Here is a 57,671-nt window from a genome sequence, read left to right as displayed (position 1 = left end):
TTCTAAAATGAGTGCGCCCCAAAGTAAATTGATGTCAGATGTCGGCTGTGATTGCATGTTGAGAAACCTAATAGAAAACCAGTTACTAAGAAGTGTAACGCTATCAAGCTGCTATATCTAAGATTTCGGTTGGAAAATTATAAAAAGCTAGCTTGATAAGTTAAAAATAGCGCCAGTAAAGGGTGAGCAGATAAATTGCGACAATTGAAGCTAGCGACTTTGACTTAACCCAATAGCCTAATTACTGGGCTGGTTATTAATCCATTCACTCATTACGACGTGGGTTTTGATTTTAACGATATCGGCTTGGGCATCAATGTATTCACGAATTTGATGTAAGCGTTTCATTGATGGGGCATTCACATATACCAATAAATCCATTTCGCCGGTAATGCCTTGGCAAGTGAGCACTTCAGGGATCGCGTGAAATACATGGACTACATCAGCGCAATTTGCCCGTTCATGCTGGATTTCGAAATACGCTGAAACGCCTTCTTTTTGCGATTCGCTCAACAGCACTTGATAGCCACGGATCACCCCGGTTTGTTCTAACTTTTTAATGCGCTCAGTGACTGCGCTGCGAGATAAACTCACTTGCTCAGCAATATTTGAAATGCTTTGGCGGGCATTAAGGCGGAGCGCGTTAATGATTAATTGATCGAACTTGTCCAAGGCTAACCCTCATTATGTTGGTTGTTGAGCTAAATGCCGTCATTTTGTCGGTTTGTTCGGTGATCTTGCAGGTGATAAGCTGCAGTTTGACAAGCGCTATCAGCTTATACTCTTGCTAAATATCACGATAGGTACAGACAATGAATCAAATTACAGCAAGCATAGGGCGCTGGCAAGGCGCAGGACTGATGGCCACCACTTTGCTGGGCACTGGGGTATTTATTTTGCCACAGATGACCATTGAGGTAGCTGGGAGTGGCGCTTTACTGGCGTGGATTATACTCACTGTCGCCATATTGCCGGTGGCAGTGGTATTTGGCTTGCTGGCAAGTCGCTTTCCCCATGCTGCAGGGCCGGCATATTTTATTGAAAAAGCTTTTGGTATCACAGCAGGGCGCACCATAGGGCTGATTTTTTTATTGGTGATCCCCATTGGCGCCCCCGCAGCCATTTTAATGACCTTTCAATTTATGGATGCGCTGGTTGCTATTACAGGTTGGGGGCAATTGGCCGCCGAAATCGCCATTGTTGCAGTGTTATTACTGCTTAATTATCGCGGCATTCAAGTGTCTGCCAAATTACAGTTTGGGCTAACACTGGCCATTGTGGCGGTAGTGACTGTGCTATTTGGCAGCAGCGGCGCCAACCTTGGGCAGTTAACCTCGCTAACCGAAGTTGCTAAACCAGAAGCAGCGAGCGTGATGTTAGCTATGGGCATTGGTTTTTGGAGCTTTTTAGGCATAGAAGCCATGACTCATTTAGCCAATAATTTTCGCGACCCGAAAAAAGATATGTTACCTGCAATGATGTTAGGTACTGTGCTGGTGGGGATTATTTATTTGGTATGTACCTTGCTGTTATTAATGGTGCCAGCTGAAGCAGGGGGCCTTGCCATGGTGCATGCTTTTAATCAGCTATTGAGCGGCTTTGGCGTGCAAGTTATCGGTGTGTTGGGCATAGCCAGTGGCTTGGCGACAGTGAATATATATTGCGCTAGTGCAGCGCGGCTACTTTGGAGTTTTAGTCAGCAAGGAATATTGCCTAAGTATTTTGAAAAGCTAAATGCCCACGGCGTACCTTTACGGGCATTAGTGACCATTTTAGTCACCATGGTGATGGTGATTGTACTGACATTTATCACGGAGCAGAAGCTGGAAGATCTGATCGCCTGGAGCAATGGCGTGTTCGTCATTATCTATTTGCTCACCATGTTGTCAGCGGCAAAATTACTCAGTAAAGCTTACTTACCTTTGGTGGTGGCGGGTTGTGTCTTTTGTATTGGTGTGGGCTACGCACTTGCCGAAAATATGTGGTATTCGTGCATCCTAGTGCTAAGTGTCGCGCCTTTTATCTACTGGCAAAAAAATCATTTAACTCGTAAGGCGCTAATAAGTGATTAGTTATAAACGATTAACTTTTTAGGCGGCTTCAATGCAAGTTACGCTCTTAAAGAGTGTTTAGCGTTGCTCCATGGCGATATTGCGCATTTGAATCACTTCACTGTGCTTTAAATGCAGTAAATCGGCAGTGCGGCGAATGATTTGATCTTCATTGCGGCACAGTTTGCCGTCGGAGTAGGCTAGCTTCCACATCCCCAGTAACAGCTTTTGTTTTTGGGCGATGGAGCATTGGGCGTTTATTTCAGCGGTAAACTCGTACAGTGAGGTGGCATTGCCTTGAATCAATTTGGCTTCAGCGATGAGCTCATCAGCGGCTTGTAGGCTCAAACCGAGATTTTTAGTGAGCATCGCTGGCAACATGGCCACCTCTTGTTCATCAAGGGTTTCATCTGCGTACATGACTTCAAGTAATAAACTGGCAGCAGCGAGATTAAGCTGACGAGCTTGATCTTCTGGGGTAGTCGCTTGGGTATGGGATTGTAAGAACTGTTTTAATTTAGCAATCATATTGCCTCCAATAAACAAAACGAGGTATGCAGCTGTTTCAGCCTATGTGATGACTTTAGCTTAACAGAGACAATAATGCCGAGCGAATGGCTCGGCATTAATTAAAATTAATCCATTAGATAGCGCAAATGCTACATGATTGAGCCAAGGCCCTTCATCAGCATATCAACTGTGCCTTCAGAGCCGTTGGTTTCTAAATAAGATTTGGCAATATCGACCATAGGCGCCACGTATTCTTTTTTAATCCCAAGCGCTTCAAAGGTGTCATAGACCATGCTCGCGCCTTCAAGTGACTTACCAATATCGCCAGCTTGAGACAATAACCCTGTCATGCCTGAGTCTGATGACAGTGCTGGAACCGCTGCCATAAGCGCATCAGTACCGGGAATGCTATCTGAAATTTGGCTAAAGTCTGAATCGCCCAAGTTAGATTGCGCTAAGCTTAACAATGCCCCTAAACCACCTTCAGCTTGCTGCTGGTTCAAACCAAGCTGTGACATCACATTACCAACCAAATCAGTTGATTGTGCATCAGCAACCGCTTCAGTCGCGGCGACGGTTTCAACTTTTTCTTCTTCACTACCAAAAATATTATCTAACCATCCAGCTTGTGCGGGCGTGGTGACTGCAAATGCAGTTAATAAAAGGCTTACTGCGGGAGTTATTTTCATTGTGGCCGTCCTGTGCTTAATTAAAAATTGGATTATTTAGTGATCATTGTAGCGTTATTCACAATTTTGTGACAATTGATTTAAGGAACTTCAGTCTAATGGCTATATCAATTGTGCAAAAAACTGCTTTTTTCGGTATCCTTAGCAGTATATTTATCTTTTTTTGATTATTGGAACCCCCATGTCATTGTCTGCAATTTTGACTGAAGCATATAATTTCTTTCGTAACCACATTGTTCAATTAGCATCATTAACAGTGCCTTTGCTGCTACTCCAAGTCGTAATCCAATTATGGTTGGGCAGTGAGCTGGCAGCCCAAGCAGAAGTAGAAGTACCACAATTTGGTGCAATGCATGGTGCTGCAATGATGGCGTTACTGCTGATTTTTTCACTGTTGATTTCGGCGCTAACCTTGTACCTAGAAGTGCGCTCTCGTGGTCATGAAGTGACCCCTGGGATGATATTGAAAAACAGCTTCACTTTCGTGCCGCCGCTATTATTAGCCGGTGTATTCTCTGGTTTAGCTATTTTAGCACCGGTAATGCTGTTTGCTGTGTTTGGGCCGTTTTGGGTTGTCGGTTTGGCCATCAGCTTCTATTTATTTGCCCGTTTAGCTTACGTAAACTTTATGGTGATTGTAGAGCGCTTAACGCCACTCGAAGCCATTAAGAATAGCTTTAAGTTTTCATCTCCTATTGTGCTGAAAACAATGGCTATTTTGATGATGTATATTCCTCTGTCATTAGTGGGCGGCACGGTATTATCTCTAGCTGAATTTGGCGGCTTTCCGCTACAGGTGATCATCGACACTGTATTCGCATTCTTAGGCTTGTTTGTAAACGTGGCTTTGTTCAGATTGTATATGGTTAATCGCAGCACTGATGTTAGCGAAGATGATAGCAACAGCGATCACACAGAAATCTAATTAAGTGAGTTGATAGCCTTGAGGAGTTGCCCGAAGTGTTAAATGATATTGAGCTGATAGGCAGCTTCTCTCCTGACATTGTTGAAGATTACACCAAAGCCAAAAGCTATGTGCGAGATATTCCCACTCAGGCTTTGGTGTTTGTCAGAAGTTTTACCCATCAAGTTACCGCGTTAATCGCGGCTAAGCAGTCGCTAAAATTCAATAGCCCCAATTTATATGATCGCATCGAGCAGTTAAATCGCATGCGTTTGATTGATGTGCCTACAACGCGTGCGCTGCATAAACTTCGCAGTGACGGTAATCGTGGTGCTCATCCTGAGAAATACCATCTAACCCAAGAGCAATTGGTCACGCTTGCTGAAAAGACCATTAAAAACAGCTTGGGATTAATTGAGCTGCTATACCCGAAAGTCCACCAAAAAGCTGCGCCAGCATATAAGTTTGAAGCCTTTGACTCTTTTGCTGGGCGAGAGCTGTGTTATCAAGCAGTCATGCATAATGATCCCCAAGCGCAATATCTGGTGGGGATGTCGCTTAAGTCAAAAGCATTAATGCAGCAAGAGCAGGAGCAATCACTACAGCAACCTGAGCTTGAACAGGCTCAGTCAATCAGCACCTTTAAACAGGCGGCTTACTGGTTTGAGCTGGCGGCAACGACGCATCATCAAGGTTTATTTGAGCATGGTGTGGCGCTACTACATGGTTATAGCGGTCATAAAGACGCGCTAAAAGGCGAGCAAGCCATTGAGCAAGCCGCCAAAGCTGGCGTCATTGAAGCTAAAGCCTTATTGGGTTTTTTCTATTTAGTGGGCTCTAAGCAGTTTCAGCAGGATATGGCATTAGCCGCGAATTGGCTTGAACAGGCCGCCGTGGCCGAAAATGCAGAAGCGATGTCGAATTTGGGGGTGCTGTATTATCAGCAGCAACAGTTAACCGATGCCTTTGAGTGGATTAGTAAAGCCGCTCAGGCGGGTTATCCTCATGCGCAATACCATTTAGCCTTAATGCTCCATAACGGCGAAGGCTGTGAGGCTGATACCAATACCAGCGAGCATTGGCTGGCAGAAGCGGCTGAGCAAGGTCAGCTTGATGCCATGTTTGCCCGCGCGCAGCACATGTTAAATGACGATGCAGGTTTGGGGACTGATGGCTGTTTAGCCGAGCGTTATTTGCGTGATGTGATTAACTATGGCCGCAGTGTGCCCGCCATGATTGAGCTGAGTGTTGCCTTGGCCGATGGCATGTTAGGCCGCATTGATGTGGTGGAGTCGGCATCTTTATTAAAGCTGGCAAAACAGCATGCGAATGAACAACAAGCTGAAATCATTGAGCCCATTTGGCAGTCGCTGCAAATTCAAATTGATAATGTGATTGGGCTTAAGCCCAGTGAAGAAGAGTTAAAGTCACTGCAACATGCGCAGCATATTCTGGCCTAAGCACTTGCCTAGAGCTTAAGCCATACATCACAGATACAAAAACACCGCCCGTTGGCGGTGTTTTTAGTTGCTAAAGCTAAACGTTAACCAGCTTGTTAATCAGGATTGTGCTCAAAGGTGCGCCCGCTGTTGCTGGGGCTGGCTTTACGGAACATCTCTGATTTGTAGATTGATGATTCTCGCTGCATGTTGGGATTGCTGCGGTAAAACTCATTTGTTTGAGACTGCTGGCTATAAATAGGCTGCATTTTAGGGGCTAGGTATTTACGCCCTAATAAGTTCAAACCGATGAAGCTGACTAGAGCAAACATCAGTAAAAACGGTAATAACACTATCGAGGTCAACGAAATTCCAATCACTAATAATAATGATAATAGTGGGTGCAAACTCCCGAGGCGCTGTTTTAAATTCGGTTGATTAAACATGTGGTTAAAGTTCATTGTTACTCCTAATATAACCTTTAAACATCGTCATCAAAATGGCACTGGATCACGATGAATTTAATACTTGAACCATGACTATCGATGATCCTAGCATTGAGGTCACGTTAATCATGGTTAATGTTTGGGCATTGTTGCAGTAATTAGGGCAGCAATTTGAGCCGCAATTTGAGCCGCAATTTAAGCCTGCGTGACCGCCGTTTGTTTTGTGGCTTCAGCCACACTGCCACAAATGACATTCCTTAACCAAAGGTGGCCCGGTGCTTGGCTGTTGCGTTCATGCCACAGTAACACATAGGCCATGGGCATAAATTCAAACGGCAGCGGAATTTCAACCAGTGGATAAAGTAGTGCGGCATGCCTTGCAAAGCTCGATGGCAAAGTAAAAATTAGGTCGCTGTGGGCGCAAATACTGGCTGCGCCATAAAAATCTGGCACGGTAGAGCTAATGCGCCTATGTAAGTTTTGCTCTGCCAGATGGTAATCCAGCGCCCACCAATCATTGCCTTCACAGCGCACCTGCACATGAGCCATTTGCAGGTACAGCTCTCTATTCCACTGACCGGCTTTAATTTGTGCCATTAGCGGATGATCTTGGCGGATTAAGCACACTTGCTTATCTTTAAATAAGGTCCGATATTTAATCCCATCGGGCAGCTGCTCTATTTTAAAATCAGCTTGAGGATGAGTATCACGACCAGCAATACCAAAATCGATTTGACCCAGCTGTAAGTCTTGCATCGACTTTTCAGTCCACACATAAGAGTCTAACTTTACATTGGGTGCTTCTCTTAAAATGGTACCGATAAAATATGGTAGCAAGGTTTCGTAGGCGCTTTCGACCATGGCAAATGAAAAATGCTGGTGGCTAGTGGCAGCAATAAAGCTTGGTGGTTGGACTATTTGATGCAAACTTTGCAGTAGCTGAGGTAATTGTTGGGCAAGATTTACCGCATGGGCAGTGGGCTTTAACCCATGAGCTGTACGCTGAAATAGCGGGTCGTCTAACGTTACCCGCAGTCGATTCAGGCTTTTGCTTAACGCTGACTGACTTAAATGCAGGCGGTTTGCGGCGCGAGTGACCGATTGTTCTTCAAGTAAGACTTGTAGAATGACCAGCAGGTTTAAGTCTATTTTAGCGAGATTATCAATATTCACGTGATATTCCTCAAAGGAAATTTACTTAGAAAATAATACCATTTCTATTCATACCATGAGTAGTCTAAAATGCCGCCCAATTAATGATTATCATGCAATGTAAGAGACAAATTAAATGAGACGTAACCTGCTACCGATACTGATGTTTATGGTGCTATTGAGCCCATTAGCCATCGATATATATTTACCATCAATGCCAACCATGGCGTTAGAGTATGGGGTAAGTGGTAGCCAAATTCAGTCAACATTAGTGTTGTTTTTGTTTGCCATGGGGCTGGGACAAATCCTAATTGGTCCATTGGCGGATCGCTTTGGCCGCAAACCCATCGCCTTATTCGGCATTGTGTTATATGGCGTGAGTAGCCTAATTGGCGCTACGGCGGTGGAGTTTGAGGTATTGCAACTTGCACGGGTGCTGCAAGGTTTGGCAGCTTGTTCCACCTCGATTGTGGTATTCAGTGCGGTGCGAGACTGTTATACCAGCCAAGAAAGCGTCAAGATGTACAGTTATTTAAATGGCGCCATTTGTGTTATTCCGGCACTGGCACCAACATTGGGCGGCTTATTAGCCCTGCAGTTTGGCTGGCGCTCAACCTTTATCTTTATGGCGCTGTACGCCATTATCGTATTGGCTATCGTGATCTTTAAGTTCCCAGAAACTCGTCCAGCAAGCACAGACACTAGCGGTAAGCTTTATCGCTGGGGACGTTACAAGCCAGTATTAAGTGACCCTCACTTTATGTTTTATGCTGCAACCTGTATGGCAGCAATGGCATCTATTATTACCTATGTGTCGTACTCACCTATGTGGTTAATTGGCCATTTAGGGGTCAGTGAACTGGCATTTAGTGGCTTATTTGGTCTAAACGCCGTAGTTAACATTGCCGCTTGTTTTGCCGCGCCAGTGTTAGTTAAACGTATTGGTAATCGCCCGGGTGTGGTGCTGGCCTTAGCCTTGATGCTCACAGCGGCAATTCTTGAGGTGGTGATGCAACTTGTAGGACCTGAAACCGGCTTAGCTGCAGGCTTTAGCTTTATGCTACCTATGATGCTGCTATGTATTGGTTTTGCGATATTACTCGGCCCTGCTACCAGTATGGCACTATCAGCCTTTGGTGAGCGCGCTGGCACGGCAGCGGCCATGCTAGGCTGTATTCAAATGAGCGGCGCGTCAGTATTGGCCGCACTCATTCAAATGACCGATATTACGGCGCCTTATGCGGTAGCGATATTAATGGGCGGCTTGTCATTGGTGTTACTCATTATTATGTCATCAAAACGCTTGAATCACTTACATGTTGAGCAAGTGCATCCATAAATCTAGTTTTACTCAGATAAGCTGTTAATAAAAAATGCCTAAGGATAATTATCGTTAGGCATTTTTTGTGTGTTGCTAGCATTTCTTATAAGCGCTAAAAGCTGATTTTAGAATCGGCCGTTAATGGCGATGCCAAAGGTGGTGTCAGATTCACTATCAACAAAGCGTTGCTCAATAGCGGCTCTAGCTGATATGTATTTAGAAAAATGCCAAAAGTAGCTGGTGTTAAGGTTATAGATACTAAAGCTGTCAGAATCACTATAGTCTCGGTTACTCTCATATATCTCATCAGCAGTTTCTTGGGAAAAACGATATGAACTGTCGTGGTCATAATTACGGTATTGATACCCGCCTCCAACAGACCATGAATTGGTAATATACCAATCAGCATCAATCCCTAGGTTGGTTTCTTTTGTTGTACCCTCATTAGCAGCTTCAATTCTAGCCTCAACAACTTCATCATTGTCATCTAAAAAAAGAGTATCGTATTTGCTGTCGTATTCAGAATCAGTATTTGAGTAGCTAGCAATTGCTGTAAGCATAAGGCCTGATGTCGCTTCGAACGGTAAGTAATGCTGATATTCTAATGCGAAACCATCATAATCTTCACTTGAATCTCGGTTATAATCACCGTAAACATCATTAGATCTATGTTCAGAATCTGAGTCCGAATTGGTCTGATATGACAAGGTTAATTTAGCGTGTGGGTTAAAATAATAACCTGCTTTGAGTTCATAAGTATCTAAATCAGTATTTGGTCCCCAGTTACGTTCTGTTGATAGACGAGAATAAGCGCCGCCAACAAAGAATTTTGAGTCAAACACATATTCGCCTGAAAGCTCATACAGATCTTGGTGTTCTGTCATTGCATAGCGGGCTGAAATCACAGAAGATTGGCTTAAAAATGTTGCCAGTTCATAAGGGGCATCATTTTGCTTGACCCCTTGAAAATAATAACTATATTTAGCGCTTATTAATCCGTCTGAGCTTTCGCTGGTGTCGAGAAAGCCGATTTCAGCTTCATGATTAAAGGTGTTGTCAGCGGCAAAAGCGGCGCTGCTAGCGAGATAAAGCATCACTGCCAGTGATAACTTGCTACGAGTCATAATTCTTCCTTGAGTTTAATTGAGCTTGTTTATCTAATAAATTAGCAGGTAAATTAGTACCTTAAAATTTACCTGCGAGGTAAACATACCTTTATCGTTTTATTTTGCAACATATTTTGCAACATATTTAGCAAGGTGTTTGGTGTTTAATGAGTAGAGTGTATTGTCAAAAATGTGGCTACCCGCAGTCGGCTTGTATCTGTGCTAGCGTGACTAAGATGACGGCTAAAACTGAGGTGATTGTGCTGCAGCATCCCTCTGAAGTTGAGCATGCAAAAAATACTGTTAAATTGCTGAGTTTAACCCTGCCGCAAACTCAAGTGGTGGTGGGTGAAAGCGCCGATGATTTTGCGCTATTACGACAACAGCTGGCAGCGGCCAACAAACCTGTGTATCTAGTGTATCCCAGTGAGAATAGTCAAAATGCAGCGGACTCGTCAGTACCAGCAGATTGCTGCATTTTATTAATTGATGGCACCTGGCGTAAAGCATTTAAAATGTTGCAGCTTAATCCGTGGTTATTGGATCTTCCGGCATTGCATATTGAATTTGAAGGGGTTTCCCAATATCTTATTCGCAAGGCAAAACGTAGCGACAGTTTATCAACACTGGAAGCCACCGCTTATACCTTGCAAGCAATCGATAGCGAACTTGATATCAACCCGCTATTTAGTGCTTTTGATGCCATGGTGCAACATAAGCTCAACGCCATGCCTGCTGAGGTGCGAGCCCGTTATATTGAGTCTAAAAACAACCAGGAAGGTTAATTGTATGTCGCTAAATTTATATTCAAACAGTCTATTAAGGCTAATGACCAAAGTATTGCTGCTTTCAGGTGTGTTAGGCATGATGTCAGTTACCGCTCAGGCATCTGATAAGCCACGACTGACCTTGTCGCAACAAGCTGAACAAGGCCGAATTGACTCTAAAAAGACTGAGCAAACTCAGCTTGAAAAAGCCCGTAAAGCTGCCAGTGACACTAGCAGCCGTGAGCAAGAAATAATTGAACGCCAAGAGCCAGGCGAGTGGCAACAACAGCAGCAACAAAAAGCACAAGAGCAATTTAAAGAGCGCGAGTCCCGAGCTGATAAATATCTGCGTGAGGCCAAAGAGGCTGCTGCCAAAGAGCGCAAAATAGAAGAAAAGTAAGCGCTTTGGCAATGCAGCACTATTAACTAGCTGATGAGCGCTTTATAGCCACCGCTTGCTTCATCGGCAACAAATTCCAGATAGTTATTAATGCTGTCTAAACTGTCCTCATGATAATGGGACACATACAGCAGCTGACTGAGGTTTTCTCTGGCGATCAATTCAAGGGTATTTTTGACTAAGCGAATACCCAGATAATCTAACCCTTGATAGGGTTCATCTAAAATCAATAATGTTGGCTGTTTAACTAACGCTCTGGCAATTAATAATAGCCGCTGTTGGCTGTAATCCAGTTGCTTAAACGAGACTTTGGCATAGTGGGACATATGTAAAATGCTGAGCCAATCTTGGGCGATATCTTGCTGGGCTTGAGTGGCTTTTTGGTACAGGCCAATAGAGTCATAAAAGCCGGATAAAATCACATCTTTAGCGCTGCAACCAACGCGATATTGCAAGTGTAATGCCGATGACACCATACCGATATGCTGCTTTATTTCCCAAATACTTTCCCCAGTGCCACGTTGCTTACCAAAGATATGAATATCATTGCTGTAGCATTGTGGGTGATCGCCAAAAATAAGCCCTAACAAGGTACTTTTACCACAGCCATTGGGGCCTTTTACCTGCCAGTGTTGGCCTTTATCAATACGCCAATTAACCTCAGTAAAAATGGTTTTATCACTGTAAGCCACCTTGCCATTTTTAAGTTCAAAGATGGGGTTGTCAAATGGGCTTTGATGGCGGTGGCGCTGCATGATTGCCAGCATTTGCTGGCTTTGGACTTTAGATTGGGCGGTAATTTGGCTAATAACAGGGTGTTGCTCCCAGCTAGCTTTATCCATGATGCTATCAAGTTTGCTGTGGCTGAATATAGCAATCTGATCTATCCATGTGGGCATATCTTCCTCGCGAGAAAATATCACCATCATTTGAATATCAAGCTGACTGAGATAAGCCGTTAAGCTTTGACGATGGCTAATGTCGAGCCCTGAATAGGGATTATCTAACACTAAAAAGTCCGGCTCGCTAGCAAGGGCAATGGCCAGCATCAAACGACGGGTTTCGCCCGTTGAAAGTTCACGAAACCCGCGCTGTTGCAGCTGAACTAAATCAAGCTCCTCAAGCAGTTTGTCGGTCAATGTTTGCTTATGGCAATGGGCAAAAATTAATCCTGCGACCGTAGTGCCTTTATCGGCATAATCTAAAAAGTCACTGTCATCATTGGCGAGTTCAAGTGCTAATAACCTTTGTTGCTCAGCGAGTGACACTTGAGCAATTTGGCCTGAGGTTTTATGTATCGAACCTGTGGTGAGCTCAATGCTTGATGTGTCAGAGCCAACGCCCACGGGCACATCTGCTAATAAGTCACCGAGCATGGCACCAATATCACTGTGGGCGCTGAATACTCCCCAGGATTGGCGATCTTCAATTAACCACTGTTCAATCTCCAATGAGTTACTGGCACCGGCTGCGGTTAATTGCTCAAAGGTGATTTTCATGGGCTAGGACTCTCGATGTAAATTTAATAGTGGTCATAGATTATCAACACAATGTCATCAACCATAGTGTTTATTGAGCCGCTCAAAACAAATCGACACAATTTCAAATGTGCTTTGGATAACAAAATATTTAACAATTCAAGGGATACGCGGTAGATTGAAATACTAACAAAATGATAAAAACATGGATGATTTATGCGCTTAACGATACTTGCTGCTTGCCTTGCAGTTGCCTCTGGCACTTTTTCTGGTTCGATAATGGCTCAAACCCCTAACGCAGCTCAACTTGCAAGCGATGTTGAAGCTAAGGTGTTGGAGTGGCGCCGCGACTTACATCAGCACCCTGAACTGTCTAACCGCGAGTTTAGAACCAGTAAAGTGATTGCCAAGCACCTTGAGTCTTTAGGCTTAGAAGTGCAAACCGGCATTGCTCATACTGGTGTGGTGGCGATATTAAAGGGCGCAAAGCCTGGGCCGCTAATCGGCATTCGCGCAGATATGGATGCATTGCCAGTCACAGAAGAGGTTGATTTACCTTTTGCCTCCAAAGCTACTGATACTTATCGTGGCCAAAAAGTTGGGGTGATGCATGCCTGTGGTCATGACACCCATGTGGCGATGTTAATGGGCGTGGCTGAGAATTTAGTTAAGTCTAAAGACAGCCTTGCTGGCGATGTGATGTTTATCTTTCAGCCAGCAGAAGAAGGCGCGCCAGCGGGTGAAGAAGGCGGCGCAGAGTTAATGCTTAAAGAAGGCTTATTTGCTAGCCGTAAACCTGATCAAGTGTTTGGCATGCACGTGACCTCAAGTATGCCCACAGGGATGATTGGTTTGCGAGCAGGCCCGGCGATGGCTTCAGAAGATTCATTTACTATTACAGTAAAGGGTCGCCAAACCCATGGCTCTCGTCCTTGGGGCGGGGTGGACCCGATTGTGGCTTCAGCGCAAGTTATTAATAGCGTGCAAACCATTATTAGCCGCCAAGTGGATGTGACTAAAGCGCCGGCTGTGGTGAGTTTTGGCGCCATTAATGGCGGCATTCGCTCCAACATCATCCCTGATGAAGTTGAGTTAATTGGTACTATCCGAACCTTTGATCAAGATATGCGCGCCGACATAAAAGTAAAGCTGGCTGAAATCGCGACCCTTTCCGCTCAAACCCTCGGCGCCACAGCTACTACAGTGATTGATGCAGGTTATCCGGTTACGGTGAATAACCCTGAATTAGTGGCAAAAATGCGTCCGGTTATTCGTGAGGTTGTGGGCGATGATAATCTTATTGAGCCAGGGCTTATTACCGGCGCTGAGGACTTCTCCTACTATGCGCTTGAAACGCCGGGGCTGTTTTACTTTTTAGGGGTGACGCCAGCAGGCACCGATCCTGCCACTGTCGCCAGTAATCATTCGCCAGCATTTTTTGTTGATGAAAAAGCCTTAAAAGTGGGCGTTGAAACCATGACTCAGCTGGCATTAACTGCGCTAGGCGCGGTGAAATAAGCGAAAAAATACCAACAACAGGTTGCAGCTGGCCTGTTGTTCATTGCAATGACTTACAAGGAAACCATTATGAAACGCAACATCAGCGCGTTATGGGTCTTACTCAGTTGCTGGGTGAGTACCGCGGCGATGGCCACCACAGTCGAGGATATCAATAGCTTTACTCTGGATAATGGCATGAAAATTATGGTGCTAGAAGATAGCAGCATTCCCAATGCCAATATGTATTTGTTTTGGAAAGTGGGTTCTCGTAATGAGGCGCCGGGCATTACTGGGATCTCGCATTTTTTCGAGCACATGATGTTTAACGGCTCAAAAAAATATGGCCCTAAAATGTTTGACCGCACCATGGAAGCCGCGGGTGGCGCTAATAATGCTTATACCACTGAAGACACCACGGTATACACCAATTGGTTTCCTGCCAATGCGTTAGAGACCATTTTTGATCTCGAAGCTGATCGCATCGCGAACTTAGATATTAATTCGCAGATGGTCGAAAGCGAGCGCGGTGTGGTGCAATCAGAGCGCACCACTGGGCTTGAAAACTCCAACTGGCGCACCTTGCAACAAGAAGTAAAAGGGGCGGCGTTTAGAGCTCATCCTTATAGCTGGCCGGTAATTGGCCATGAGTCAGATATTGCCGCCTGGTCGTTAGCGGATTTACAGCAATACCATAAGACTTACTATGCACCCAACAATGCTGTGGTGGTGATCGCAGGTGATGTTAAAACCGCTGAGGTGAAGCGTTTAGCTAAGCAATACTTTGGCGTCATTGCCGCCCAGCCCGCGCCATTAGCCGTTCGCACCGTCGAGCCATTGCAAAAAGGTGAGCGCCGAGTCTTTGTTGAAAAAGCCTCTGTCACTACCCCCAATGTGATGCTGGCATATCATGTGCCATCCACGAAACATGCCGATTATTATGCGCTAGATATACTCAGCACTATTTTCAGTGAAGGTAATAGCTCACGCCTTTATCAAGGCTTGGTGGATAAGCAACTGGCCTCCGATGTGATGGCATATTTACCCATGTCATTTGACCCTAATCTGTTTTACTTTCTTGGGGTCGCCAATGCAGCGATTGATGCATTGCAATTAGAAGCCGCAATGATTGCTGAGATAAACCGTATTGCCCTTGAAGGCGTTAGCGAGCAAGAGCTTGAAAAAGTCAAAAATATCAAGCTAATGGATTTTTATCGCACCATGCAAACCATCAATGGTCGCGCTAATACATTAGGCCGTTATGAGCTGTATTTTGGCAGTTATGACAAACTGTTTAGTGCGCCAGCAGCCTACAACAAGGTAACCGTTGCAGATATTCAGCGTGTTGCGCAAACCTATTTACGTAAGGCCAATCGCACCGTGGGTGTGTTAGCCGCCACAGAGGGAGCTGACTAATGATGTCATTGATAAAGCTTAAAAAGACCAGCGCCTTAACGGTATCAGCCATAGTGCTTGCTTGTGGTGTGGGGCTGGCGGGTTGTAAAGCCACGACTGAGTCAAGCAAACCCTTAGATACTGGTAGTTTCAGTATGCCGCAGTATCAATCTGTTACCCTTAAAAATGGCTTACTGGTTAATTTGATGGTGCAACAAGAAGTGCCGATAATTAACTTTAATGCCGTTGTGCGCGCAGGCGCGGTAAATGACACCACATCTGGGGTGTCGTATATGACAATGAAAAGTTTATTACTGGGCGCTGGCGGTAAAAGCAAAGCAGAAATTGAGCAAACGGTGGATTTTCTCGGCGCAAGCCTATCTACAGCGTCAGGGCGTGAAAGCATGATGCTGGAAGCAGATTTTATGAGTAAAGATCTTGATTCCATGCTCGATATTATCCAGCCAGTGCTCATCAGCCCTGAGTTTGAACATAGTGAATTTGAAAAGCTCAGACAGCGCGAAATTGTTGGCTTATCACAAGCGAAAGAAAGCCCACGGGCGGTAATAGGTCGTTACTACAATAAGTTAGTATTTGGTGAACACCCTTATGCCAATCCGGTATCGGGCAACAGTAAGTCATTAGCTGATATTAATGTCGCTCAGCTGCGAGCATTTCATCACAGTTATTTTCAGCCCAAAAATACCGCCATTAACGTGGTGGGTGACTTTGATATCGCAACCATGAAAGCCAAGCTAACAACGGCATTTGGCAGCTGGAAAAACACTGAAACTGCGGTGCAGCCTGATTTAACTCAAGGGCTAGCGTCATTAACTGCCAGCAAGGTGTTATTAGTTGATAAACCCGATGCCATTGAAACCACCTTTGTTATTGGCGGCTTGGGGATTAAGCGCGATAACCCTGATTATGTGGGGCTAACGGTAGTCAATACCATTTTAGGGGGCCGTTTCACCTCATGGCTTAATGATGAGTTACGGGTTAACGCCGGGCTCACTTATGGTGCGCGTTCTGGCTTTAGTGCTTATTCTGCTGCAGGGGTGTTCTCTATCAGCACCTTTACTAAAACCAGCACCACCAAAGAAGCCATGGACTTAGCCATAAAAACCTATGGCCGCTTATGGGAGCAAGGCATTGATCAACAAACCCTAGATTCAGCCAAAGCCTATGTTAAAGGTCAGTACCCACCAAAGTTTGAAACCGGTGGCCAACTGGGCGAGTTACTGGCTGATATGTATATCTATAACTTTGACGATGCATTTATTAATGAGTTTCAAGCCAAGGTCGATGGGCTGACATTAGCTGAAACCCAGCGCCTCATAAGCCGTTACTTTCCAAAAGACAATTTGCAGTATGTGCTGGTGGGTAACGCGGCTCAGATTGCCGATATTGCCAAGCAGTATGGTGAGGTTACCAAGGTGAGTATTACCGATGTGGGCTTTGGGCAATAAGTTGTCTCAGCGCGGAACGGGTTAAATAATAAAGCCTCGCACTATTGCGAGGCTTTTTGTTGGCTGCATGGTGTGATTAGGATGAGGCACTTAGTCTGAATCACTTAGCCTGAACCACATAAGCCAGATTAATGTTTAAAACTTACCGTGGTAAAAACCTAAACCTAAACCTAAACCTAAACCTAAAGCCTAAAACCTACAACTTAGCTGGCACCAGCAAAGTCCAATTGACGCCAAGCCTCATAGCTAATAATCGCCACTGAGTTAGACAGGTTTAAGCTGCGACTGTTAGCCGTCATCGGAATACGTAAGCGCTGCTCAGTGGGAATCGACTCAATAATATCCATAGGTAAACCGCGGGTTTCAGGCCCAAATAACAATACATCATCAGCAGCAAACGACAGCTCAGTATGAGGACGGCTGCCTTTGGTGGTGCAGGCCATAATGCGTTTACCTGCCATGACTTCAAGGAAAGCGGCAAAATCTTTATGACGGGTGATATTGGTTAAATCTGAGTAATCTAAGCCGGCGCGGCGAAGTTTTTTCTCTTCCAAATCAAAGCCTAATGGCTCAATTAAATGTAGCTTAGCGCCATTGTTGGCACAAAGACGGATAATGTTACCGGTATTAGGGGCAATTTCTGGTTCATAAAGCGCAATATGGAACATGGATAGCTACCTTCATTGATTGAGCTGGGAATTATACGCAAAACCAGCTGCTGGTGGTAATCAATTCACACTGTTGATCCGCTCAGGCAGGCTAATGACCACCTTGAGCCCATGGGGGGTTATATTGCTGGCATGTATCTCGCCTTTATTGAGCTTGATGGCGGCTTGGGTGATCGCCAGACCTAAGCCCCAACCACCTGATTCTCTGTCTCTTGAGCTATCAGGGCGATAAAAAGGCTTAAATATTTTTTCTAAATCAGCGTCTTCAATACCCGAACCATCATCTTTAATGGTGATCACGACCTGCTGGTTTTGCTTCACTGCGGTGATTGAAATATCACTATTGGCATAGCGGATGCCGTTTCGTAGTACATTTTCAATGGCCCGAGAAAGCGCTTTAGGGTAGTGATCAAGGCTGATATCTTCAGGTATATCAATGAGTAATTTTTTCTGTTGTTGCTCGGCCTCAAACTCAGCATCATCAAGAATTTGACTGAGAGACTCGGCAAGCTCTAAATGGACTTTATTTTCAGTATTACTGATGGTCACCCGCGATAAAGTCAGCAATTCAGCAATCAAGGCTTCTAGCTGCTCAGCTTCATAACCAATGCGCTCAATCTCGACACTGCTTTGCTGTTTTTTGCGAGCCAGCGCTAAAGAGAGTTGTAAGCGCGTTAATGGGGTGCGCAGCTCATGGGAGATATCACCCATTAAGCGCTGCTGGTTATGCATCATGGTTTCAATAGATTGAGCCATGCTATTGAACGCTTGTGCTAACTCACCCATTTCATCGCCTCTGGCGGCAATACTGTCATCGACTCGAGCGCTTAAATCGCCGCTAGCAAGGGCGTTAGAGCTATGCTTAAGTGAGCGAAGTGGCTTACCTAAATACCATGCTAAAAAGCCACATAAGATGCCAGATAAGATCATGGCGATAATAGTGGTTAATAATTTATGGTCATTAAAGAAAAAGAACCAAGGTCTAGGGTGGTTATCGGGCACGCGGCTGTAGATACGATATTGCTGATCGCCAGCTGTAAAGCTGTAAGGCCCAAAAATCAATTCGTCACGGAACTGATGGCTCATTGGCGCGTTAAATTCTTCACTAATTAGCAAGAACTCTCTAAAGGTTCTAGGGACTTGCCTGCTATTAATGACAAGATCTTGATCATTGGTGATATAGAACTTAATCAGTTTGCCATTTGGACTGCGATGGCGATGCAAGCGTTTTAAGGCTTTGTGATCTTCGAGTAATTTAGGATCTTCAATAAATGGTTTAGCGGTGCGCTTAAGTAGCTGTTGCTGCTTGGCTGTCATTGGCTGTTTGTCATGGCTTTGCTGCAAAAAAGGCAGTACAGCCACAAAGCCAATAATTAAAGAACTGCCAAGCCAAAAGCCCAGCAGTAATTTGACAAATAAACGATTTAACGAAGACAACTCAATCATTATGGGATCCAGATATAGCCTTTACCACGGATGGTTTTAACACGAGGGCGACCATCGTGACGTTCAGGTAATTTTTTGCGCAGGTTGGATAAATGCATGTCTAAACTGCGGTCAAATGGCATCAGTTTTTTACCTAATACGGTTTCACTGAGCTGCTCTTTAGTGACCAAATCGCCAGCTTGAGTGATCAAGCTATGAAGCAGTGAGAATTCAGTGCCGGTAAGAATAATAAGCTGATCATTACAGTACAGCTCTTGTCTGGCTTGATCTAAGCTTAAATCACCAAAGCTAATGGTATCTTGGGCGCCATTATCTGCTTGAGTGAGGCTAGAACGGCGTAAAATAGCGCGTATACGGGCCACTAATTCACGATCGTTAAACGGCTTTGGTAGGTAGTCATCAGCGCCAATCTCTAAGCCCACTACTCGGTCAATTTCATCGCCTCTAGCGGTAAGCATCAGCACTGGAGTTTGCTTTTGGGTGCGCAGGGCGCGCAGCACTTCAAAACCATTGAGTTTTGGCAGCATGACGTCTAATAAGATTAAATCAAAATCTTGATTCTGCGCAAAATCTAGCCCTTGCTGACCATCAAATGCTTGAGTTAATTCAAAGCCTTCTAGCTCTAAAAGCTGGGCTAATAACTCTGATAAACCTGCGTCATCATCGACTAATAAAATTCGACTCATGGGATCCTCGCTCAATAATAAGCATTCACTATATAACGAATGAGTAGCCAAGTTTAGCAACATTGCACTCTTTTACATATTGGCCAACTAAGCTGTGGTTATTGTTTCGTGATCGCTATAAATGGGCTGGAACAAGCAATAAACCAAGCTTGCCAGTCTAATCAAAATAGCAAAAAGCGAGTGCCACGCAATAGCACTCGCATTGATAATGTTACTAGATAAAAAATTAGACGGCTTTTTGCTTATAGCGCTTAATTTTTACCACAATGTAAGTAAGTAAAATTGAGCCGGCAATTAACCCAACAGAGAACACCACGTTTTGCAGCGCCATAGGGTTAATGACCAACATGCTGCCTAAGCCTAGCATCATGATCCCAGACATTAATTTAAGTACTTCACCTTCTTTTTCGGTGAGCTTACGTTTACCTAATGTGGCAGCAAAAACGATGACAATTGTCGCTAATGGAATGATATAGATAAGGTTATAAGCGATGAGGTATAAATAGCGCTGCACGGTATCTACCCCTGAAATTGATAACACTGAGGTGTAAATCATCGGGAAACCCGCGGTGCAGAGTAGCTCGTAAGCATTGGCCATAATCGCCAGTAATGCCGAACCCAAAATTAAGCTTGGTAAAGAGCTGGCTTTAGATAATTTGCCCATGCGTTTGATTAAGCTGCCACGGTTTTCAACTGACATAGACAAACTGACATCGCCTTTACCAAAGAAGAAATCTTTAATATTGACGATAGCCGCCACCAGTGCGATAACTCCTGCGCCAGTAATTATCCAACCGCCATCACCACCGCCAAGTAACTGGAATAAGTTGAGCCACGCGCTCATAAAGATAAAGTAAATAAAGCCTGAGAAAAACACAAAGATACCGCCCACTAATAACATGCGGCCGCGACTACCGGCATTCACCATAATGCTAAGCAAAAATAGTAAGACGAAAAATGCGCAGGGGTTAAAGGCATCGACGCCAGCGAGGACTAAGGTCAACACCGGAAGTGACATTTGCTCTGGTTGTACTGCACCAATTAATGGAATATCTACGGGCTGGATATGTGGCGTTGAATCAAGTTTTGCTTGTTCGCCAGTAGTCGTACTAAAGTTCATCCCACAAGTGCCGGGGTTATTTGGATTTGAATCATCAGCACAGGTTTCAAAAAGCGGACTATTAGCAGCGGTTTTATCGGTATAGAAATCTGCCATTAAGTCTTTGGTTGGCAAGCTGCCTGCATTTCGTTGATAACAAGCCTCTAGGCGCTGCAGAATATAGCGTCCGGTGACATCATGGCTGTTGTAGCCAGCAATGGCTTCACCACAGACGGCGAAATAAGGCACTGACTTGGGTTCAACCCCAGTTAATTCGCCCACGGCCATGAGTTTGTCGACACTACCGGGCTCGCTGATAAGGTAATCTTGTAAATGAATCCAACTGTAGCGCTCAGCTAAGGCATCTATAAAAGGGTGAGCCTCCTTACAATGTGGGCAGGTCGAAGACCAAAAAAAGTGTAAGTTAATCTCGGGGCCCGCTTGGGTTTGATTAACCCAAATATTGGCATTGGGTTCGTGCGGGCTGGGTGTCACGTTACTTTGTGCAAAACCACAGACAGAAAATAATAAACTACCAATAAAAATGATATTGCTGACAACTTTGTTCATCCATAACCTCAATTCAATCATTTACCGCATTTAGTCACTCATAACATGTACGCGCAGCAGTCACTCATAACTTTAGTCTGCCACTCATAGCAGCTATCATTTTTCACATGCGCTTAAATTATCTCTGATAAGTCGCGCTCGCTATAAAGCTAATGTCTCATAATGTTAACTACTTAGCGCTAACTTTGATGTTACAAGTGTAACTTTGTTCATTATGAAAATGATCAAACCTTTAATACGTGAGCTTGCTCCCATTCTCTGCATCGAGGTCGTGATTATGGGCAATTTTATTGAATAACAAGATGTGTATTGATTAGAAAATGGTCTTTACATTTTTTTACTGAGCCAACACCCTCATTGACATTGCATTCGCTAAACTTATTTCATTCCTACGAAACAAGATGTAGGTGACCCCAGTTCCCGTTATCAGTGCGATGTTCATTTTCATGCTGACAACGCAAACGATTTTGAGCCTAAGGTGAGTTTTTGATTGGTTACATTTAATGGATTAAATGGTTAACCGTCGGTCTTAGCGGGTTCAATAACTTGAGATAAAAGGTGAGATTATGAAAACACGATTAAAGATGAAAAGCAGCGTTTTAGCTCTAGTAGCATCATCAGCATTATTAGCTGGTCAACTTTATGCCGCAGAGCCTGCAGATACCTCAGTTAAAACTGAGCAAACCCAAAAAGGTGAACGTGCTCACGGCGGCAAGCATCACGGTAAAAGCATGCATAAAGGCGTACGTAAAATGCTACGTTCTTTAGACCTTACCGAAGCGCAAAAGACTGACGTTAAAGCGATTATGGCTAAGTACAAAGCTGAAAAAGGCGAGCGTCCTTCAGCAGAACAGCGCAGTGCACATAAAGCAGACATGTTAGCGTTAATTACTGATGCCAACTTTAATGAGTCTCAAGCTGAGCAAATCATTGCTGCTAAGCAGGCGAAGCAAACACAACAAATGATGAATTTCTTCAAAATGCAAAATGAAATCTATCAAATTTTGACAGAAGAGCAGCAACAGAAATTTGAATCACGCTTTACCAAGGTAAAAGGTAAAGGTTCTCGTTAATTAAACCAAGACTCCGCTATAATAGAGATTAACTAAATGGCTTAATTACTAGTGTTTTCTCTATTATGACTGCAGAATCTGAATACGATTTTTGGGTAAAACTTGCCAGCCGAGCCGCGGTGGCAACAGCGTTAATCCTGATCGTGATAAAACTACTCGCTTGGCTCTATTCAGGGTCGGCGAGTATGTTAGCTTCCCTTACTGACTCCTTTGCTGATGCCTTAGCATCCATTGTGAATTTCATCGCTATTCGCTATGCCATTTTACCCGCTGATGACGACCATCGATATGGTCATGGTAAAGCCGAACCTCTCGCATCACTTGCCCAATCAGCTTTCATCTTAGGCTCAGCATTTTTGTTGATGTTTTATGGTGGTGAACGGTTAATTAATCCGGTAGAAGTGACCCATGCAGGCCTTGGGGTGATTGTCTCCATTATTGCCTTGGTCATGACTTTTGCCTTGGTGATACTGCAGAAAAAAGCCTTAGCCAAGACCAACAGCACCATAGTCGAAGCGGATTCATTGCATTATAAGTCTGATTTATTTTTAAACGGCGCAGTATTGTTGGCACTGGTATTAGCACAATATGGCTGGTGGTGGGCTGATGGCTTGTTTGCGGTTTTGATTGCCTTATACATTGGTCATCAAGCGTTTGATTTAGCGTATCGCTCGGTTCAGTCGTTATTGGATCGGGAGCTGGATGAGGACACTCGGGCGCAGATTGTTGCCATTGCCACCGCAGATCCGCGAGTAAATGGCATTCATGATTTACGGACGCGTCAGGCCGGTAAAACCACCTTCATTCAATTTCATATTGAATTAAATGGGCAGCTGTTATTACTTGAAGCCCACGAAATTACCGACGGTACTGAAAACCGCTTACGGGCAGAGTTTGAAGATGCCGAAGTGATTATTCACCAAGACCCGATTTAATGGCTGATGACATAAATTGCAGTTGATAATACTGTTGCTATCAAGGGCAATATTAGCCAAATAACAAGCCTTAACTGCAATGCAGTTAAGGCTTTTTTACATCATAATCCAGCGATGTGCGAAAGGTCGAAATAATGCTTAAGGTTAATATTAGCTTGATGCTAACTCGGTTAAAGCGTTTACGGCTTGCTGGACAATGGCTTCAATAGAATTATCGATATTGACTGTGATCACTCCAGGCTCATTGCTTGGATCTTCTAAGATGGCAAATTGGCTATCAAGCATGTCAGCTTTCATAAAATGGCCATTACGGGCTTGAATTCTTTGTAAAATGAGTTGGTAACTGCCTTCAAGATACAGAAAAACCACATGATTATTGCCTTCGCGTATTTGCTGGCGATAGCTTTGTTTTAATGCTGAACAGACAATCACAGCGGTTTCATTTTTTTGTTCAATGCTAAATGCTGCATCCCTTATGCGCTCAAGCCAAGGGGCGCGGTCAGCATCATTGAGCGCTTCGCCCTTGGCCATTTTGATGATATTGGCTTTAGGGTGCAGATCATCACCGTCAATAAACTTAGCCTTGATAACATCAGCTAAGCGGGCAGCAATGCTACTCTTTCCGCTGGCGCATACGCCCATGACAATAATGCTTTTTGCGGCCATTTTCAGTCCTTGCAGTTATGTTAAGCGATATACTTATACTTATACTTATTCTTACACTTAGCGGCGTTACAGCTCATGTGTTGGTGGTAATTAAGAGTTATTACTCGCTCCATATTTGAAGCTCTGATTAATGCTTATACTCTAAATTAATAATGCAGATACCTTAAGTTAATAGTGCTTAAACTAAAAAACTAAATCAATATCGTCATAAAAAAGGAGTCATTTCATTATCGAAATAGGACTCCTTTTAGGCCGAAATAAGCAGGACTTTAATCCATTTCAAGTTCTTTTAGTTTGCGGGTTAAGGTGTTACGTCCCCAACCTAAACGCTTAGCGGCTTCTTGTTTATGGCCTTGAGTATGCTTGAGCGCGGTTTCTAGTAAAATACGCTCAAAGGCAGGTTGTACTTTAGTTAATAAATCACTTTCACCGGCAGAGAGCTTTTCATCAATCCATTGGGTCAGCGCCATTTGCCAATCAGAAACACCATTAACACGCTCGCTGGCACTGATGGGATCTTTTAGCAGCTCAGGCGGTAAATCCTGAGGCAGGATTTCTTGCCCCGATGCCATCACAGTTAACCAGCGGCAGGTATTTTCAAGCTGACGCACATTACCCGGCCACGGCAGTTGCTCAAGTTTTTTAGCGGTTTCTTTAGTGAGGATTTTCGGCTCAACGCCGATCTCTTTGGCAGCAGTGGCGAGGAAATGGCTTGCTAACTGAGTAATATCTTCACGGCGTTGAGAAAGCGGTGGTAAATGTACTCTTATAACATTGAGACGGTGAAATAAATCTTCACGGAAATCGCCTTTTTGCACCAGTAACTCTAAGTCTTGGTGGGTTGCAGCAATAATACGTACATCAACTTGCACCGCAATGTGACCGCCAACCCGATAAAATTGTCCATCAGCCAAAACCCGCAACAGACGGGTTTGCACATCTAATGGCATATCACCAATTTCATCTAAGAATAAAGTCCCGCCATTGGCTTGCTCAAAGCGCCCTTGACGCACATTAGCTGCACCAGTAAAGGCGCCTTTTTCATGGCCAAATAACTCAGACTCAATCAAATCTTTTGGAATAGCCGCCATGTTAAGGGCAATAAAGGGGCTTTCTTTACGGGGGCTGTGTTTATGCAGAGCCCCAGCAACTAACTCTTTACCGGTACCTGACTGGCCGTTAATAAGTACGCTAATTGATGAGCGAGATAAACGGCCAATGGCGCGAAACACCTCCTGCATTGACGGTGCTTCACCAATAATTTCTGGTGTTTTAAGCTTTTCAGGCTCAGCTGCAGGCGGCGGTACTTGCTCGGTGGCATGGGTCAGGGCGCGCTCTACCAGTGCAATGGCTTCATCAATATCAAAAGGCTTTGGCAAATATTCAAAAGCCCCTGCTTGATAGGCACTGACGGCACTATCCAGATCTGAGTGAGCCGTCATGATGATCACCGGAATATGCGGATAGTGCATCTGCAAGCGATCAAGCAAGGTTAAGCCATCGGTACCCGGCATACGGATATCAGAGACGATGACAATAGGCTGAGATATTTCTAAGGCTTGCCATAACGACTCTGCAGCGGCAAAACTTGCCGTTGTCAGTTTAGCTCCCGCTAAGGCTCTTTCTAAAACCCAGCGAATCGAGCTGTCGTCATCAAGGATCCAAACTTGTTCGCTTATGTTCATATCACTTCCTCTTAAGCCATCATTGGCAAATTATTGTAATGGCAAAATAATCGTAAATTCTGTTTGTCCCGGTGCCGATATACAATCAATCCGACCTCCATGTAATCGTGCAATATTATGGGCGATGGATAATCCTAATCCTGAGCCCTCCTCACGGCCGGTGACCATGGGATAAAACAAGGTATCTAATAGCTCTGCAGGGATCCCAGGACCGTTATCGATAATCGACAGTGCCAGTACCAGCTTAAAGCGCTTAGTGCCTATGGTGACTTGATGCTGGGTGCGAGTGCGGATGAGTATTTCTCCGCCATCAGGATCTAATGCTTGCGCGGCATTTTGCACCACATTGAGCACTGCTTGCTGTAATTGATCAGCATCCATGTCCATATCGGGGATGGAAGGGTCATAATCTCGCTCCAAGCGGATATTGCTTGGTAGGGTTAGCTCGACTAAGCGCAGCACTTTTTGGACTATTTGATGAATATTGTGGGTTTCATGTTGAGTCGGGCGCTGAGGTCCCAATAATTTATCAACTAGATTTCGTAGTCTATCGGCTTGCTCAATAATCAGATCGGTAAATTCTTTAAGGCTTGGGTCTTCTAGCTCCCGAGATAATAGTTGCGCCGCGCCTCTTAAGCCACCTAATGGGTTTTTAATTTCATGGGCGAGGTTACGCACTAAAAATTGTGCCGCCTGTTGCTGCGCATCTAAATTAAGTTGTTGATGAATACGATGTTGTTGATCTACTTGACGTAGTTCTAGCAGGCTGATGTTGTCTTCACTTTCCATCGGTATCAGGGTGATATCGATGATGTGGTGCACGCCATCAAGGGTAATCAATGCCGCTGTGTTGACGGTGATCCCTTGATTTGCGTTAACCGAGTCTTGGAGTAGCTCGGCTTCAACGCCCATGAACTGATATAGCTCAGGTAAACGCTGCTCTAGTAATTTATTGCTGCCAATACCAAGAAGTTGTTCAGCTGCAGCATTGGCATAACGCGGCCGTAATTCGTTATCGATAACGAATACAGCGGTAACCAAATGATTCAGCAGATTGTTCATGTCCATCAAGTGTCCTGCAAAGTAGAGTTGCACTACTATGTTGCACCAAAATGGTGCGATGCGCAACTTGTTCTACACGGGCAACTTGTTAAAACAATCTCTAATTTATAATATTTATCTTTTTGATATATATCACTTTTTACTTGGCAAAGGTTGAGGCTTTGCGATTGAGAAAACAGATGCTTGGTGTAGAAATATCTTTCTTGGAGAACTTGATGCAAGGACTTTGCCGTTTTGGGTCAAAACTTTAACCACGAGATTATGTTCACCGCGATTCACTTCGGTGACATTAAAAATACTGCTTGATTGCGGCTGACCATAAAGTAAGTCGTCGATATACAGCGCCATTAAAAAGCCACTGGGTAATTCTGGTGCAGCACTGGCAACCACAGTAAAGTTGCCATTGTTATTGCGAATGGTTTGTTCTTGGGTCGGATTAACAATACGTACCCGATACTCAACTGGTTTAGCTTCTTTTGGGCTGCTGTCTGTTTCTATGACGCTGGGCGCAGCAACACTGTTTTGGGTATTTTCACTCAACTCTACTTGTTCAGCATTTTCTCGTGGTTGGTCGCTGTAATGTACATTTCCTTGTTCATCAACCCAGCGATACACGGTGGCATGACCGATAGAAAAGATAACACTGCATAGAATAAGAGTAATTAATAAGGTTAAACGCATTTGGGATTCCTTCGCCTTCAGCTTTAAACCTTTCAATATTAGCCTCTTTTACATTAAAGATCAGTATTAACTGCTGATTAACATAGGCTAATTAATTGTACTGGCAGCAATATTCGCTAATTTCATGGGTACGGATTTTAAATGTGACCTTTGGTGCTAGGGTAAAGCGTTGCCCAGTAGTCACTGTTTGCCATTCGGTGTTGTTAGGTAATAGCACTTCAAATGAACCTGAAGTCACATTCATGATTTCAGCGACGGCAGTGTCAAAGCTGTATTCGCCTGGCAATACTACTCCGAGAGTCTGCTGGCTTTCATCCGTAAAATGAATGGTACGACTGATGACTTTACCTTCAAAATAAACATTGGCTTGCTTGGCTACGTTAACGTGATTAATGACGGTCATATTTTTCTCTGCTGATTAATTATTGAGAGAAAATATATAGTCGATTTAAGTGACTTAAAAGTGAAATTAAGTCATGTGCTGTTTTGCGGCTAAGTATATTTAGCCAATAAAAAACCCGCCATAAGCGGGTTTTTGGTTCTCAAAATTTGAGATAGTTAACTAATCAAAACGATTACTTAGCGCTACGGTTATGACGCTTACGCTCGTTTTCAGTTAAGTAACGCTTACGAACACGGATGTTCTCAGGAGTTACTTCTACTAATTCGTCATCATCGATGAACTCAAGCGCTTGCTCAAGGGTCATTTCGATATGCGGAGTTAACACTTGTGCTTCATCAGTACCTGATGCGCGCATGTTTGTAAGTTGCTTACCTTTCAAACAGTTAACTGTTAAGTCGTTTGCACGAGCGTGTAAACCAACAACTTGACCTTCATATACTTCAGCAGCATGGCCGATGAATAGACGACCACGTTCTTGTAAACCGAACAATGCGAACGTCAGTGCTTTACCAGTAGCGTTTGAAATCAATACACCACGAGCACGTTGACCAATGTCACCGCCTTTCACTGGACCGTAATGGTCGAATGAATGGTAGATAAGACCAGTACCAGAAGTCGCTGTCATGAATTCAGTTTGGAAACCGATTAAGCCACGGCTAGGAATGATAAAGTCGATACGTACACGACCTTTACCGTCTAACTGCATGTCTTTCATGTCGCCTTTACGTGTACCTAATTTTTCAATTACAGCACCTTGATGTTCTTCTTCAACATCAACGGTTAAGGTTTCAAATGGCTCGCACATTTCACCGTCAATTTCTTTAACGATTACTTCTGGACGTGATACCGCTAGCTCGTAACCTTCACGACGCATGTTTTCAATTAGGATACCTAAGTGTAATTCACCACGGCCTGAAACACGGAAACGATCTGGAGATTCAGTTTCTTCAACACGTAATGCAACGTTATGAATTAGCTCTTGCTCTAAACGCTCAAGGATATTACGTGAAGTAACATACTTACCTTCTTTACCAGCAAACGGAGAAGTGTTTACTTGGAAAGTCATGGTTAGTGTTGGTTCGTCAACAGAAAGTGCTGGCAAGGCTTCAACAGCACCTGGAGCACAAATAGTGTCAGAAATTTTTAGCTCACCAAGACCGGTAATTGCAACGATGTCGCCAGCGTTAGCTTCAGCAACTTCGTGACGGTCAAGACCCATGTAACCTAATACTTGGCCAACTTTACCGTTACGTGTCTTACCGTCTGCACCAACAATAGTGACTTGTTGGTTAGGCTTAACGCTACCACGTTTAACACGACCAATACCGATAACACCTACATATGAGTTGTAATCGATTTGAGAAATTTGCATTTGACATTCACCTTCAGCATCAGCATCAGGGAAAGAAACCTTTTCAACAATTGCTTGGAATAAAGGAGTCATGTCTTCGCTAGTTTCGTCTGGATCAAGGGTCGCGAAACCATTTAATGCAGAAGCATAAACGATAGGGAAATCTAACTGTTCGTCAGTTGCACCTAAGTTGTCGAATAAATCGAATACTTGGTCAATAACCCAATCAGGACGAGCGCCTGGACGGTCAATCTTGTTGATTACAACAATTGGCTTAAGGCCTTGAGCAAACGCTTTTTTAGTTACGAAGCGAGTTTGTGGCATTGGGCCATCAACTGCATCAACTAAAAGTAATACTGAATCTACCATAGATAGAACACGTTCAACTTCACCACCGAAATCGGCGTGACCAGGAGTGTCTACGATATTAATACGGTAGTCGTTCCATTTGATGGCGGTATTTTTAGCCAAAATGGTGATACCACGTTCTTTTTCAAGATCGTTAGAATCCATTACACGTTCTGCGGCTTCGCCTCGACTTTCAAGGGTGCCTGACTGTGCCAAAAGCTTGTCTACCAAGGTCGTTTTGCCATGGTCGACGTGAGCAATAATGGCGATGTTACGTAAATTCTCTAACACGGATAAAACCTCTATACCATCAAACAAATAAATAGGAGTTTATAGCGGCATTAAGTTTAGCCACCATAAAAAAGCGTGCCATTCTACTCCACGAGACGCTTTGCGGATAGGATTATTTTTGTACACTTTGTGATTAGCTAAAAAATAACCATCAATTTTGGCATTTATAGCATCATATAATAGTAACGATTCAGAAATGTGACAAACAATCAGCGCGGTGTTTTTAGTCACGCACCAAAATAGCATTTGAACCATAATGGTGCGCACGCTTGCTCTAAAATGGTGCAAAATTGTGTTTTCGATAATTGGCTATTAAGTCAAATATATAAAAATCATATACTTATTCAATTGGCATGGTAATAGCTTTAAGATTGTCAATTATGTGATATTTCGACACATACGCGTCTTTAATGTCGTAGTATAGTGGTGAACTTGAATTATAAAAGGGAATACCCTTACTCTACCGGAGGCTTAAGAATGTCAGCTGAATCTGTTTTAACGCAACTTAAAGAATTGGAAGTTAAGTTTGTTGATTTACGCTTTACCGATACCAGAGGTAAAGAACAACACGTTTCTATCCCATCTCATCAGGTTGATGAAGATTTTTTTGAAGACGGCAAAATGTTCGATGGTTCGTCTATTACGGGTTGGAAAGGCATTAACGAATCTGACATGGTACTTATGCCAGATGCAAGCACGTTTGTTCTTGACCCTTTCACAGAAGAAACAACTGCGCTAATCCGTTGTGACATCTTAGAGCCAGGCACAATGACAGGTTACAACCGTGACCCACGTTCGATTGCTAAAAAAGCTGAAGAATATTTAACGTCTACAGGTATTGCTGACACAGTATTAATTGGTCCAGAGCCAGAGTTTTTCTTATTTGACGATGTTAAGTTTGGTGCTGACATGTCAGGTTGTTTTGCTAAAGTTGATGCAAAAGAAGCGGCATGGAACTCAGGTACTGGTTATGAAGATGGTAACACTGGTCACCGTCCATTCGTTAAAGGCGGTTACTTCCCAGTAGCACCCGTTGATTCATCACAAGACTTACGTAGTGCTATGTGTTTAGTACTTGAAGAAATGGGTCAAGTTGTTGAAGCGCATCACCATGAAGTTGCTACAGCCGGTCAAAACGAAATCGCGACACGCTTTAACACATTGACTGCTAAAGCTGATGAAGTTCAAATCCTTAAGTATGTTGTGCACAACATGGCACACGCATACGGTAAAACAGCAACATTTATGCCTAAGCCAGTAATGGGCGATAACGGTAGTGGTATGCACGTTCACCAATCTTTAGCTAAAGATGGCGTTAACTTATTCGCAGGCGACAAGTACGCTGGTTTAAGTGAAACAGCTCTTTACTACATTGGTGGTATCATCAAGCATGCTAAAGCGTTGAATGCATTTACTAACCCAAGCACAAACTCTTACAAGCGTCTTGTGCCACATTTTGAAGCGCCAGTCATGCTTGCTTACTCTGCACGTAACCGTAGTGCTTCTATCCGTATCCCAGTGGTACCAAGTCCTAAAGGTCGTCGTATTGAAACTCGCTTCCCTGATCCACATGCAAACCCATACTTAGGTTTTGCTGCGCTATTAATGGCAGGTCTAGACGGTATCCAAAACAAGATTCACCCAGGTGAAGCTATGGATAAAGATTTATACGACTTACCAGCAGAAGAAGCAGCTGAGATCCCACAAGTGGCAACGTCACTAGAAGATGCACTTGCAAGCTTAGATGCGGACCGTGAGTTCTTAGTTAAAGGTGAAGTATTCACTAATGACTTTATCGATTCATACATTGCTATCAAGCAAGGTGAAGCAGAGCGTGTTGCACGTACTACTCACCCAGTTGAATTCGAACTTTACTATTCACTATAAGACGTCTTTATAGACCGCTTTTATAGTAGTAAATAATAGTTAGTAAAAAGCCCTTACTGGTTTCAGTAAGGGCTTTTTTGATCTTTGCATATTCATAAAATGGCAGGGTGGACGGATATTTAGCAAAGTGGCTGTTTGATTTTTATACAATCTATTTTACAAATTCAATGTGTTTGTCGGTATATTAAATGAACAAATAGATGCTGACTTGTTAATCATGACCAAATTGGCAATAAATGGATTTTACTACATATACTTAAATACACGCTTTTAATTATTAGTCGCGCATGATTAATAGCAAATGATTGCAAAATAAGGACTCATGATGATAACCAATATCAAACGTCGCTGGCTGCAAGTGTTCACTGTATGGATGGCATTGTTGCTATTACCCTTTTCGGCAGTAGCAATTGAATGGCCGCAAGATGTTGACACTAAGCTGGGCACCTTAGTGGTTTATCAGCCGCAGCCAGAATCGTTAGATGGCAATATCCTGATGAGCCGCGCTGCGATGTCATTTGAGGTGGAAGATCAAGATGATCCCGTTTTTGGTGCCTTTTGGTTTAGTGCCAGAGTTGATACCGATGACGATGTCGCATTGGTGCGTAATATTGAAGTGACCGAAGTGCGCTGGCCATCATCCACTGCCGAAGACCAGCAAACGTTCACCGATACTGTCTCAGAAACGTTAGCCACTACTAGCTTCGAAATTTCCATGGAGCGTTTATCAGCCAGCCTCGAAAATGCTGAGCAGGTAAAACGCAGCTTAGATAATATTAACAACGATGCGCCAGACATAGTCTTCAGTAATAACTTGAGCGTGTTGCTGTCCTATGATGGTGAGCCACAATTTAGTGATATTGAAAATAGTCCCTATGAGCGAGTGTTAAATACCCCTTTTGCCGTTGCCCGTAATACGCAAACGAACAAGCTGTATTTAAGCAGTGGTACCTTTTGGTATGTGGCAGATGATCCTATGGGGCCGTGGCAAGTGACCTTATATCCGCCAGAAGATTTGGCGCAAATGGTTAACACTGACGATGAAGCGGCTAAAAGCACCGCCAATGCGCCGCAGATCATTACCACTAATGAACCGACTGAATTAGTGGCCACTGATGGCTCACCCAATTGGCAAAGTCTGATTGATGGTAAGTTACTTTATGTCACCAATACCGAAACCCCATGGGTAAGAGAGACCTCCTCTGGCGATATGTATGTACTCTTATCAGGGCGTTGGTTTAAATCTAAAAAGCAGGCCGGACCTTGGCAGTTTGTTAGGGCAGACAAATTGCCTGAAAGTTTTAACGATATCCCTCCCGAATCTGACATTGGTGGCTTAAGGGTCTCAGTTGCAGGCACTGATGAAGCTAATCAAGCAGTGCTAGATGCGCAAATCCCCCAAACAGCGGCGATTAAGCGTGATGAAGCCACACTGGAGGTTGAATATGATGGTGAGCCTAAATTTGAAGCAGTAACAGGGACCTCAGTTTCCTATGCCGTCAATACTGCCACGCAAGTACTACTGATTAATAAAGCCTATTACGCAGTCGATAATGGAGTGTGGTTTACTTCGAATACCGCCAAAGGCCCGTGGATTGTTGCTGATAATATTCCCGATGAAGAAATTGCCAAGATACCCGCAAGTTCGCCGGTTTATAACACCACTTACGTGCAGGTTTATGATTCAACCCCTGAAGTGGTTTACGTAGGTTATACGCCGGGTTATATGTGGTCATACCCTTATTATGGGGTGCCAATTTACGGCACGGGTTGGTACTACCCACCGTATCGAGGCCGTTATTATTATCCACGTCCACCTACGTGGGGATTACATGTTGGTTATAATCCGTGGACAGGTTGGAATGTTGGGGTGAGCTGGAGTAACGGCTTTTTCAATGCTGGTGTGGTGTGGGGAGGCGGTTATGGTTATCGTCGCCCATGCTGTGGTGGCTATTATGGCGGTGGCTATAGACGCCCTGTGGTGATCAATACCGGTCGTATCAATATTGGTAACAGTATCAGTGTCGGTAATCGCACTAAAATGCATAATCATATGCGTTCGAACAAATTAGCTAATAATCGTGCTAGACCCAATAACCTTTACCATCGCGAGGCGAATCGTAAACGCTTAGCCAGCCCAAGTGTCGCCAATAAGCATTTTAATAAAGCGAAGGTAAATAAAAAGCGCACTAATGATGTGTTTGCCGATAAGCACGGTAATGTTGCCCGTGATAATAAAGGCAAGTGGGAAAATCGTAGCGATGGCAAGTGGAATAATGTGCCATCAAAAGCTCAAGGGTCTAAACCTAGCAATGTAAATAAACCGTCAAAGGGCAATAATAGTAGTTTTCCTTCGACACGGCCATCTAGCGCTACTCGTCCGGCGAGTAATACCCATCCCGCCAATAATACTCGTCCTGTCACAAGTACGCGGCCATCAACCTCGATTCAACCGAGTCGAAATCAAACTAGCCACAGCCAACCGAGCCGTAATCAGTCGAGTAATATGAGTCACTCAATTAATCGCACGCGCTCGAGTAGCATAGATCATCAAAGTCTGAATCGTTCTCGACAAGCGCGTCAGTCTGGAATGGCCAGAGAAGGGCGAAGCAGAGCAAGATAACCGCTATCGCAATTGAGCCAAAGCCCGCAGTCGCGGGCTTTGCTTGGGCACATCAGTTCAGAGTCAAGTTTACAGCAGATAAGTTACTCGTCATCAATGCGCTGCAGTAAACCCTGCTCTCACTGTAATAGCTTCTCGGCTATGATTAAAAATCAGCATATGCTCACTAGATGTTAATTATTGGAACCTAACCATGTGGAATGCCCTTAGCGCGTATCGCTCATCGATTATTTTACTCGCAGCCCTAATGCTAGGCGGCATGTTGGGCTTAGTTGCCCCTGAGCTTGCCATTAAACTTAAACCCATAGGGCAAATATTTCTTAACTTGTTGTTTATGATTATTGTGCCTTTGGTGGCCGTCAGCGTGATGTCATCCATTGCAAAAATGACCGATTTAAAAAAGCTTGGCTCCATACTTGCCACTATTATGGGCGTGTCCATTATCATGGCGACGCTCCCCGCTGTGGGCATTATCTTATTAGCACTGGCATTTGACCCTGCCCAAGGAGTCACTCTTGATTTAGCTAATACCGTTGAAACCACAGGCAGTATGGATTTTGTGAGCTTATTAACCACTAATGACTTTGTGGGTTTACTGTCAAAATCTAATATTTTAGCGCTAATCATCATGTCGGTGATCAGCGGAATAGCGATTGGCCAATCAGGTGAAGACGGCCTTAAAGTCTCGGCTTTGCTGGATAGTGTGAATATCGTGATCATGAAAATCATTGCTATTTTAATGTACATAGCGCCAATTGGCTTAGGGGCTTATTTTGCCGCGACGATGGCCAGCCAAGATGCCGAGTTAATGGGCACATTTGCCCGAGCTATTGCAGTATTTTTAGTGGCAACCTTTTTATATTTAACCTTAGGTTCAACGCTATATGCTTGGATTGGAGGCGGAGCCAAAGGAGTAAAAACTTTTTGGCAGCATATGTTAGCACCTGCTGTAACCGCACTCGGTACTAGTTCTTCTTTGGCCACCTTGCCAGTTAATATCCGCACAGCAAGTAAAATGGGTTTAAATGAGCAAATAGCAGAGATCAGCTTGCCGCTATTAGTGAATTTAAATAAAGGCGGCGCAGCGATGATAACCGCGCTCAAAATCGTGTTTATCTATTCATTACTTGGGCTCGACTTTAGCGCTGACGTGTTTATGTTGACCATTTTGATTTCGGTGCTGTCAGCATTTGTGATTGGCGGTGTGCCGGGCGGGGCATTTTTAGGGGAAATCTTTATTGTGACCACCTTAGGCTTACCTGTAGAAGTGATCCCAATTTTAGTGGTGTTAGGGGCTATTACAGATGCCGCATCGACCGTGATCAATGTGGTACATGATTTAACTGCCACTCAAATTATTGAGCGGATTAATGGTAAGCATTATAGAAATTAAGCATCAAAGCTCAACTGTAGAGCTAAGTAAATAGATTTTAGTGATTAGATAATAAAGAGACCTTTAGCTCATGAGGATGTAAAGGTCTCTTTATTAAATTAACACTTTAACCCTTTTCCATGGCTTCAATAAATTTATTTGATTCCGCAATGGATTTGTTCATTTCGCTGATCAAGCTAGTAATATCTGATTGCAGGCTTTCAAACTCACCTTTAATCGCGCCGATGGCCTGCGCATTAAGGTTATGTTTTAAATACAACATATTGTCTTTCATTGCCGTCAGAATAGGAGGCATTTTAGCTTCGGCGCGGCGCATGCCTTTGACCAATGAATCGTAAGAGCGCTGGGTTTCATTCAATTTAGAGGTGCTATTACGGCGTAGACTCGCTTTGCTGATCTCTTGAATTTCAGTTTGCCACTCTTCAAATAAAGCTTCAGCTACATCTTCAACTTTATCGATGCGATCGCCCACTTCATCTGCGGCTGACTGCGCTGAATCATATTCATCTTTAGCTTTGTTATAAGCATCTTCAAGATCGCCACCATCAAAGGCAAGTAACGCCTGCATTTCTTCTAACGCAGAACTAAATTGCTCTTGGGCTTCTTCTTGGGACTCTTTTGCTTCCTGCACGCGATCAACCATGATGTCACGCTTGTGGTAGCCGACCTTTTCCATGGCGCCATAATAAGCGCTTTGACAACCGCTAAGCAGTAAGCTGCTACTCAGTAATGCCAAGGATATCCATTTCTTCATTGTTTACTCTCTTATCGTATTATCGAATTAGTCGGCGGTAAATGTGGCAGCATCAATAATGCTCCAAAGGTGAAGTATGGCACCAATAATGGCTGGGATAATTAATACCCAGAAGAAGTAACATACTGCTGTAAGACAGAAAAATAGAATTGCAGCTATAATACGACCTTGAACCAGTTGACCTAAACCTGGGAAAAAGAAACTGGCGATGGCGGCAATCACATTACCTGCAGAACCTTGTTGAGACATTAAATCGCTCCCTTGGAGTGTAACTATCGTGTTATAACATTGTACGAACTAAAACGCAGAATTGAAAATAAAATAATCAAGAGAATATTGTGACAAATAAGATAGATGTAGCCTATATCCAACGAGTTTTTATTAGCATTTGGCAATTTATACTTCACCTTAAGCAGCGCTTGGTAGAAGATCAAATCAATGTCAAAGCCGGTCACTTAGCCTATGTGACACTATTATCACTAGTGCCAATGGTGGCGGTGACCATGTCGATGCTGTCGGCGTTTCCAGTATTTAAAGGTATTCGCGGTAAAATTGAGAGTTTTATTTACGACAACTTTTTGCCTGCAGCTGGCGATACCGTGCAGGTTTATATCAATGAATTTGTTGAAAATGCCTCAAAGGGCACCTTTGTCGGGGTGATTGCGTTAGTGGTGGTGGCCTTGATGCTGATTTCTGCCATCGATAAAGCGCTGAATAATATTTGGCGAACCACTGAAAGCCGCTCTTATATGGTGTCTTTTTCTATGTATTGGATGGTACTTACATTAGGGCCAGTATTGATTGGTGCCAGCTTAGTGGCAACCTCTTATGTGGTGTCATTAACGGTATTTGATAATAGTGAAATATCAGGCTTAATGACTTGGCTGGTTGAGCGGTTGCCGATGTTGTTTTCAGTGGCCTCAATTTTACTGCTGTATATGGTGGTGCCCAATAAAAAAGTCCACTTTTTACATGCCTTATTAGGCGCTGTGGTAGCGGCTATGCTATTTGAAGCGGGTAAAAAAGGCTTTGCCTTTTATGTGACTCAGTTTCCCAGTTACGAGGCCATCTATGGCGCGCTAGCCACCATCCCGATTTTGTTTGTGTGGATTTATGTGTCGTGGATAATTGTTTTATTAGGCGCTGAAATAACGGCCGCGATGCCTGAGTACCTCGATACCGGGATTTTTTCTGCTTCAGAAGATAATGAAAAGTAACCCAAGCATGATAAAGACACCGACTGGGCTTAGTACTTGAGCCTGCCATGAGTGTTATCTTGCCATGCTTTACCGCGAGCAAAGATAACTTAACAAGGAACGAAAATGAAAAAATTGATACTTGCAGCATGCGTAATAGGGTTATCTGCCTGTGCAGCTACCGAAAATGCCACTGAAGCAGCCGTTGTTTCTGCTGCTCCTAAGGTTATTAACATGGCTAATATGACCGATGAGCAAGCCGCTGACGAATTATATAAAGCACTGCTAAACGCCAGTTACTTAGCCACTAAGCTCAGCCCAAATAGTGTGGCGGTGCAATTTGGTGACACTCAGTTTGTGTTACAACCTAGCATGAGCAAGCAAGGGGTCGATCGTATTCTTACCAATCGTTTGTTTGCGGTGCATCCGCAATTACATGGCAGTAAAGAGCTATTGTTGTTAATTGGCTCACTAAACCAAAAGCTTAATTTTGCTAAGTTCGTCATTCGCGACAATGGCGCGGTGATCCAAGTACAGGGCGCTGCGACATTTGTTGATTCCATTGAACTGGAAGAATTACGCCGCTTTATGTTGTGGACTGACGAAGGCCTTAATCAAGTGGGTAAATCCTTACCCAAAGGATCTGAACATTTAATTAAACCGATCCCAGTGATGAAACAAGATATCGCCGGTTAAGGTTATTGTTGGTGTCGGTAAATCCGCAAGTAAGCGCATAAATTTTCACGTAAGTATTAGGAAGTAACATTGATTGGCTTAATCCAAAGGGTGACACGTGCCAGTGTCACCATCGACTCTGAGCAGGGTCAAGAAGTCACCGGGAGTATCAATACAGGTTTATTAGTACTGCTTGGGGTGGAACGTGACGATGACATTGAGAAAATGCAAAAGCTGGCCAAAAAAGTCATCGGCTATCGTGTGTTTAGTGATGAAAACGGCAAGATGAATTTAAATCTGCAACAAGCTGGTGGTGAGTTACTGGTAGTGTCACAGTTTACCTTAGCCGCTGATACTGGCCGAGGGCTACGGCCAAGTTTTTCTAGCGCTGCGACTCCAGATCAAGCCAATGAGCTATATGAAGCTTTTGTGGCCTATTGCCGTGAGCTAGGCGTGACAACTGCTACAGGCTCTTTCGGTGCAAACATGAAGGTAGAGTTAGTCAATGATGGCCCTGTGACCTTTAATTTACAGGTTTAAAGGAGCACATTATGGCGGCTGAAGAGCAACTTATTGAACTGCAAAACACTTGGTATCAAACCATTCCTGTAAGTGAGTTTATGCAGGTGCAGCCGCTGAGTTTTAAAGAGCTAAGTTTTCAGCAACAAATACTCACAGTTACCGCGCCGATTAAACCCAATATTAACCTTCATCACACCATGTTTGCTGGCAGTATTTATACCTTGGCGACCCTAACGGGCTGGGGAATGGTGTGGTTACAGCAAAAGTTGCAAGGTTTTAGTGGTGATATCGTATTAGCGGATGCACAAATCCGCTATCGCGCGCCCATTACCGAGGCGCCTATCGCCAGTGTTATTTGGCCAGATGTTTCGTTAGCAAGCCTTGCTGATGGCGGTAAGGTAAAAGTAAAACTTGAGGTACAACTGCATTGTAAAGATACCCTTTGTGCCAGCTTTACTGGACTGTACTTTAGCATCGCTAAGTGAACTTGATTTAAGCTCCTATTCTCAAACCATGGTAGAACAGGGAGCGTTACTGCTACAAGTTTGTTGATATCTAGGCTTACTATTCAGTATACCTTTAAATAATCCATAACTATTTGTGCTACGAGTTACAGTTGCTTTGAATCATATTGCACCAGAGTCCCATAAGCTCGCTTTTGGCTGAGAAATTTCAATCAATATATCCAAGTGCATATGGTTAAAATTGTATAGTATGATTAAAAATACATATAAAAAAATCAATTAAAATAATATGCCCTTAACTGCAAAATATTTAGTTCATTTAGAACAAGCGAGTGCACTTTTACATCGACAACAATATCTTGAAGCTGAAAAAGTGTTAGAACCTTTGCTATTGCAACAAGTCCCAGAAGCTTTACTTATGAACGTTGATATACTGATTGCTAGAAAGCCTTCTCTTGGATTAGATTACGTATTTGAACTAGCCGAAAAAGATATCCCAGGGGCACATTATAAAGCGGCATTTTTGCTTTATTTTCACCCTCAAGTTGATGTGGCTTTCCAGCCTTATTTATATGCTGCATATTTGAAGGGTGATGCAAATGCCGTTGTAGCTGCGGTAAATTTATATTATCAGCAGGGTAACTTGGCTAAAGCTCAAAGCATTATTTATCATTTTCAGCATCTTGAGTCAGTATCAGCTATTTCTAGTGTGTTAGATTTTGGGGCAGTGGATAAAGCGATAACAACGAAAGACTTTGATGATATAAAAATGCCTGATTTATCTAGCTTATCTTATCAATTAATTGCCCAAGAAATTAACTTGTATACAGTGGATAATTTCATCAATGACTTTGAGTGTCATTGGCTTAGATGGCATGCAGAGAAAAATATTAAACGCTCTACGGTTGTCGATGGTGTAACGGGTAAAAATGAGATTAGTAAGGCTCGTACTGGATCTGTTGCACAATTGATACCTTCAATAAATGATTGGGTATTGTTGAACATTGAAATGAAAATAGCAGCTTATTTTAATCTCGCTATTGAAAACGGCGAATTAAGCAATGTTTTGCACTATTCACCAACAGAAGAATATAAAGCGCACTATGACTTTTTTCACCCTAAAGATTCTGGTTCTGCTGTTGCTTTAAGAGATGGTGGCCAGAGGTTCAAGACGGTATTAATATATTTAAATGACGTTAAAAGTGGGGGGGAGACCTGTTTCCCTAGATTATCTAAATCAATCAAGCCCAAATGTAAGCAGCTGCTTATTTTTAATAACACGGATAATAATTTTGCACCTTTACCCTTATCTTTACACCAAGGAATGCCAGTGATAGAGGGAGAGAAGTGGCTTTTCTCAAAGTGGATTAGAGAAAAGCCGACAACTTATAAAAACGTGCTGAACGCTATAAGTTTTTTATAGAGCAATTTAATTATCCCACTGCTTAAAAATTAATGAGGTGTTGATACCGCCAAAGGCAAAGTTATTACTCATAACGTAATGTGTGTCGATATGGCGAATATCACCTTTAATATAATCTAATGGTGCCGTTTGTTATATTGGCTGGATTGATTGCTGCCTTTGAGAGAGAGCGATTCAGAGGCGCACTTATCCCCGCCGCTCCAACTTTCTTTATCTTGAAAGTCTTGCGACCAAGCGCCCCATGAAAGAATATCAAATACTAATTGCACTGCATTGCCTCTGATATGCTGCAGCCATCCCTAGCTGAGTGAATAAATTTTTTTTAGATTATTATTAAATTCGGCCTGATTGTACCGTGATTATATGAAAAAAATGAAGTATTTAAGTCCGCAAAAATAAAAAATAGCGACATAAATGTCGCTATTAAAATGTTTAAAGCTCTTCGGGTAACACGAGCATCAACAAAGCAGAAAAATGGCCTGTTCAATAATCAGCTATCAAAAACTGGATCTGGTTATTACTCAGTCTGAATTCAGTTAGCCATTTGTTGTTGCAGTTTTCTGATCGCGGTTTTAATTTTGCGGCTATTGTCTGGGCCCATGCGCACCATAAACTTTTGTACATTGGGTAATGCTTCAAGCTTTGGATCGACAAATTGATAGTTAACGCTGATAGAGCTTAATTCAATCGGGTCTTCAATAATCGGCGCTGATAAAATCATCTCAAAAGCTTGCTGCATACGGTCGTCAAATGACATGTCGCTATAACCTAGCTCTGCAAAGGCTTCATCAAATATTGGCATGAGTTCTTTATAGGTGTTGATCAACTGCTCGTCATTCATATCTGACATCATGTTGGCGTAAAGGTCATAACGATGGTAACTGTCAGGGTTTAAATAGGTTTTATTGGTGATTTCACTTACGGTGAATTTATCTTTTGGGCCTTTCAATGGGCTGGCTTTGCGGATCACTTCACCTTGGGCCATATTATCGACAAACACCACAAACTGGCGGGCAATGTCTTTTTTAACAAGTAGTGGCTCGATTTTCATCCCATCAGCCATATCAACGGTTTTCTGAGCGACAAAGTCGTCACTTTCAGTCAGTGCAGGTAAGGGCTCTACTACCACTTCAGGCTCTGGAGTTTCAATGATAGTGGGCTCGATAACTTCCACTATCACTTCTTCAATAGGTTCTTGCTCAATAGGTTGTTCAGGTACAGGCTCTGGTAGTTGCACAGGTATTGGCATTTCGACTTCGGGCGCTTTATCGGCCGAGAAGTAGAAATAGCCTGCCCCAGCCAGTAAAACCGCAATGGTGATACCAATAACACCCGCGTTACTACCACTGGCGCGACTTGAGTGCGGAGTGGCTCTATCATTTTGATTGACTTGCATGTCTATTCCTTAGCTTTAAACGTCGAAAGGGGAACCAATACCATTGAATTTATTACACATACTGTTCAAGCACGGTTAAGCCTAAACCTTATTTGCATTCTGCAATAATCTCAACACTTGTCTAGTCATATTATGGCAAGGTTAACAATAATTTATGCTTGCACATATTGCTGGCGATCCCCTAACCAACGTTGAACTATGCTGTCTACATTTTGTGGCACTTGTTGCATAACATGGGCCGCTAATTTTTGCGTGTTTTCAATCAGGTATTGATCCCTGACTAAATCAGCGATTTTCATTTCTGCCAAGCCGGTTTGGCGGGTACCGAGTACTTCACCTGGGCCTCTTATTTCTAGGTCTTTTTGGGCAATAACAAAGCCATCGTTACTGGCCCTTAGTACCCCTAAACGTTTGGTGGCAGTTTGCGATAACGGTGCTTTGTACAATAACACGCAGTGGCTGGCAACTGAGCCACGACCCACTCGGCCACGCAGCTGATGCAACTGGGCTAAGCCCAATCGCTCTGGGTTTTCAATGATCATTAAACTGGCATTTGGCACATCAACCCCCACCTCAATAACCGTGGTTGCCACTAATAAATGTAGCTCACCCGCTTTAAATTGGGCCATTATTTGCTGTTTTTCTGCACTTTTCATACGTCCGTGCACTAAGCCTACCTTTAATTCGGGCAGTAATTGGCTTAATTCAGTTGCTGTATCTTCAGCGGCTTGGCATTCAAGTACTTCAGACTCTTCAATGAGAGTACAAACCCAATAAATTTGCCGATTATCATTCAGGGCGGCTTGTTTTACTCGCTCGATGATTTGCTCACGGCGATTATCGCTAATAGCAACCGTGGTGACAGGGGTTCTGCCTGGCGGTAACTCATCAATAATGGAGGTTTCTAAATCAGCATAAGCGGTCATGGCTAACGTGCGTGGAATTGGCGTGGCTGTCATTATCAGTTGATGCGGATGAAAGCCTTGGCTGATGCCCTTTTCACGTAAACCTAAGCGTTGATGGACCCCAAATCGGTGTTGCTCATCGATAATGATCAGCGCTAACTTATTAAAACTGACCTGTTCTTGGAAAATAGCATGGGTGCCAATTACCATGTTGGCGCTGCCATCGGCGATATCAGCCAATGATTGTGTTCTGGCTTTGCCTTTTAACTTGCCGGCTAACCAGCCCACTTTTAGTCCTAATGGTTCAAACCAGGCGGCAAAGTTGACCGCGTGTTGCTCTGCTAATAATTCCGTCGGTGCCATCATCGCCACCTGATAACCATTTTCAATGGCTTGCAGGGCTGCTAAGGCGGCCACTAAGGTTTTACCTGAGCCAACATCCCCTTGCACTAAGCGCATCATAGGTGTGGGCTTTTCAATATCAATACCGATATCAGCTACCACTCGTTGCTGCGCCCCTGTCGGCTTAAACGGTAGGGCTTTTAAGAAGGGATTTAACAGTTGGCCGGTGGTGGGTAAAGTCACCGCTTTATCAAGATTATTGCGCTGACGTAATTGCAGCATACTTAAGTTATGGGCCAGTAACTCTTCTTGCACTAAGCGCTGCTGAGCGGGGTGCATGCCTTGCTCTAAATCTGATTGGACGATGTTATTGGGCGGTCGATGGATTAAGGTTAATGCCTGACCAATGCTCATATTGTTGGGCTGCAGCGCCGGAGGGAGTAACTCTGTTAAGCCACCTTGATTAAGCATAGTAAGCGCCTGCTCGGTGAGCTTAATCCAGCTGGCTTGCTTTAACCCTTCAGTAGAAGGATAAATGGGGGTTAATGAATCACTCAGGGCTGGGTTTTCGCCCGCTTTAATGATTTTGTATTCTGGGTGAATAATCTCAAAATGGCGATTACCGCGCTTGATTTCGCCATAAGCCCGAATTATCGCGCCGTTTTGCATGCCATTTCGCTGGGCGAGTGAAAAGTTAAAAAACCGCAGTGTGAGGTAACCGCTTTCGTCGGCAATGTTGCAGGTCAGCATACGTCTGCGACCCGGCATAATTTGGGTTGAGATGATTTCAGCCTCAACTGTGGCGTACATGGCGGGATATAGAGCATTAATGGGATAGATTTGGGTGCGGTCTTCATAGCGCAGCGGCAAATGAAACAGTACATCTTGCACTGTCTTAATGCCAAGCTTTGCCAGCTTTTCAGCGGCTTTTTTAGCGACGCCTTTTAAGTCGGTAATCGGTACCTGATCCAATGGTTGCAAATCTAGTATGCCTTTATCTATTGAGTTGACCACAGACTTCATCACTTCGACTTTGTTGATATTGTATAGATCGCTCAGTAAAGCGAGTCATTCACTTTGGGGTTAACTTTGACAGTTATCCAAAGAGTTATACAGTCAACTTTATAGCCCTGATGCTTGTTAGCAATGATAGTACTGTAAATATATACAGATGTTATGGCTTATCTTAGCAGAGTTTTAATACAAGGCAATATTAATCCAAATATCAGGCTTAACTGCCTCTATAACCAGCCTTTTTGTTTAGCTATTCGCGCCGCATCTATGCGATTGGTGGCATTGAGCTTGCTGATCGCTTCAGAAAGGTAATTGCGCACTGTACCTTCGGCGATAAATAGCTGGGCGGCGATATCACTGGTTGATAAGCCAGCACTGGCTAATCGCAGCGCTTTTCTTTCTTTATCATTGAGTGGGTCGATATCGCCAATGGCGCTGATCGCCAGCTCTGGATCGATGATTTTTTTACCTGCCATCACCTGTTTAATGGCGTTGACTAGACTTTCTGATGGCGCATCTTTTAGCAAAAATCCCTCTACGCCACAACTGAGCGCTCTTTTGATGTAACCTACGCGACCAAAGGTGGTTAAGATGATGATTTTAGTTTTAGGTTGCATTGTTGCAGCCTCGGCTTGATATGCTGCGAGCCACTGAGCCAGCTCAACGCCGCTGTGACCGGGCATTTCGATATCACTGAGCAGCAAATCAAAATGCTGCTCTTTAAGCATTGCCATGGCTTGGTTACCATCTTCTGCTTCTGTGATATCGACTTCACCGAGTTCATCTTTAGCAAGGGTAAGTAGGGCTGATAACGCCCCGCGCACCATGGCTTGATCTTCTGCTAATAAAATCTTCATTAAGGCTGTTCCGTGTCGTTGTCAGTGTTAGGTTCACTGACTTGCTCTGCTTCAAGGGGCAAACTGATGCTAAAATGGTAGCCATCGTTAATATGATAACTAAACTCGCCGCCCAATAAGCTCACTCGCTCTCTAATGCCTTTTAAGCCATTGCCTTCTTTAATGGTTTTGGCGTTAGCGTTGTCACTTAGGTTGACAACAAGGTGTTTATCCAAGGTGTTAAAGCACCATACACATTGACTGGCTTGGCTATGTTTGAGCATATTATTAACTAATTCTGTCAACATTAGCCCTAGTTGAGATTCTTGCAAAGGGGTTAATGGGGGTAATTTACCCTCGAGATGTACCTCAATTTCTTTTTGTCTTAATAAACCACATAGTTGATTAACCGTATCTTGTAAGCCTTTATGTTTGTAATTAGAAACCGTTTGGCGAATTTCAGTTAAGCTGTTTCTGGCGATATCAGCAAGTTCCTGTAAATGCTGTTTTGCTACAGCAAGCTCGCCTGCTTCAAGCAGTTTTTCGGCGAGTTGTGCTTTCAGTGCAATGGAAGATAAATTGTGCCCCATGATGTCATGTAAATCGCGCGCAATACGTTCACGCTCCAATGCGGTCGCTAAGTTGGCGATTTCATCATTTGATTGTCTTTGTTGGCGTCTTATACGCTCATTGTTATGCTCAACCACTCCCAATAGCCCCACCACAAAGGTGATTAACATACCGTATAGCGGGAAATAATAAGCTTCATAGCCAATCATGTAATTAAGTAGCCACAGCCAAATACTGATAAGAATCAAGCTAATAATGGCGCTGCGCAGTGAATAGAAAAAACCAATAAAAAAGCCGGCAAAACTGAAAAATGAAATGGAGCCGCTGGTAAATATGGTGGCAACGCTCGCGGTGACGAGCATTAAAGCAATAGGGTATTTCCCTTGAACGGCAGAGCTTTTGTAAGCCCAAAAGTACCCATATAAGAAGGGGAGTATCAGTAACAAGCTGACAGCGACCCGAGCCCAATCATCCCGCATAAACCAAAGTGGAATAAAGTAAAAAATCAGATTGAGCAGATATACCCAAGCCGTTTTTTGTCGATAGGCTGTTTCTGGGTGAACGCCAGCGTTGCTAGTATTTACCGAGTTTGTGGTATTGATATTAGACATGAAGCCTCCTTGCGAAGTTAGCATACTGCAACCGAGTCATAATGTGTATGTCTGCAGTCGCTAGCTTCAGCAGCATCGGATTATCGCGCTTGTTGTTTAAGTAAAAAATTTGCCCAAGCGTAATTAGGAGCAATTTCTACAGCGTGTTGCCAATCAACAATGGCTTCTTGTTGACGACCTAATTCTTGCTTAGCGAGTCCGCGCCAGGTGTACGCTTCAGTTTGTCCCCAACAGATATCAACACATGGTCGTTCATAAAAACGGATGGCATCAGTGGCATACTGCTCGGCTTTATCCATACCGCCGCCATATTGAGCGGGAGTATAAAAGGCGCTCATGGCTCTGACTAAAGCGATGCGTGGGTTTTCAGGGCTGAGTTGTTCAGCTTGAGCCAGTAAATCACTTGCTTTCATCCCAAGAGATTGTCCTTTACTTGGGTCATTGGCGATTTGCATGCCGTAAACAGAAGCCAGTAGCGCCATTGATTCAGCATCGTCTTCACGGCTTAATACAGTTTCAAGTGTCGACTGTGCATCATTAAGGGCTGCATTTACCACTCGAGGCTGACTGCTAATATTCGCTGTAATTGCAGTGCGATACAGCGCATAGGCGTGTTCATAATCCACAGATTGTTCGCTGATAGCTTTAAGCTGTTGTAGATTCATTGCGTTGGCTGCCATATCGATCGCGCTGATATCGGCATGACTAGTACTACTGGCGAAAGTCAGTGTTACCGCCATAACGGTTGATTTTGAGATTAGCGATTTTAAGATTCGTGCTGTCATGATTAACTCCGTTTATTGCATTTAAGGTGTGTTGCTACGGAGTTAGTATCTAAGAAGGGAGTTAAATAGGGCAGGCACAAAGGTCATCAGTTTGATATGACAAATGTCATCAAATAAAAAACCGTCAGTGGCATGCTGACGGCTTTTTATTTACGAAAGTATTTTTACGAAAGTATATTTGCGACTGTATGTGCGTCGTTATAAACCTAGGTGATTAAATCTCGTCTTCCCAGCACACTTTAGCGCCGCGAATACCATCAACTTTGGCACTGAACTGCTTTTCTAACACATGACGTTTAATTTTAAGCGTTGGGGTTAGGGCATCATTTTCAATGGTCCAGGGCTCTGTCACTACGACAATGGCATCCACAACTTCATGAGACTCAAGGTGCGGGTTAACTCCATCTAGGGTCGCTTTCAGTGACGCGCGCACTTCTTCACGGGCTTGTAAAGCTGAGCCTTCAGATAATTGCACTAAGGTGATCGGATGCGGTAAGCCTGAGCCAATGACACAAAGTAGCTCAATGTGTGGATCTTGGGCTATTTTACGCTCAATTGGCACCGGCGCCACATACTTACCTTTAGAGGTTTTAAAGTTATCTTTAACGCGGCCAGTGATAGAAATGTAGCCATCTTCATCGATTTCACATAAATCACCCGTATGGAAAAATCCATCAGCATCAAAGCATGCAGCTGTGGCTTCTTCTTGCTTGTAATAACCTGTCATCAAACCTGGGCTCTTAACCATTAACTCACCTTCATCGGTGCGGCGAACTTGGCAGCCTTCGACAGGGCGACCCACACTACCAATTTTTGAGGCATTAAATGGGAAGTTAATAATTGAGTAAGCACAGTTTTCAGTCATGCCCCAAGCTTCTGAAATATTCATGCCGATTTTGTTGTACCACTCTAATTGAGACGGCGGAATAGGGGCTGATCCTGAACCTAATAAACGGCAATGCTCTAAGCCTAAACCTTTTTGGATTTTACGTTTAACTAAGCCGCTAACCAGTGGGATTTTAAGCAATAAATCCAGCTTGCTTTGGCCAATTTTATTGACAATATTGAGCTGGAACAGGGTCCATAAACGCGGCACCGAGAAAAACACCGTCGGGCGGCATCGCTGCACATCAGCCACAAAAGAATCTAAACTTTCTACAAACGCCACCGACGAGCCGGAGTAAAAAGACGATCCTTGAATCGCTACCCGCTCAGTAATGTGCGCTAAAGGCAAGTAGGATAATAATCTGTCTGTGGTATTGGTTTTTAAATCGCGCACAACCGCTTCACAAGTCCAGCCGTAACTGCCGAAGGTCTGCATAGCGCCTTTAGGTTTACCGGTAGAGCCCGAGGTGTATATGAGCGTCATCATTTGATCGCTACTAGGCGTAGGCGCATCCACTAATGGTTGGCCTAACTCAAGCAGTTTTTCCCAATGATATTGCGCTGGCATGGTGTCATAAGGTAAAGCTAAACGGAGGATTTCTCCGCCGACACCGGCTTCTTGGTCGGCCCAAAAGTCGAGCTTGCCAGTGAAGATAGCTTTAGCGCCACTGTGTTCTAATACATAGCGGATCATTTCAGCGTTAGCAGTGGGATAGATTGGCACACTGATGTAGCCGCCGTGCATAAGGGCAAGATCGGTAATAAACCACTCGGCACAGTTTTTAGAAAGCAGAGCAACTTTGTCACCCGGTACTAGACCTAAGTGGCGTAATGCGCCTGCAATTTGTTGTACCTTTTGCTGAACTTCTCCCCATGTGAAGTCAACAAACTGGCCGTTAATTGGTTGTCGTAAATATACTGCATCCCCTTGGGTTTCAGCCCAATGAGATAACATTTCTACTGGCGTTTTTATTAGATTTTCCATCGACAATTCCATGTTCTTTTTGTTTTTAATGTAGGATGCATTTATTGCTGCTTTGCTAATGCAATCATCTCAGTATGGCTATTTATCAGCCTATTCGCAAACGCGAGAACAGCTAAACGAGATAATTTCTACTTATAAACTAGCATGTTTCACTGAAAATTAAATACCCCTTGAGTAATAGCTCTAATAAAAAAGGGTGCCAATGGCACCCTTTAGGATAAAACTCGGTTTGTGAGCTAGATCTCCATTATTCCATCCATTTCCACTAATGAGCCTTTTGGCAGCTGTTTTACCCCAATTGCAGCACGTGCTGGATAAGGCTGAGTAAAGTAGCGCGCCATGATTTCATTAACGGTAGCGAAGTGAGATAAGTCGGTTAAAAAGATATTCAGTTTAACGATATCAGCCATAGTGCCGCCAGCGGCATCACATACTGCGGTTAAGTTTTCGAAAACCTGTACAACCTGCTCAGAGAAATCATCGCTAACCATTTCCATAGTGCTTGGTACGAGTGGGATTTGGCCTGAAAGGTAAACAGTGCTACCTACTTTTACAGCTTGAGAATACGTGCCAATTGCTGTTGGAGCTTTATCGGTTGCGATGATGATTTTTTCTGCCATGACGCCCTCTGCGATCAAGTAAATGAATGATGTCATCCCTAAGCTGTTATCTAACTTAGGGATTTAGGGGATCAATATTACTAACGTTTGTGGCAGGTGCGCAAGACTTCTGCCATGCAGAAGCCGTGATTGATTTATTAGCGGTTACGCGAGGTGCGTAATACTTCAGGTAATACCCGAATGCGGCGCATAACATTGGCCAAATGAACACGGTCGTCGACTGAGATCCGCAGGTTAATGAGATAGACTCTGCCATCACGTTCTTCAGTGCTCAAGTTATGAATATTCGAGCCGGCGGCAGCAATAATACTGGTGATTTTTGCCAGTGCGCCTTGATGATTGACAATTTCAACGCGCAGATTGGCTTGATAGCTTTCACCTTCAACGTTATCCCAATGTACTGGAATATATTTGTCAGGTTCGCCTTGATAACCACGGATATTTGAGCAATTTTCCATGTGTACCACAAGGCCTTTGCCCGGGCTTACATGGGCGATGACCGCATCACCTGGAATTGGACGACAGCAATTTGCGAAGGTCACCAACATGCCTTCAGCGCCGCGAATTGGCATCAAGTGCTCTTCGGTTTCGCTATCTTCATTCTTAGTGGTGAGCTTGTGACCCATTAAGCGCTGGGCAACCACAATGCTCATGGCATTACCTAGGCCGATATCAGCCAATAACGATTCAAGATTGTCATGCTTAGTTTCAGCAATAACTTTTTTAAGCTGCTCTAAGGTGATGTCATCAAGCTTGTTTTCACCTAATGCGTGGTTCAGTAGCCGTTTGCCGAGCGCCACAGCATCGTCACTGGTTAAACTTTTCAAGACTTGACGAATTTTACCGCGGGCTTTACCTGTTACGACAAAGTTAAGCCATGCAGCATTAGGTCTTGCGCCTTTAGCTGTAATAATTTCAACGGTTTGGCCTGATATTAACGGCTGACTTAATGGATAAGCTTGACGGTTAACACGGGCACCGACACAGGTGTTACCCACATCAGTATGGACTTCGTAAGCAAAGTCGACCGCTGTTGCATTCACCGGCAGCTCTAAAATACGGCCTTCTGGGGTGAATACGTATATTTCTTCAGGGAATAGTTCAGTTTTAACATTTTCCACAAATTCAAATGAGCTACTGGCGCTTTGTTGTAGCTCCAGCAAGCTTTGCATCCACTTATGGGCGCGAACTTGGGTGGTACTTTGTTGTGAACTACTGGTGCCGCTCTTATACATCCAATGAGCAGCAACCCCTTTGTCAGCCATCAGATCCATTTCTTCAGTACGTATTTGTACTTCAACAGGAACCGCATGAGGGCCAAATAATGAGGTGTGCAATGATTGATAACCATTGGCTTTAGGAATGGCAATATAATCTTTAAAGCGACCGGGATGAGGCTTATAAAGACCATGCATGGCACCTAATACACGGTAACAGGTGTCAATGGAATCGACCATGACTCTGAAGGCATAAATGTCCATGACTTCTTGAAACTGCAGCTCTTTATTACTCATTTTAAGGTAAATTGAGTAAAGGTTTTTCTCGCGGCCTTTGACTTTGCAGTTAATTCCTGCATCTTCAAGGCGAGAGACAATGGCAGTTTCAATACTGTTAATCAGTTCTTTTCTATTACCACGGGCTGCTTTTACGACTTCTTTTAACACTCGATATCGCATCGGATAATAGGCTTGAAAACCTAAATCTTCTAATTCGCTTTTGATATTGTGAATACCAAGACGGTTAGCGATCGGTGCGTAAATCTCTAAGGTTTCGCGAGCGATACGACGACGTTTGTCAGGACGTAAAGCCCCCAGGGTTCGCATGTTATGCGTTCTGTCAGCAAGTTTGATCAAAATAACGCGAATATCCTGCGTCATTGCCATCATCATCTTGCGGAAGTTTTCAGCTTGGGCTTCTTTTTTATCGCGGAACTTGATTTTTTCAAGTTTAGACACGCCTTCGACCAGTTCAGCCACAGTGACGCCAAATAACTCGGTGAGTTCTTCTTTGGTGACAGGGGTATCTTCGATGGTGTCGTGAAGCAGTGCAGCCATTAACGTCTCGTGATCGAGGCGCATGTCTGCAACGATGCGGGCTACCGCAACGGGGTGGGTAATATAGGGCTCGCCACTTGTGCGCATTTGCCCTTCATGGGCATCACGCGCAACAATGTACGCCTGCTTGAGTAACTCTACTTGCGCTGGTTCTAAATAACCAGACGCAGACTCCTTTAGACCTTCAAACAGATACAAGTGGCGCTACTCCTTAAAGTGAACGGCCTTCAGCAATTGCTGCAACAGCGGCAATTTCAGCTGCTTCGCGTTCACGTACAGTTTGACGCTCATCAGCGTCTAATGTGTTTGAGGTGACTAGGCCTAATTCGATTTCGCGCAGGGCGATAACCGTTGGCTTATCGTTCATCTCTTCAACCATTGGGTCTTTACCTTGCACAGCGATTTGGCGTGCACGACGCGCTGCAACCAGGATCATGTCAAAACGGTTGCCGATTTGTTGTACGGCGTCTTCTACAGTTACGCGAGCCATGTGGTGAAACTCCAGTGTTATCTATGGGAAAAAGTGACGTTCAATTGTACTTAATGACAATTAGTCTGCCAACAGATCGTTAATCATACCATTATGAGTATGGATCTGACTAGCACAGGTTGATCTTTGGCTGCGAATGATCGCGCGCAGATCGTCTAGTGCAGTATCAAAGTCATCATTTACAATAATATAATCAGCGTCTTTATAGTGTGACATTTCAGATACAGCCTCAGCCATACGTCCATCAATCACGTCTTGGCTGTCTTGGCCTCGGCCAGTTAGGCGTCGTTCAAGCTCAGCTTTTGAAGGTGGTAAAATAAATACCCCAACGGCTTCAGGCATCAGCTTTTTAACTTGCTCTGCGCCTTGCCAATCAATATCTAAAAAGACATCAATACCGTTGGCTAATGTTTGCTCAATGACCTTGCGGGATGTGCCGTAATAGTTACCAAACACTTCAGCCCATTCAAAAAAAGCTTCATCAGCGATGAGCGCTTTAAATTGTTCAACGCTGGCAAAGTGATAATGTTGACCATTAACTTCACCAGGACGTGGTTGACGGGTAGTGTGTGATACAGACACTTGCATGTCGCTTGGCTTATCTTTTAATAAAGCAGAGATAAGCGAAGATTTACCGGCGCCACTTGGGGCAGACACAATAAATAGATTTCCTCTCGCGCTCATAGTGCAAATTCCAACCAGATTATTTTACAGGGCGAGTATTATACTCAAAGCATGGCAATTTGCGAGATTTGTGATGGAAAAAACTGCATAAATCTGTGGTTATTAGCGGCGATTTTTTTCTAACCTTAGTAATACATTGATTAGTTTAATGCATAGTCTTAAAGACCTAAGGCTATTTCATTTTGTCATATTCGTTAATAAAAAATGAACTGGCAATGTTAATGGCGCTAAATGGTTTGTGATTGATGTTTTTACAATTAATTTTGCGGCAAATGCAGTGGTTTCGCTGACTTTAGTGATGAAATTGTTTAGTCTGCTTATATAGTTTCTGTTTATTTATTATTGGGATTTCTTGTGTCATTTTCATCCTTATTTTGTCGCCAAGGCCGAGATAACGGTCAAAGAGTGTTGGCTGTGCAATTATCTTGTTTGATTTTTGTATTAATCATCGCGCTGTTATTTGCTCATTCTGTTACCACTATTATTGCAGGGGTAGTGGCGCTGCCCATTAGTGCTTTAAGCAGCTTACGCCGTTTACGAGACGCAGCTAAGCCAAGCTCTTTGGTGGCAATCCCAACCTTGTTATTGTTATTTTTTAGCCTTTCCATTGCATTTAGTTTTCCTGTCGCTGTATCAGTGATCATTTTTGTTTTAGCGGTCATAGTAAGCGCTGGTTTTGCGTGGTTTTCAGCCCCCAAAGGCAATAGCCGTAATCAAAGGAGCAGAAATAATCTTTATGTTATGGGTTATCAAGGCCCGCATGCTAAACCTGTAGCAGGCGCTAAAAGAGTAAGACAGCGCCAAGAACCGACAATAGGCCATGGCAATAACAGCAGTCTTGAGGCTGAAAGCCCTGACGCTGCTAACTTTGATCGCGCAAATTTTGATAACGCAAACGCTGATATTGAAAGCTTTGATAGCAACAGTTTTGAAGATGAACTGGGCCATGAGCCCGGTTATCAGCACGAAACCGTTTATAAAGAGTCTGAGCCTAATCCGTTTAATCATTCTGCAAATAATGCTGGTGGATACAATAGCGAAAATGACGAGGCGGCTTATCAAGCGGATGAAAAGCCCAGTTACCGAGTTGACCGAGGCGCATTAGAGTCAGGTTCGATGACAGAATTACTTAAATCTTGGTTAGTGTGGGCGCAAGATAATAAAAAACTACTCATAATGGCGGCCAAAGCCATAGGGGTTATTTTTGCCATTAGCCTAGTTATCTATCTAATTAGCTTATTATTTACCGGCACAGAAGAAACCGAAGTGACCAGTGTTGAAACCGCAGCCATTGAGCAGCCATTAGCAAGCAATGAAACCGCAAGAGTAAAACTGCCTGATGGTTTTTGGCTTATCTTACAACAAGATATTTTGGTGTTACGCTGGTTAGGTGATGAAGGCGATGCCCAGTCTATTTGGCGTTTAGACACAGCCCAAGGCGATAAACGCTGCGCCGAATTAGTCTTTAATGACGGCAGTAAGTTTAGGCCTATCAGTGTTGATTTAATGGCAGATAGCGGCACAGAAGCGCGCTTTTCACCGCTGGATAATAACAAGCTCATCAACAATGTTGCCATGCGTGGTAGCTTCAAACTGTGTGGTTATAACTTTAGCCTGAAAGGCAGCCAAGCCACGTTATCCTCTGAGCCAGCATTTGGCCGATTTATGAAAAGCTTATAAGGGCTTAAATCGCAGCATAACAGGTGACTAGTGTTGCCGGCTGCGATGGCTTAAACTGTTTGGCTTGCAAAGAAAAGATATGGAGTGTTGGGTGGTTGAGTTTATTAGGCAAACAATTTTGCCTTTATATGGAATTGCAGCGTCAGAGGTAACAAGTGCCACTATTGCGCCATTAGGTAACGGTCATATTAATCAAACCTATTTGGTTAAGTGGCCAACAGGGCAAATGGTGCTACAGCAAATTAATACCACAGTGTTCACCAAACCTGACGTGTTAATCGACAATGCCGCTAAAGTCAGTCATCACCTGACGCAAAAAGCTAGCTTGGGTGAATACCAGCTCGATGTTATTTCGCCTGTAGCACTTAAAGATGGAAGTTTGTCGGTAAACCTTGGTGATAAGGGTTATTGGCGAGCCATTAGTTATTTAGCCAACAGCCATACAATTGAAGTGGTGAGTAACCAAGATGAAGCCAAAATGGCCGCCAGCGCTTTTGGTCATTTTGCACATGCATTGAGTGATTTAGATGCTAATAGCTTACAAGATGTTATTCCTAACTTCTTAAACCTTCCCCTACGTATCCAACAGCTTAAACAAGCGGTTGCTGATGATAAATCTCAGCGCTTAGCAGATTGTCAGAAATGGGCAGATCTAGTGTTATCGCAACAAGCCTTGTTTGCAGAGTTAGCCCAAGTGGAGCAACAACTGCCACTGCGTATTTGTCATAACGACACCAAAATCAATAATATGCTGTTTGATAAGCGTGATATGTCGAGCATGGCGGTGATTGATATCGATACCTGCATGAAAGGCTATTTGATGTATGACTTTGGCGATATGGTGCGGGCCTTTTGCTCACCTGAGGAAGAAGACTCTACCGCACTGGATAAAGTCATTGCACGCCCTGACATCATCAAAGCCGCCTGTGGGGCTTATACCAGCCAATTAAGCGCTATTCTCAGCGCCACTGAAAAACGCAGCCTGTGGTTAGGCATTAAAGTGATGGCGCTTATGCTAGGTTCACGGTTTTTAACCGATCATTTAAATGGCGATGTGTATTTTGGTATTCATCGTGAGGGTCATAACCTTGATCGCGCTGCGAACCAGTTAACCATATATAACAGTTTGGTCGCCCAAGAAGCGCAATTAGTGACGCTATTTGAATAATAGCTGGGCTGTTTCAGATCATTTTCATAAACCCAAACGTCGATAAGGCTAAACCATGAAGTACCAATGGATATTGTTTGACGCCGATGAAACTCTGTTTGATTTTGATATTTTTAGCGGCCTAAAGCTGATGTTTTCACGCTTTGAAATTGACTTTAAAGCCAGTGATTTTGAATTTTATCAATCGGTAAACAAACAACTTTGGCTGGATTACCAGCAAGGGTTAATTGATGCGGCGCAGCTGCAACATACCCGTTTTTTACATTGGGCAGAAAAACTCAATGTTACCACTCAAAGGCTTAACAGTGACTTTTTAGCCGCTATGGCCGATATCTGTCAGCCACTACCGGGGGCGAAACAGCTGGTGGATAGCCTAAAAGGCAAAGCCAATCTAGGCATAATCACCAATGGCTTAACTGAGCTACAAAATGTGCGCCTTGAACGCACCGGCTTTAAGTCGTCATTTGAGCATGTGGTGATTTCTGAAGAGTTTGGTAAAGCTAAACCCGATGTCAGTATTTTTGAGCATACCTTTAAGCTGATGGGTAACCCTGAAAAGCACAATATTTTGATGGTGGGCGATAACCTACATTCAGATATTTTAGGCGGGGTAAATGCAGGGATTGATACCTGCTGGCTCAATCATCACGGCAAACAAACTGTTGATGGCATTACGCCAACATTTGAAGTTAAAGACTTACAGCAACTGCATGATGTACTGCATTCAGTGAGTTAGATAGCTCGCTTTTTAGCATAAATAAAGCCACTCGATTGAGTGGCTTGTTTTTGGGTAAAGCTTTAGCTCAAAGCCTTAGTTTAAAGCTTTATTTCAAAGCCTTAGCTTAAGCACTTGTTTCAGCCGCTTTAGGAAACGCTTCATGATAGGCAATCATAAAGTCTTCTCGAATGTGTTGCTCTAAATGGGTTGCACGCTCAGTGGGGCAAAAAATCATAATATGCACCAATTGCTCACCTGCAGGGCCGCTATGGATATGAATATGTGGCTCAGGGCCGGGCAGGTCCACGCCAGCATGTCTTTCAATAATATTGTTATAGCGAGTGGCCACTTCAAAAAAGTCTTCACAGTGGGCTTCAATCTTGCTGAGTAATGCAGGAAACAGCGGATACAGGTTTACAAACTCCACCACAGTGATGCTAAAGTTGTGGTACACATAGCGCTTCATGAAATTAAGATTCTTCACCGCATAACTAAAAAACATACTATTTGGGAAGGTGACCGTTTTGCCGGTGTAATGGTACTGGCCATGGTGCAAGTCAATTTCTTGGATCACAGTCGCCATTAAATTGTGTTCAATCACCTCGCCGCACAGCTTACCCACTTCAATCCAATCACCAATCACAAATGAGCGCGAACTAGCCCGCTGAATTGAGCCGGTAAAACACAGAATAATCTCTTTTGATGCCACTACAAAGGCAATTGCAATCGCAGTCACAGACAGGGCAAACTTGTTAATCTCGGTTTGCCACAGTAAAAACAAAATCATCACGATTAAGATGAAGGTGCCATTTTTAGTCCGCGACATCCACTTACGTTGCCCTTCGCTCACAAAAGCGATATCACCACGAATTTTCGACACCACAAAGCGTTTAAGCATCGACAGCAATAGGATGATTAATACAGTAACAAACAACTTATAGGTGGCTAAAAAATCAATGACGATATTAACGTATTCCACAAAACCTTCTTTAAATAACCATAACTTGGTAGACGAATTCAGCGATAAGGCTCACTGTATCATAGCCATGGATTAAGTCAGCTTTGACCAGTGATTTTTAATGGAAAATGATTTACAGCGAGCAGACAAACAAGCTGTGGTAATCGCGTTAAAATGGTTGACGTATGAAGAATAATAAATGAAAGCGAAGCTGCCAGAATGCCGTTTTTATAAAGAATCCAGCTTTGATAAAGAATGCCGCTTTTATAAAAAATACAGCTTCGCTAAAAGGGATTTGGCTGATTAATGCTTCAAGAAAATATAGCCAGCCTTTTCAGCGCCCCACACTTGTTTATCTTGGCTGTCATAGCCACGATCCCAGCTAACAATACTGTCTTTTGTTACTGTGACTTCTGAGGTGGCATAACTGGCTCCACGTAGCTGA

Annotated in this window: 54 protein-coding genes and 1 pseudogene (2 of these 55 cut by a window edge); 22 read left to right on the top strand and 33 right to left on the bottom strand. The window is 43.7% G+C overall.

What is annotated here, in order from left to right:
• Both menD and BM739_RS05370 read right to left on the bottom strand, forming a co-directional pair.
• Nucleotides 1-57 carry the 5' end (the start) of a 2-succinyl-5-enolpyruvyl-6-hydroxy-3-cyclohexene-1-carboxylic-acid synthase gene (gene menD, locus BM739_RS05375; RefSeq protein ID WP_076538174.1) on the bottom strand. It extends 1,671 nt beyond the left edge of the window, so only the first 57 of its 1,728 coding nucleotides appear in the window; its start codon is at nucleotides 55-57; its stop codon lies off the left edge, out of view.
• A gap of 180 nt (nucleotides 58-237) precedes the next feature.
• On the bottom strand, nucleotides 238-672 hold the full coding sequence (locus BM739_RS05370; protein ID WP_076538172.1) for an Lrp/AsnC family transcriptional regulator: 435 nt from the start codon (nucleotides 670-672) through the stop codon (nucleotides 238-240).
• A gap of 140 nt (nucleotides 673-812) precedes the next feature.
• On the opposite strand from BM739_RS05370, the gene yjeH reads away from it, so the two are divergent.
• Complete coding sequence (gene yjeH / locus BM739_RS05365; protein ID WP_076538170.1) at nucleotides 813-2,072, top strand: L-methionine/branched-chain amino acid transporter; 1,260 nt, start codon at nucleotides 813-815, stop codon at nucleotides 2,070-2,072.
• 57 nt (nucleotides 2,073-2,129) lie between these two features.
• On the opposite strand, the gene BM739_RS05360 is transcribed toward yjeH, so the two are convergent.
• Together BM739_RS05360 and BM739_RS05355 are read right to left on the bottom strand one after the other, a co-directional pair.
• Complete coding sequence (locus BM739_RS05360; protein ID WP_076538168.1) at nucleotides 2,130-2,579, bottom strand: TerB family tellurite resistance protein; 450 nt, start codon at nucleotides 2,577-2,579, stop codon at nucleotides 2,130-2,132.
• A 131-nt stretch (nucleotides 2,580-2,710) separates the two neighbouring features.
• Nucleotides 2,711-3,250, bottom strand: coding sequence for a DUF2780 domain-containing protein (locus BM739_RS05355; protein ID WP_076538166.1), 540 nt, complete (start codon nucleotides 3,248-3,250; stop codon nucleotides 2,711-2,713).
• A 181-nt stretch (nucleotides 3,251-3,431) separates the two neighbouring features.
• Here BM739_RS05355 and BM739_RS05350 point away from each other — a divergent pair, with 181 nt between their 5' ends.
• Complete coding sequence (locus BM739_RS05350) at nucleotides 3,432-4,175, top strand: hypothetical protein (protein ID WP_076538164.1); 744 nt, start codon at nucleotides 3,432-3,434, stop codon at nucleotides 4,173-4,175.
• Between the two features lie 35 nt (nucleotides 4,176-4,210).
• Nucleotides 4,211-5,614 carry a tetratricopeptide repeat protein gene (locus BM739_RS05345; RefSeq protein WP_083698074.1) on the top strand — a complete coding sequence of 468 codons (1,404 nt, stop codon included), beginning with the start codon at nucleotides 4,211-4,213 and terminating at the stop codon, nucleotides 5,612-5,614.
• 95 nt (nucleotides 5,615-5,709) lie between these two features.
• Here BM739_RS05345 and BM739_RS05340 read toward each other — a convergent pair whose 3' ends face one another.
• Together BM739_RS05340 and BM739_RS05335 are read right to left on the bottom strand one after the other, a co-directional pair.
• A complete protein-coding gene (locus tag BM739_RS05340; RefSeq protein WP_076538160.1) occupies nucleotides 5,710-6,054 on the bottom strand; it encodes a hypothetical protein in 345 nt (114 codons plus the stop codon).
• Nucleotides 6,055-6,234: 180 nt separating this feature from the next.
• Complete coding sequence (locus BM739_RS05335; protein WP_076538158.1) at nucleotides 6,235-7,212, bottom strand: LysR family transcriptional regulator; 978 nt, start codon at nucleotides 7,210-7,212, stop codon at nucleotides 6,235-6,237.
• 115 nt (nucleotides 7,213-7,327) lie between these two features.
• Here BM739_RS05335 and BM739_RS05330 point away from each other — a divergent pair, with 115 nt between their 5' ends.
• Nucleotides 7,328-8,530 carry a multidrug effflux MFS transporter gene (locus tag BM739_RS05330; protein ID WP_076538156.1) on the top strand — a complete coding sequence of 401 codons (1,203 nt, stop codon included), beginning with the start codon at nucleotides 7,328-7,330 and terminating at the stop codon, nucleotides 8,528-8,530.
• A gap of 107 nt (nucleotides 8,531-8,637) precedes the next feature.
• On the opposite strand, the gene BM739_RS05325 is transcribed toward BM739_RS05330, so the two are convergent.
• Nucleotides 8,638-9,636 (bottom strand): putative porin, encoded by a 999-nt coding sequence (locus tag BM739_RS05325; RefSeq protein WP_076538154.1) that lies wholly within the window; start codon nucleotides 9,634-9,636, stop codon nucleotides 8,638-8,640.
• Between the two features lie 149 nt (nucleotides 9,637-9,785).
• Here BM739_RS05325 and BM739_RS05320 point away from each other — a divergent pair, with 149 nt between their 5' ends.
• The gene (locus BM739_RS05320; RefSeq protein WP_076538152.1) at nucleotides 9,786-10,403 is read left to right on the top strand and encodes a tRNA-uridine aminocarboxypropyltransferase; all 618 of its coding nucleotides are present in this window, start codon (nucleotides 9,786-9,788) and stop codon (nucleotides 10,401-10,403) included.
• A 43-nt stretch (nucleotides 10,404-10,446) separates the two neighbouring features.
• Complete coding sequence (locus BM739_RS05315) at nucleotides 10,447-10,785, top strand: hypothetical protein (protein ID WP_139326824.1); 339 nt, start codon at nucleotides 10,447-10,449, stop codon at nucleotides 10,783-10,785.
• A gap of 26 nt (nucleotides 10,786-10,811) precedes the next feature.
• Here the strand turns inward: BM739_RS05315 and BM739_RS05310 are convergent, their stop codons facing one another.
• Nucleotides 10,812-12,284 (bottom strand): ATP-binding cassette domain-containing protein, encoded by a 1,473-nt coding sequence (locus BM739_RS05310; RefSeq protein WP_076538148.1) that lies wholly within the window; start codon nucleotides 12,282-12,284, stop codon nucleotides 10,812-10,814.
• 258 nt (nucleotides 12,285-12,542) lie between these two features.
• Here BM739_RS05310 and BM739_RS05305 point away from each other — a divergent pair, with 258 nt between their 5' ends.
• The 3 genes from BM739_RS05305 (at nucleotide 12,543) to BM739_RS05295 (ending at nucleotide 16,624) form a co-directional block, all read left to right on the top strand.
• Nucleotides 12,543-13,781: an amidohydrolase gene (locus tag BM739_RS05305; RefSeq protein ID WP_254843471.1), complete on the top strand. Its 1,239-nt coding sequence runs from the start codon at nucleotides 12,543-12,545 to the stop codon at nucleotides 13,779-13,781.
• A 69-nt stretch (nucleotides 13,782-13,850) separates the two neighbouring features.
• Nucleotides 13,851-15,176: a pitrilysin family protein gene (locus BM739_RS05300; protein WP_076538144.1), complete on the top strand. Its 1,326-nt coding sequence runs from the start codon at nucleotides 13,851-13,853 to the stop codon at nucleotides 15,174-15,176.
• Complete coding sequence (locus BM739_RS05295) at nucleotides 15,176-16,624, top strand: pitrilysin family protein (RefSeq protein ID WP_076538142.1); 1,449 nt, start codon at nucleotides 15,176-15,178, stop codon at nucleotides 16,622-16,624. Before BM739_RS05300 ends, BM739_RS05295 begins: the two co-directional genes overlap by 1 nt.
• Before the next feature lie 203 nt (nucleotides 16,625-16,827).
• Here the strand turns inward: BM739_RS05295 and trmL are convergent, their stop codons facing one another.
• The 4 genes from trmL to BM739_RS05275 form a co-directional block, all read right to left on the bottom strand.
• Entirely contained in the window at nucleotides 16,828-17,292 is a 465-nt protein-coding gene (gene trmL, locus BM739_RS05290; RefSeq protein WP_076538140.1) for a tRNA (uridine(34)/cytosine(34)/5-carboxymethylaminomethyluridine(34)-2'-O)-methyltransferase TrmL, read from the bottom strand.
• Nucleotides 17,293-17,352: 60 nt separating this feature from the next.
• A complete protein-coding gene (locus BM739_RS05285) occupies nucleotides 17,353-18,738 on the bottom strand; it encodes an ATP-binding protein (protein WP_076538138.1) in 1,386 nt (461 codons plus the stop codon).
• On the bottom strand, nucleotides 18,738-19,424 hold the full coding sequence (locus BM739_RS05280) for a response regulator (protein ID WP_076538136.1): 687 nt from the start codon (nucleotides 19,422-19,424) through the stop codon (nucleotides 18,738-18,740). Before BM739_RS05280 ends, BM739_RS05285 begins: the two co-directional genes overlap by 1 nt.
• A gap of 226 nt (nucleotides 19,425-19,650) precedes the next feature.
• Complete coding sequence (locus BM739_RS05275) at nucleotides 19,651-21,093, bottom strand: cytochrome C biosynthesis protein (RefSeq protein WP_076538134.1); 1,443 nt, start codon at nucleotides 21,091-21,093, stop codon at nucleotides 19,651-19,653.
• A gap of 566 nt (nucleotides 21,094-21,659) precedes the next feature.
• Here BM739_RS05275 and BM739_RS05270 point away from each other — a divergent pair.
• Both BM739_RS05270 and BM739_RS05265 read left to right on the top strand, forming a co-directional pair.
• Nucleotides 21,660-22,166: a Spy/CpxP family protein refolding chaperone gene (locus tag BM739_RS05270; protein ID WP_076538132.1), complete on the top strand. Its 507-nt coding sequence runs from the start codon at nucleotides 21,660-21,662 to the stop codon at nucleotides 22,164-22,166.
• A gap of 65 nt (nucleotides 22,167-22,231) precedes the next feature.
• Nucleotides 22,232-23,101, top strand: a complete 870-nt coding sequence (locus BM739_RS05265) for a cation diffusion facilitator family transporter (protein WP_076538129.1) — start codon at nucleotides 22,232-22,234, stop codon at nucleotides 23,099-23,101.
• Between the two features lie 150 nt (nucleotides 23,102-23,251).
• Here BM739_RS05265 and BM739_RS05260 read toward each other — a convergent pair whose 3' ends face one another.
• The 6 genes from BM739_RS05260 to typA form a co-directional block, all read right to left on the bottom strand.
• A complete protein-coding gene (locus BM739_RS05260) occupies nucleotides 23,252-23,767 on the bottom strand; it encodes a gluconokinase (RefSeq protein ID WP_076538127.1) in 516 nt (171 codons plus the stop codon).
• A 269-nt stretch (nucleotides 23,768-24,036) separates the two neighbouring features.
• Nucleotides 24,037-25,452, bottom strand: coding sequence for a nitrogen regulation protein NR(I) (gene glnG, locus BM739_RS05255; RefSeq protein ID WP_076538125.1), 1,416 nt, complete (start codon nucleotides 25,450-25,452; stop codon nucleotides 24,037-24,039).
• A gap of 30 nt (nucleotides 25,453-25,482) precedes the next feature.
• Nucleotides 25,483-26,520 (bottom strand): nitrogen regulation protein NR(II), encoded by a 1,038-nt coding sequence (gene glnL, locus BM739_RS05250; protein WP_076538123.1) that lies wholly within the window; start codon nucleotides 26,518-26,520, stop codon nucleotides 25,483-25,485.
• A gap of 126 nt (nucleotides 26,521-26,646) precedes the next feature.
• Entirely contained in the window at nucleotides 26,647-27,195 is a 549-nt protein-coding gene (locus tag BM739_RS05245; protein WP_076538121.1) for a DUF4124 domain-containing protein, read from the bottom strand.
• Nucleotides 27,196-27,286: 91 nt separating this feature from the next.
• Nucleotides 27,287-27,598 carry a pyrimidine/purine nucleoside phosphorylase gene (locus BM739_RS05240; protein WP_076538119.1) on the bottom strand — a complete coding sequence of 104 codons (312 nt, stop codon included), beginning with the start codon at nucleotides 27,596-27,598 and terminating at the stop codon, nucleotides 27,287-27,289.
• A 172-nt stretch (nucleotides 27,599-27,770) separates the two neighbouring features.
• Nucleotides 27,771-29,588 (bottom strand): translational GTPase TypA, encoded by a 1,818-nt coding sequence (typA, locus tag BM739_RS05235; protein ID WP_076538117.1) that lies wholly within the window; start codon nucleotides 29,586-29,588, stop codon nucleotides 27,771-27,773.
• Nucleotides 29,589-30,065: 477 nt separating this feature from the next.
• Between typA and glnA the strand changes: the two genes are divergently transcribed.
• From glnA to BM739_RS05215, 3 genes are all read left to right on the top strand, one after another.
• Nucleotides 30,066-31,475 (top strand): glutamate--ammonia ligase, encoded by a 1,410-nt coding sequence (glnA, locus tag BM739_RS05225; protein WP_076538111.1) that lies wholly within the window; start codon nucleotides 30,066-30,068, stop codon nucleotides 31,473-31,475.
• 322 nt (nucleotides 31,476-31,797) lie between these two features.
• Nucleotides 31,798-34,098: a carbohydrate-binding family V/XII gene (locus BM739_RS05220; RefSeq protein ID WP_175609488.1), complete on the top strand. Its 2,301-nt coding sequence runs from the start codon at nucleotides 31,798-31,800 to the stop codon at nucleotides 34,096-34,098.
• Between the two features lie 193 nt (nucleotides 34,099-34,291).
• Nucleotides 34,292-35,491 carry a dicarboxylate/amino acid:cation symporter gene (locus tag BM739_RS05215; protein WP_076538107.1) on the top strand — a complete coding sequence of 400 codons (1,200 nt, stop codon included), beginning with the start codon at nucleotides 34,292-34,294 and terminating at the stop codon, nucleotides 35,489-35,491.
• Between the two features lie 106 nt (nucleotides 35,492-35,597).
• Here the strand turns inward: BM739_RS05215 and BM739_RS05210 are convergent, their stop codons facing one another.
• Together BM739_RS05210 and BM739_RS05205 are read right to left on the bottom strand one after the other, a co-directional pair.
• Complete coding sequence (locus tag BM739_RS05210; protein WP_076538105.1) at nucleotides 35,598-36,245, bottom strand: DUF2959 domain-containing protein; 648 nt, start codon at nucleotides 36,243-36,245, stop codon at nucleotides 35,598-35,600.
• 27 nt (nucleotides 36,246-36,272) lie between these two features.
• Nucleotides 36,273-36,494, bottom strand: a complete 222-nt coding sequence (locus tag BM739_RS05205; RefSeq protein WP_076538103.1) for a hypothetical protein — start codon at nucleotides 36,492-36,494, stop codon at nucleotides 36,273-36,275.
• A gap of 89 nt (nucleotides 36,495-36,583) precedes the next feature.
• On the opposite strand from BM739_RS05205, the gene BM739_RS05200 reads away from it, so the two are divergent.
• From BM739_RS05200 to BM739_RS05180, 5 genes are all read left to right on the top strand, one after another.
• A complete protein-coding gene (locus BM739_RS05200; RefSeq protein WP_076538101.1) occupies nucleotides 36,584-37,462 on the top strand; it encodes a virulence factor BrkB family protein in 879 nt (292 codons plus the stop codon).
• 105 nt (nucleotides 37,463-37,567) lie between these two features.
• Nucleotides 37,568-38,137, top strand: coding sequence for a hypothetical protein (locus BM739_RS05195; protein ID WP_076538099.1), 570 nt, complete (start codon nucleotides 37,568-37,570; stop codon nucleotides 38,135-38,137).
• A 69-nt stretch (nucleotides 38,138-38,206) separates the two neighbouring features.
• Nucleotides 38,207-38,656, top strand: a complete 450-nt coding sequence (dtd, locus tag BM739_RS05190; protein WP_076538097.1) for a D-aminoacyl-tRNA deacylase — start codon at nucleotides 38,207-38,209, stop codon at nucleotides 38,654-38,656.
• An 11-nt stretch (nucleotides 38,657-38,667) separates the two neighbouring features.
• Nucleotides 38,668-39,123: a thioesterase domain-containing protein gene (locus tag BM739_RS05185; RefSeq protein WP_076538095.1), complete on the top strand. Its 456-nt coding sequence runs from the start codon at nucleotides 38,668-38,670 to the stop codon at nucleotides 39,121-39,123.
• Between the two features lie 268 nt (nucleotides 39,124-39,391).
• On the top strand, nucleotides 39,392-40,525 hold the full coding sequence (locus tag BM739_RS05180; protein WP_076538093.1) for a 2OG-Fe(II) oxygenase: 1,134 nt from the start codon (nucleotides 39,392-39,394) through the stop codon (nucleotides 40,523-40,525).
• A 6-nt stretch (nucleotides 40,526-40,531) separates the two neighbouring features.
• Here BM739_RS05180 and BM739_RS20690 read toward each other — a convergent pair.
• The 11 genes and pseudogenes from BM739_RS20690 to gmk form a co-directional block, all read right to left on the bottom strand.
• Nucleotides 40,532-40,678 (bottom strand): annotated as a pseudogene (locus BM739_RS20690) (beta-ketoacyl-ACP synthase); the annotation flags it as partial.
• Between the two features lie 379 nt (nucleotides 40,679-41,057).
• Complete coding sequence (locus BM739_RS05175; RefSeq protein WP_076538091.1) at nucleotides 41,058-41,921, bottom strand: DUF3014 domain-containing protein; 864 nt, start codon at nucleotides 41,919-41,921, stop codon at nucleotides 41,058-41,060.
• A gap of 152 nt (nucleotides 41,922-42,073) precedes the next feature.
• Nucleotides 42,074-44,149: an ATP-dependent DNA helicase RecG gene (recG, locus tag BM739_RS05170; protein ID WP_076538421.1), complete on the bottom strand. Its 2,076-nt coding sequence runs from the start codon at nucleotides 44,147-44,149 to the stop codon at nucleotides 42,074-42,076.
• 260 nt (nucleotides 44,150-44,409) lie between these two features.
• Nucleotides 44,410-45,039, bottom strand: a complete 630-nt coding sequence (locus BM739_RS05165) for a DNA-binding response regulator (RefSeq protein WP_076538089.1) — start codon at nucleotides 45,037-45,039, stop codon at nucleotides 44,410-44,412.
• On the bottom strand, nucleotides 45,039-46,199 hold the full coding sequence (locus BM739_RS05160; RefSeq protein WP_083698073.1) for a sensor histidine kinase: 1,161 nt from the start codon (nucleotides 46,197-46,199) through the stop codon (nucleotides 45,039-45,041). The genes BM739_RS05165 and BM739_RS05160 overlap by 1 nt, the downstream gene beginning before the upstream one ends.
• Before the next feature lie 80 nt (nucleotides 46,200-46,279).
• The gene (locus BM739_RS05155) at nucleotides 46,280-46,984 is read right to left on the bottom strand and encodes a tetratricopeptide repeat protein (RefSeq protein WP_076538086.1); all 705 of its coding nucleotides are present in this window, start codon (nucleotides 46,982-46,984) and stop codon (nucleotides 46,280-46,282) included.
• Between the two features lie 214 nt (nucleotides 46,985-47,198).
• Nucleotides 47,199-48,854 carry an AMP-binding protein gene (locus BM739_RS05150; protein ID WP_076538083.1) on the bottom strand — a complete coding sequence of 552 codons (1,656 nt, stop codon included), beginning with the start codon at nucleotides 48,852-48,854 and terminating at the stop codon, nucleotides 47,199-47,201.
• Nucleotides 48,855-49,090: 236 nt separating this feature from the next.
• Complete coding sequence (locus tag BM739_RS05145) at nucleotides 49,091-49,474, bottom strand: RidA family protein (protein WP_076538417.1); 384 nt, start codon at nucleotides 49,472-49,474, stop codon at nucleotides 49,091-49,093.
• Nucleotides 49,475-49,611: 137 nt separating this feature from the next.
• The gene (gene spoT, locus BM739_RS05140; RefSeq protein WP_076538080.1) at nucleotides 49,612-51,726 is read right to left on the bottom strand and encodes a bifunctional GTP diphosphokinase/guanosine-3',5'-bis pyrophosphate 3'-pyrophosphohydrolase; all 2,115 of its coding nucleotides are present in this window, start codon (nucleotides 51,724-51,726) and stop codon (nucleotides 49,612-49,614) included.
• A 13-nt stretch (nucleotides 51,727-51,739) separates the two neighbouring features.
• Nucleotides 51,740-52,018, bottom strand: coding sequence for a DNA-directed RNA polymerase subunit omega (gene rpoZ, locus BM739_RS05135; RefSeq protein ID WP_076538077.1), 279 nt, complete (start codon nucleotides 52,016-52,018; stop codon nucleotides 51,740-51,742).
• 60 nt (nucleotides 52,019-52,078) lie between these two features.
• A complete protein-coding gene (gene gmk, locus BM739_RS05130; RefSeq protein WP_076538074.1) occupies nucleotides 52,079-52,702 on the bottom strand; it encodes a guanylate kinase in 624 nt (207 codons plus the stop codon).
• 354 nt (nucleotides 52,703-53,056) lie between these two features.
• Here gmk and BM739_RS05125 point away from each other — a divergent pair, with 354 nt between their 5' ends.
• From BM739_RS05125 to yjjG, 3 genes are all read left to right on the top strand, one after another.
• Nucleotides 53,057-54,382 carry a hypothetical protein gene (locus BM739_RS05125; RefSeq protein ID WP_076538071.1) on the top strand — a complete coding sequence of 442 codons (1,326 nt, stop codon included), beginning with the start codon at nucleotides 53,057-53,059 and terminating at the stop codon, nucleotides 54,380-54,382.
• 91 nt (nucleotides 54,383-54,473) lie between these two features.
• Complete coding sequence (locus BM739_RS05120; protein ID WP_076538415.1) at nucleotides 54,474-55,550, top strand: phosphotransferase enzyme family protein; 1,077 nt, start codon at nucleotides 54,474-54,476, stop codon at nucleotides 55,548-55,550.
• A 55-nt stretch (nucleotides 55,551-55,605) separates the two neighbouring features.
• A complete protein-coding gene (yjjG, locus tag BM739_RS05115; protein ID WP_076538068.1) occupies nucleotides 55,606-56,286 on the top strand; it encodes a pyrimidine 5'-nucleotidase in 681 nt (226 codons plus the stop codon).
• 106 nt (nucleotides 56,287-56,392) lie between these two features.
• Here yjjG and BM739_RS05110 read toward each other — a convergent pair whose 3' ends face one another.
• Nucleotides 56,393-57,247, bottom strand: coding sequence for a mechanosensitive ion channel family protein (locus BM739_RS05110; protein WP_076538065.1), 855 nt, complete (start codon nucleotides 57,245-57,247; stop codon nucleotides 56,393-56,395).
• 282 nt (nucleotides 57,248-57,529) lie between these two features.
• Nucleotides 57,530-57,671, bottom strand: the end of a protein-coding gene (locus BM739_RS05105; protein WP_076538063.1) for a chromophore lyase CpcT/CpeT. 491 nt of this gene lie beyond the right edge of the window; only the last 142 of its 633 coding nucleotides appear in the window; the start codon falls outside the window, past its right edge; the stop codon is at nucleotides 57,530-57,532.

This window comes from Shewanella sp. UCD-KL21 (assembly GCF_001957135.1).
Taxonomy (GTDB): domain Bacteria; phylum Pseudomonadota; class Gammaproteobacteria; order Enterobacterales; family Shewanellaceae; genus Shewanella.
The sequence above is the reverse complement of the archived record's forward strand: the minus strand, read 5'-3'. Positions and strand labels throughout refer to the sequence as shown.

Coding starts and splice junctions, on each gene's coding strand:
- glnA (WP_076538111.1), top strand. CDS start 30,066: ATGTCAGCTGAATCTGTTTTAACGCAACTTAAAGAATTGGAAGTTAAG.
- yjjG (WP_076538068.1), top strand. CDS start 55,606: ATGAAGTACCAATGGATATTGTTTGACGCCGATGAAACTCTGTTTGAT.
- BM739_RS05320 (WP_076538152.1), top strand. CDS start 9,786: ATGAGTAGAGTGTATTGTCAAAAATGTGGCTACCCGCAGTCGGCTTGT.
- BM739_RS05210 (WP_076538105.1), bottom strand. CDS start 36,245: ATGAAGAAATGGATATCCTTGGCATTACTGAGTAGCAGCTTACTGCTT.
- BM739_RS05245 (WP_076538121.1), bottom strand. CDS start 27,195: ATGCGTTTAACCTTATTAATTACTCTTATTCTATGCAGTGTTATCTTT.
- BM739_RS05265 (WP_076538129.1), top strand. CDS start 22,232: ATGACTGCAGAATCTGAATACGATTTTTGGGTAAAACTTGCCAGCCGA.
- BM739_RS05325 (WP_076538154.1), bottom strand. CDS start 9,636: ATGACTCGTAGCAAGTTATCACTGGCAGTGATGCTTTATCTCGCTAGC.
- BM739_RS05240 (WP_076538119.1), bottom strand. CDS start 27,598: ATGACCGTCATTAATCACGTTAACGTAGCCAAGCAAGCCAATGTTTAT.
- BM739_RS05270 (WP_076538132.1), top strand. CDS start 21,660: ATGAAAACACGATTAAAGATGAAAAGCAGCGTTTTAGCTCTAGTAGCA.
- rpoZ (WP_076538077.1), bottom strand. CDS start 52,018: ATGGCTCGCGTAACTGTAGAAGACGCCGTACAACAAATCGGCAACCGT.
- BM739_RS05165 (WP_076538089.1), bottom strand. CDS start 45,039: ATGAAGATTTTATTAGCAGAAGATCAAGCCATGGTGCGCGGGGCGTTA.
- glnG (WP_076538125.1), bottom strand. CDS start 25,452: ATGAACATAAGCGAACAAGTTTGGATCCTTGATGACGACAGCTCGATT.
- BM739_RS05185 (WP_076538095.1), top strand. CDS start 38,668: ATGGCGGCTGAAGAGCAACTTATTGAACTGCAAAACACTTGGTATCAA.
- BM739_RS05260 (WP_076538127.1), bottom strand. CDS start 23,767: ATGGCCGCAAAAAGCATTATTGTCATGGGCGTATGCGCCAGCGGAAAG.
- BM739_RS05205 (WP_076538103.1), bottom strand. CDS start 36,494: ATGTCTCAACAAGGTTCTGCAGGTAATGTGATTGCCGCCATCGCCAGT.
- BM739_RS05285 (WP_076538138.1), bottom strand. CDS start 18,738: ATGATTGAGTTGTCTTCGTTAAATCGTTTATTTGTCAAATTACTGCTG.
- BM739_RS05145 (WP_076538417.1), bottom strand. CDS start 49,474: ATGGCAGAAAAAATCATCATCGCAACCGATAAAGCTCCAACAGCAATT.
- BM739_RS05350 (WP_076538164.1), top strand. CDS start 3,432: ATGTCATTGTCTGCAATTTTGACTGAAGCATATAATTTCTTTCGTAAC.
- BM739_RS05220 (WP_175609488.1), top strand. CDS start 31,798: ATGATGATAACCAATATCAAACGTCGCTGGCTGCAAGTGTTCACTGTA.
- BM739_RS05355 (WP_076538166.1), bottom strand. CDS start 3,250: ATGAAAATAACTCCCGCAGTAAGCCTTTTATTAACTGCATTTGCAGTC.
- yjeH (WP_076538170.1), top strand. CDS start 813: ATGAATCAAATTACAGCAAGCATAGGGCGCTGGCAAGGCGCAGGACTG.
- BM739_RS05155 (WP_076538086.1), bottom strand. CDS start 46,984: ATGACAGCACGAATCTTAAAATCGCTAATCTCAAAATCAACCGTTATG.
- BM739_RS05175 (WP_076538091.1), bottom strand. CDS start 41,921: ATGCAAGTCAATCAAAATGATAGAGCCACTCCGCACTCAAGTCGCGCC.
- BM739_RS05300 (WP_076538144.1), top strand. CDS start 13,851: ATGAAACGCAACATCAGCGCGTTATGGGTCTTACTCAGTTGCTGGGTG.
- BM739_RS05195 (WP_076538099.1), top strand. CDS start 37,568: ATGAAAAAATTGATACTTGCAGCATGCGTAATAGGGTTATCTGCCTGT.
- BM739_RS05310 (WP_076538148.1), bottom strand. CDS start 12,284: ATGAAAATCACCTTTGAGCAATTAACCGCAGCCGGTGCCAGTAACTCA.
- BM739_RS05305 (WP_254843471.1), top strand. CDS start 12,543: ATGGCTCAAACCCCTAACGCAGCTCAACTTGCAAGCGATGTTGAAGCT.
- BM739_RS05295 (WP_076538142.1), top strand. CDS start 15,176: ATGATGTCATTGATAAAGCTTAAAAAGACCAGCGCCTTAACGGTATCA.
- BM739_RS05180 (WP_076538093.1), top strand. CDS start 39,392: ATGCCCTTAACTGCAAAATATTTAGTTCATTTAGAACAAGCGAGTGCA.
- BM739_RS05275 (WP_076538134.1), bottom strand. CDS start 21,093: ATGAACAAAGTTGTCAGCAATATCATTTTTATTGGTAGTTTATTATTT.
- trmL (WP_076538140.1), bottom strand. CDS start 17,292: ATGTTCCATATTGCGCTTTATGAACCAGAAATTGCCCCTAATACCGGT.
- BM739_RS05360 (WP_076538168.1), bottom strand. CDS start 2,579: ATGATTGCTAAATTAAAACAGTTCTTACAATCCCATACCCAAGCGACT.
- BM739_RS05150 (WP_076538083.1), bottom strand. CDS start 48,854: ATGGAAAATCTAATAAAAACGCCAGTAGAAATGTTATCTCATTGGGCT.
- BM739_RS05330 (WP_076538156.1), top strand. CDS start 7,328: ATGAGACGTAACCTGCTACCGATACTGATGTTTATGGTGCTATTGAGC.
- BM739_RS05340 (WP_076538160.1), bottom strand. CDS start 6,054: ATGAACTTTAACCACATGTTTAATCAACCGAATTTAAAACAGCGCCTC.
- BM739_RS05215 (WP_076538107.1), top strand. CDS start 34,292: ATGTGGAATGCCCTTAGCGCGTATCGCTCATCGATTATTTTACTCGCA.
- BM739_RS05280 (WP_076538136.1), bottom strand. CDS start 19,424: ATGAGTCGAATTTTATTAGTCGATGATGACGCAGGTTTATCAGAGTTA.
- BM739_RS05315 (WP_139326824.1), top strand. CDS start 10,447: ATGACCAAAGTATTGCTGCTTTCAGGTGTGTTAGGCATGATGTCAGTT.
- gmk (WP_076538074.1), bottom strand. CDS start 52,702: ATGAGCGCGAGAGGAAATCTATTTATTGTGTCTGCCCCAAGTGGCGCC.
- BM739_RS05160 (WP_083698073.1), bottom strand. CDS start 46,199: ATGTCTAATATCAATACCACAAACTCGGTAAATACTAGCAACGCTGGC.
- glnL (WP_076538123.1), bottom strand. CDS start 26,520: ATGGACATGAACAATCTGCTGAATCATTTGGTTACCGCTGTATTCGTT.